Source organism: Actinophytocola xinjiangensis (assembly GCF_001921215.1).
Taxonomy (GTDB): domain Bacteria; phylum Actinomycetota; class Actinomycetes; order Mycobacteriales; family Pseudonocardiaceae; genus Actinophytocola; species Actinophytocola xinjiangensis.
Genome location: NZ_MSIF01000010.1, coordinates 1 through 56,403 on the forward strand (window position 1 = coordinate 1; position 56,403 = coordinate 56,403).

Annotated in this window: 53 protein-coding genes, 2 tRNA genes, 1 rRNA gene, 1 other RNA gene and 1 pseudogene; 39 read left to right on the forward strand and 19 right to left on the reverse strand. The window is 70.1% G+C overall.

Annotated elements, in window-relative coordinates; translation table 11 throughout:
* The 6 genes from rrf to BLA60_RS20525 form a co-directional block, all read left to right on the forward strand.
* Window positions 1-73 (forward strand): 5S ribosomal RNA (rrf, locus tag BLA60_RS46555); the annotation flags it as partial.
* Window positions 74-148: 75 nt separating this feature from the next.
* On the forward strand, window positions 149-847 hold the full coding sequence (locus tag BLA60_RS20505) for an alpha/beta fold hydrolase (RefSeq protein WP_075134570.1): 699 nt from the start codon (window positions 149-151) through the stop codon (window positions 845-847).
* Between the two features lie 22 nt (window positions 848-869).
* Window positions 870-1,712: a GNAT family N-acetyltransferase gene (locus BLA60_RS20510; RefSeq protein ID WP_075134571.1), complete on the forward strand. Its 843-nt coding sequence runs from the start codon at window positions 870-872 to the stop codon at window positions 1,710-1,712.
* A gap of 28 nt (window positions 1,713-1,740) precedes the next feature.
* Window positions 1,741-2,484, forward strand: a complete 744-nt coding sequence (locus BLA60_RS20515; RefSeq protein WP_075134572.1) for a type 1 glutamine amidotransferase — start codon at window positions 1,741-1,743, stop codon at window positions 2,482-2,484.
* A 3-nt stretch (window positions 2,485-2,487) separates the two neighbouring features.
* Complete coding sequence (locus BLA60_RS20520; RefSeq protein ID WP_075134573.1) at window positions 2,488-5,469, forward strand: bifunctional [glutamine synthetase] adenylyltransferase/[glutamine synthetase]-adenylyl-L-tyrosine phosphorylase; 2,982 nt, start codon at window positions 2,488-2,490, stop codon at window positions 5,467-5,469.
* Between the two features lie 20 nt (window positions 5,470-5,489).
* A complete protein-coding gene (locus BLA60_RS20525; protein WP_075134574.1) occupies window positions 5,490-5,912 on the forward strand; it encodes an acyl-CoA thioesterase in 423 nt (140 codons plus the stop codon).
* Here BLA60_RS20525 and BLA60_RS20530 read toward each other — a convergent pair.
* Window positions 5,909-6,295 carry a nuclear transport factor 2 family protein gene (locus tag BLA60_RS20530; RefSeq protein ID WP_075134575.1) on the reverse strand — a complete coding sequence of 129 codons (387 nt, stop codon included), beginning with the start codon at window positions 6,293-6,295 and terminating at the stop codon, window positions 5,909-5,911. The genes BLA60_RS20525 and BLA60_RS20530 overlap by 4 nt on opposite strands.
* A gap of 93 nt (window positions 6,296-6,388) precedes the next feature.
* Here BLA60_RS20530 and BLA60_RS20535 point away from each other — a divergent pair, with 93 nt between their 5' ends.
* Window positions 6,389-6,937, forward strand: a complete 549-nt coding sequence (locus BLA60_RS20535) for a TetR/AcrR family transcriptional regulator (protein ID WP_211288795.1) — start codon at window positions 6,389-6,391, stop codon at window positions 6,935-6,937.
* 98 nt (window positions 6,938-7,035) lie between these two features.
* Here the strand turns inward: BLA60_RS20535 and glnA are convergent, their stop codons facing one another.
* Window positions 7,036-8,460 carry a type I glutamate--ammonia ligase gene (glnA, locus tag BLA60_RS20540; RefSeq protein ID WP_075134577.1) on the reverse strand — a complete coding sequence of 475 codons (1,425 nt, stop codon included), beginning with the start codon at window positions 8,458-8,460 and terminating at the stop codon, window positions 7,036-7,038.
* Window positions 8,461-8,626: 166 nt separating this feature from the next.
* Here glnA and BLA60_RS20545 point away from each other — a divergent pair, with 166 nt between their 5' ends.
* A complete protein-coding gene (locus BLA60_RS20545; RefSeq protein ID WP_245812076.1) occupies window positions 8,627-9,112 on the forward strand; it encodes an RDD family protein in 486 nt (161 codons plus the stop codon).
* Window positions 9,113-9,130: 18 nt separating this feature from the next.
* On the opposite strand, the gene BLA60_RS20550 is transcribed toward BLA60_RS20545, so the two are convergent.
* Window positions 9,131-9,871: a DUF4191 domain-containing protein gene (locus BLA60_RS20550; RefSeq protein WP_075134579.1), complete on the reverse strand. Its 741-nt coding sequence runs from the start codon at window positions 9,869-9,871 to the stop codon at window positions 9,131-9,133.
* A gap of 92 nt (window positions 9,872-9,963) precedes the next feature.
* Between BLA60_RS20550 and BLA60_RS20555 the strand changes: the two genes are divergently transcribed.
* The 4 genes from BLA60_RS20555 to BLA60_RS43425 all read left to right on the forward strand — a co-directional run bounded on the left by BLA60_RS20555 (window position 9,964) and on the right by BLA60_RS43425 (window position 13,149).
* Window positions 9,964-12,054, forward strand: a complete 2,091-nt coding sequence (locus tag BLA60_RS20555; protein ID WP_075134580.1) for an ATP-dependent DNA helicase UvrD2 — start codon at window positions 9,964-9,966, stop codon at window positions 12,052-12,054.
* A gap of 130 nt (window positions 12,055-12,184) precedes the next feature.
* Complete coding sequence (locus tag BLA60_RS20560; RefSeq protein WP_154814475.1) at window positions 12,185-12,421, forward strand: hypothetical protein; 237 nt, start codon at window positions 12,185-12,187, stop codon at window positions 12,419-12,421.
* Window positions 12,422-12,541: 120 nt separating this feature from the next.
* Window positions 12,542-12,925: a WhiB family transcriptional regulator gene (locus BLA60_RS20565; protein WP_075134582.1), complete on the forward strand. Its 384-nt coding sequence runs from the start codon at window positions 12,542-12,544 to the stop codon at window positions 12,923-12,925.
* Window positions 12,922-13,149, forward strand: a complete 228-nt coding sequence (locus BLA60_RS43425; RefSeq protein ID WP_154814476.1) for a hypothetical protein — start codon at window positions 12,922-12,924, stop codon at window positions 13,147-13,149. Before BLA60_RS20565 ends, BLA60_RS43425 begins: the two co-directional genes overlap by 4 nt.
* 3 nt (window positions 13,150-13,152) lie before the next feature.
* Here the strand turns inward: BLA60_RS43425 and BLA60_RS20570 are convergent, their stop codons facing one another.
* Window positions 13,153-13,389, reverse strand: a complete 237-nt coding sequence (locus tag BLA60_RS20570; protein WP_075134583.1) for a hypothetical protein — start codon at window positions 13,387-13,389, stop codon at window positions 13,153-13,155.
* 655 nt (window positions 13,390-14,044) lie between these two features.
* Between BLA60_RS20570 and BLA60_RS20575 the strand changes: the two genes are divergently transcribed.
* The gene (locus BLA60_RS20575; RefSeq protein ID WP_245812081.1) at window positions 14,045-14,878 is read left to right on the forward strand and encodes a class I SAM-dependent methyltransferase; all 834 of its coding nucleotides are present in this window, start codon (window positions 14,045-14,047) and stop codon (window positions 14,876-14,878) included.
* A 1,443-nt stretch (window positions 14,879-16,321) separates the two neighbouring features.
* Here BLA60_RS20575 and BLA60_RS20585 read toward each other — a convergent pair.
* From BLA60_RS20585 to BLA60_RS20600, 4 genes are all read right to left on the reverse strand, one after another.
* Window positions 16,322-16,777: a pyridoxamine 5'-phosphate oxidase family protein gene (locus BLA60_RS20585; protein WP_075134586.1), complete on the reverse strand. Its 456-nt coding sequence runs from the start codon at window positions 16,775-16,777 to the stop codon at window positions 16,322-16,324.
* The gene (locus BLA60_RS20590) at window positions 16,765-17,676 is read right to left on the reverse strand and encodes a hypothetical protein (RefSeq protein WP_075134587.1); all 912 of its coding nucleotides are present in this window, start codon (window positions 17,674-17,676) and stop codon (window positions 16,765-16,767) included. Before BLA60_RS20590 ends, BLA60_RS20585 begins: the two co-directional genes overlap by 13 nt.
* An 82-nt stretch (window positions 17,677-17,758) precedes the next feature.
* Complete coding sequence (locus tag BLA60_RS20595; RefSeq protein ID WP_075134777.1) at window positions 17,759-19,063, reverse strand: ABC1 kinase family protein; 1,305 nt, start codon at window positions 19,061-19,063, stop codon at window positions 17,759-17,761.
* Window positions 19,064-19,068: 5 nt separating this feature from the next.
* Window positions 19,069-20,178, reverse strand: a complete 1,110-nt coding sequence (locus tag BLA60_RS20600; protein WP_075134588.1) for a hypothetical protein — start codon at window positions 20,176-20,178, stop codon at window positions 19,069-19,071.
* Window positions 20,179-20,439: 261 nt separating this feature from the next.
* Here BLA60_RS20600 and BLA60_RS20605 point away from each other — a divergent pair, with 261 nt between their 5' ends.
* Window positions 20,440-20,832, forward strand: coding sequence for a M48 metallopeptidase family protein (locus BLA60_RS20605; protein ID WP_245812082.1), 393 nt, complete (start codon window positions 20,440-20,442; stop codon window positions 20,830-20,832).
* A 45-nt stretch (window positions 20,833-20,877) separates the two neighbouring features.
* Here the strand turns inward: BLA60_RS20605 and BLA60_RS20610 are convergent, their stop codons facing one another.
* Window positions 20,878-22,197, reverse strand: coding sequence for a zinc-dependent metalloprotease (locus tag BLA60_RS20610; RefSeq protein WP_075134590.1), 1,320 nt, complete (start codon window positions 22,195-22,197; stop codon window positions 20,878-20,880).
* Between the two features lie 80 nt (window positions 22,198-22,277).
* Between BLA60_RS20610 and BLA60_RS20615 the strand changes: the two genes are divergently transcribed.
* The gene (locus BLA60_RS20615; protein ID WP_075134778.1) at window positions 22,278-23,375 is read left to right on the forward strand and encodes a YlbL family protein; all 1,098 of its coding nucleotides are present in this window, start codon (window positions 22,278-22,280) and stop codon (window positions 23,373-23,375) included.
* Here BLA60_RS20615 and BLA60_RS20620 read toward each other — a convergent pair whose 3' ends face one another.
* Complete coding sequence (locus tag BLA60_RS20620) at window positions 23,376-23,921, reverse strand: PPA1309 family protein (RefSeq protein WP_075134779.1); 546 nt, start codon at window positions 23,919-23,921, stop codon at window positions 23,376-23,378.
* A 142-nt stretch (window positions 23,922-24,063) separates the two neighbouring features.
* On the opposite strand from BLA60_RS20620, the gene BLA60_RS20625 reads away from it, so the two are divergent.
* Window positions 24,064-27,018 (forward strand): UPF0182 family protein, encoded by a 2,955-nt coding sequence (locus BLA60_RS20625; RefSeq protein ID WP_075134591.1) that lies wholly within the window; start codon window positions 24,064-24,066, stop codon window positions 27,016-27,018.
* Window positions 27,019-27,359: 341 nt separating this feature from the next.
* Here the strand turns inward: BLA60_RS20625 and BLA60_RS20630 are convergent.
* Together BLA60_RS20630 and BLA60_RS20635 are read right to left on the reverse strand one after the other, a co-directional pair.
* Window positions 27,360-27,698 (reverse strand): annotated as a pseudogene (locus BLA60_RS20630) (histone-like nucleoid-structuring protein Lsr2); the annotation flags it as partial.
* Window positions 27,699-28,123: 425 nt separating this feature from the next.
* Window positions 28,124-28,200 (reverse strand) — tRNA-Met (locus BLA60_RS20635).
* Between the two features lie 1,001 nt (window positions 28,201-29,201).
* Between BLA60_RS20635 and BLA60_RS20640 the strand changes: the two genes are divergently transcribed.
* The 8 genes from BLA60_RS20640 (at window position 29,202) to BLA60_RS20675 (ending at window position 38,812) form a co-directional block, all read left to right on the forward strand.
* A complete protein-coding gene (locus tag BLA60_RS20640; protein WP_075134593.1) occupies window positions 29,202-29,702 on the forward strand; it encodes a PadR family transcriptional regulator in 501 nt (166 codons plus the stop codon).
* Window positions 29,703-29,749: 47 nt separating this feature from the next.
* Window positions 29,750-30,862, forward strand: a complete 1,113-nt coding sequence (gene prfB / locus BLA60_RS20645) for a peptide chain release factor 2 (RefSeq protein WP_075134594.1) — start codon at window positions 29,750-29,752, stop codon at window positions 30,860-30,862.
* Window positions 30,863-30,978: 116 nt separating this feature from the next.
* Window positions 30,979-31,668: a cell division ATP-binding protein FtsE gene (gene ftsE / locus BLA60_RS20650; RefSeq protein ID WP_075134595.1), complete on the forward strand. Its 690-nt coding sequence runs from the start codon at window positions 30,979-30,981 to the stop codon at window positions 31,666-31,668.
* Between the two features lie 63 nt (window positions 31,669-31,731).
* Window positions 31,732-32,634 carry a permease-like cell division protein FtsX gene (ftsX, locus tag BLA60_RS20655; protein ID WP_075134596.1) on the forward strand — a complete coding sequence of 301 codons (903 nt, stop codon included), beginning with the start codon at window positions 31,732-31,734 and terminating at the stop codon, window positions 32,632-32,634.
* Window positions 32,635-32,664: 30 nt separating this feature from the next.
* The gene (gene smpB, locus BLA60_RS20660) at window positions 32,665-33,144 is read left to right on the forward strand and encodes an SsrA-binding protein SmpB (RefSeq protein WP_075134597.1); all 480 of its coding nucleotides are present in this window, start codon (window positions 32,665-32,667) and stop codon (window positions 33,142-33,144) included.
* 3 nt (window positions 33,145-33,147) lie between these two features.
* On the forward strand, window positions 33,148-34,068 hold the full coding sequence (locus BLA60_RS20665; protein WP_075134598.1) for an amidohydrolase family protein: 921 nt from the start codon (window positions 33,148-33,150) through the stop codon (window positions 34,066-34,068).
* Between the two features lie 36 nt (window positions 34,069-34,104).
* Window positions 34,105-36,474, forward strand: coding sequence for an endopeptidase La (gene lon / locus BLA60_RS20670; RefSeq protein ID WP_075134599.1), 2,370 nt, complete (start codon window positions 34,105-34,107; stop codon window positions 36,472-36,474).
* A gap of 97 nt (window positions 36,475-36,571) precedes the next feature.
* A complete protein-coding gene (locus BLA60_RS20675; RefSeq protein ID WP_075134600.1) occupies window positions 36,572-38,812 on the forward strand; it encodes a hypothetical protein in 2,241 nt (746 codons plus the stop codon).
* Here the strand turns inward: BLA60_RS20675 and BLA60_RS20680 are convergent.
* The 3 genes from BLA60_RS20680 to BLA60_RS20690 all read right to left on the reverse strand — a co-directional run bounded on the left by BLA60_RS20680 (window position 38,809) and on the right by BLA60_RS20690 (window position 41,371).
* Complete coding sequence (locus BLA60_RS20680) at window positions 38,809-39,453, reverse strand: response regulator transcription factor (protein ID WP_075134601.1); 645 nt, start codon at window positions 39,451-39,453, stop codon at window positions 38,809-38,811. The two genes, BLA60_RS20675 and BLA60_RS20680, sit on opposite strands and share 4 nt — an antisense overlap.
* Complete coding sequence (locus BLA60_RS20685) at window positions 39,441-40,523, reverse strand: sensor histidine kinase (protein ID WP_084735169.1); 1,083 nt, start codon at window positions 40,521-40,523, stop codon at window positions 39,441-39,443. The genes BLA60_RS20680 and BLA60_RS20685 overlap by 13 nt, the downstream gene beginning before the upstream one ends.
* 152 nt (window positions 40,524-40,675) lie before the next feature.
* Complete coding sequence (locus BLA60_RS20690) at window positions 40,676-41,371, reverse strand: sensor domain-containing protein (RefSeq protein ID WP_075134602.1); 696 nt, start codon at window positions 41,369-41,371, stop codon at window positions 40,676-40,678.
* 178 nt (window positions 41,372-41,549) lie between these two features.
* Between BLA60_RS20690 and ssrA the strand changes: the two genes are divergently transcribed.
* Window positions 41,550-41,924: a transfer-messenger RNA gene (gene ssrA, locus BLA60_RS20695) on the forward strand.
* Window positions 41,925-42,241: 317 nt separating this feature from the next.
* On the opposite strand, the gene BLA60_RS20700 is transcribed toward ssrA, so the two are convergent.
* The 3 genes from BLA60_RS20700 to BLA60_RS20710 form a co-directional block, all read right to left on the reverse strand.
* A complete protein-coding gene (locus tag BLA60_RS20700; protein ID WP_162292988.1) occupies window positions 42,242-43,246 on the reverse strand; it encodes a YncE family protein in 1,005 nt (334 codons plus the stop codon).
* 256 nt (window positions 43,247-43,502) lie between these two features.
* On the reverse strand, window positions 43,503-44,012 hold the full coding sequence (locus tag BLA60_RS20705) for a hypothetical protein (RefSeq protein WP_154814478.1): 510 nt from the start codon (window positions 44,010-44,012) through the stop codon (window positions 43,503-43,505).
* Window positions 44,012-44,656, reverse strand: coding sequence for a TetR/AcrR family transcriptional regulator (locus tag BLA60_RS20710; protein WP_075134605.1), 645 nt, complete (start codon window positions 44,654-44,656; stop codon window positions 44,012-44,014). The genes BLA60_RS20705 and BLA60_RS20710 overlap by 1 nt, the downstream gene beginning before the upstream one ends.
* Window positions 44,657-44,716: 60 nt before the next feature.
* Here BLA60_RS20710 and BLA60_RS20715 point away from each other — a divergent pair, with 60 nt between their 5' ends.
* From BLA60_RS20715 to BLA60_RS20765, 11 genes are all read left to right on the forward strand, one after another.
* Window positions 44,717-45,367 (forward strand): class I SAM-dependent methyltransferase, encoded by a 651-nt coding sequence (locus tag BLA60_RS20715; RefSeq protein WP_075134606.1) that lies wholly within the window; start codon window positions 44,717-44,719, stop codon window positions 45,365-45,367.
* Window positions 45,364-45,846 (forward strand): DUF4274 domain-containing protein, encoded by a 483-nt coding sequence (locus BLA60_RS20720; protein ID WP_075134607.1) that lies wholly within the window; start codon window positions 45,364-45,366, stop codon window positions 45,844-45,846. Before BLA60_RS20715 ends, BLA60_RS20720 begins: the two co-directional genes overlap by 4 nt.
* Window positions 45,847-45,861: 15 nt before the next feature.
* A complete protein-coding gene (locus BLA60_RS20725) occupies window positions 45,862-46,266 on the forward strand; it encodes an SMI1/KNR4 family protein (protein ID WP_075134608.1) in 405 nt (134 codons plus the stop codon).
* On the forward strand, window positions 46,266-46,757 hold the full coding sequence (locus BLA60_RS20730; RefSeq protein WP_075134609.1) for a hypothetical protein: 492 nt from the start codon (window positions 46,266-46,268) through the stop codon (window positions 46,755-46,757). Before BLA60_RS20725 ends, BLA60_RS20730 begins: the two co-directional genes overlap by 1 nt.
* A gap of 131 nt (window positions 46,758-46,888) precedes the next feature.
* Window positions 46,889-47,275, forward strand: a complete 387-nt coding sequence (locus tag BLA60_RS20735; protein WP_154814479.1) for a hypothetical protein — start codon at window positions 46,889-46,891, stop codon at window positions 47,273-47,275.
* 77 nt (window positions 47,276-47,352) lie between these two features.
* Complete coding sequence (locus BLA60_RS20740) at window positions 47,353-48,138, forward strand: IclR family transcriptional regulator (protein WP_075134611.1); 786 nt, start codon at window positions 47,353-47,355, stop codon at window positions 48,136-48,138.
* 31 nt (window positions 48,139-48,169) lie between these two features.
* Window positions 48,170-49,435, forward strand: coding sequence for a BNR-4 repeat-containing protein (locus BLA60_RS20745; RefSeq protein ID WP_075134612.1), 1,266 nt, complete (start codon window positions 48,170-48,172; stop codon window positions 49,433-49,435).
* 13 nt (window positions 49,436-49,448) lie between these two features.
* Window positions 49,449-50,594 (forward strand): glycoside hydrolase family 16 protein, encoded by a 1,146-nt coding sequence (locus BLA60_RS20750; protein ID WP_075134613.1) that lies wholly within the window; start codon window positions 49,449-49,451, stop codon window positions 50,592-50,594.
* A 322-nt stretch (window positions 50,595-50,916) separates the two neighbouring features.
* A complete protein-coding gene (locus tag BLA60_RS20755; RefSeq protein ID WP_075134614.1) occupies window positions 50,917-51,363 on the forward strand; it encodes a hypothetical protein in 447 nt (148 codons plus the stop codon).
* A 125-nt stretch (window positions 51,364-51,488) separates the two neighbouring features.
* Window positions 51,489-51,986: a MauE/DoxX family redox-associated membrane protein gene (locus tag BLA60_RS20760; protein WP_075134615.1), complete on the forward strand. Its 498-nt coding sequence runs from the start codon at window positions 51,489-51,491 to the stop codon at window positions 51,984-51,986.
* 1 nt (window position 51,987) lies between these two features.
* Window positions 51,988-52,809, forward strand: a complete 822-nt coding sequence (locus BLA60_RS20765) for a DsbA family protein (RefSeq protein ID WP_075134616.1) — start codon at window positions 51,988-51,990, stop codon at window positions 52,807-52,809.
* On the opposite strand, the gene BLA60_RS20770 is transcribed toward BLA60_RS20765, so the two are convergent.
* The gene (locus BLA60_RS20770; RefSeq protein WP_342744766.1) at window positions 52,810-54,132 is read right to left on the reverse strand and encodes a phenylacetate--CoA ligase family protein; all 1,323 of its coding nucleotides are present in this window, start codon (window positions 54,130-54,132) and stop codon (window positions 52,810-52,812) included.
* Window positions 54,133-54,234: 102 nt separating this feature from the next.
* Here BLA60_RS20770 and BLA60_RS20775 point away from each other — a divergent pair.
* The 3 genes from BLA60_RS20775 to BLA60_RS45615 all read left to right on the forward strand — a co-directional run bounded on the left by BLA60_RS20775 (window position 54,235) and on the right by BLA60_RS45615 (window position 56,358).
* Window positions 54,235-54,307, forward strand: a tRNA-Ala gene (locus BLA60_RS20775).
* A gap of 956 nt (window positions 54,308-55,263) precedes the next feature.
* Window positions 55,264-55,650 (forward strand): Imm1 family immunity protein, encoded by a 387-nt coding sequence (locus tag BLA60_RS20780; protein WP_162292989.1) that lies wholly within the window; start codon window positions 55,264-55,266, stop codon window positions 55,648-55,650.
* A gap of 471 nt (window positions 55,651-56,121) precedes the next feature.
* Entirely contained in the window at window positions 56,122-56,358 is a 237-nt protein-coding gene (locus BLA60_RS45615) for a hypothetical protein (RefSeq protein ID WP_245812077.1), read from the forward strand.
* The last annotated feature ends 45 nt before the right edge of the window (window positions 56,359-56,403 follow it).

Sequence of the window (56,403 nt, forward strand, 5' to 3'; positions counted from 1 at the left end):
CCCGGAAGCTAAGCCCTCCAGCGCCGATGGTACTGCACTCGACAGGGTGTGGGAGAGTAGGACACCGCCGAGCATTCTTCGCAACAGGCCCCCGGGTTTTCCCGGGGGCCTGTTGGCTTTTCCGGGGTTCTACGAGAAGGTGTCCGGTGTGGCCACCTATGTACTGATTCACGGAGCTTCGGACGCGTTCTACTGGCACCGCGTGATCCCGCTGCTGAGGGAACGGGGACACGAGGTGGTCGCGCCCGACCTGCCCGTCGGGGACGAACAGGCGAACTTCGCCGACTACACCGACACCGTCGTCCGGGCCGTCGGACACCTGACCAACGTGATCGTCGTCGGACAGTCGATGGGGGCCTACACCGCTCCACTGGTCTGCCAGCGCGTCCCGGTCGAACTGCTCGTCCTGATCGCGCCGATGATCCCGGCGCCGGGCGAGACCCCGGGGGACTGGTGGGACAACACCGGGCAGCCGGCCGCCCAGCGCGCCCTCGACGAACGCGAGGGCCGCGACCCGCAGGCCACCTTCGACGCCCTCATGACCTTCTTCCACGACGTCCCCCAGGAAGTCATCGCCAACGTTCTCGCCCACGGGGTGCCGGCCCCGGCCGACGGGATCTTCGGCCAGCCCTGGCCGCTGGACGCCTGGCCGGACGTGCCGACCAAGGTGCTCGTCGGCCGCAACGACCGGCTGTTCCCGCTGGAGTTCGCGCGGCGGATCGCCAAGGAACGACTCGGGGTCGACGTCGACGACACCCCCGGCGGGCACCTGCTGGCGCTCGGCCACCCGGAGGCGGTCGTGGACTGGCTGGAGTCCTGTCGAGTCGACCACGAGCGGGCCGGCTGACCCACTGGCTAGCTTCAAGCCCATGGATGTCCGGGCCTACGACGAGTCAGCCAAGTTCCGCGCCGCCATCGGTGACTTCTACACCGCCGACCCCGTCCGGCACACGCTCGCCGTCACGGTGATCCACCGCTTCCTCGACGACCCCGCCATCACCCCCGTCATGCTCACCGTCCACGACGAGCAGGGCCTGCACGGTGTCGCGTTCCGCACGGCGCCCTGGCCGATGGTCGTCAGCGGGCTGCCGGTCGACGCCGCCGGCCCGGCCGCCGACGTGCTGGCCGAGACCGATCCGGCGTTGCCCGGGGTGAACGGGCCGCGGGAGAACGCCGAGGCGTTCGCCGGCGCCTGGGCCGCACGCACCGGGGCGACGGTCCGCGAGGTCATCGGCGGGATGCTCTACCGGCTCGGCGACCTGGCCGAGCCGGCGGTCGCCGGCCGGGCGCGACTGGCCGGCGAGGCCGACGTCCCGCTGCTGGTGGCCTGGCGCCGGGACTTCCAGGTCGAGTCGCGCGGGCACGACCGGTACACCGAACGGTCCGAGGAGCTGATCCGGCGCGGGTTCGCCCTGGGTGACGGCGTGCTGATCTGGGAGCGCGACGGCCAGCCGGTGTCCTGGGCGAACGTCGGGCGGCCGGTCGCCGGCATGTGCCGGGTCGGACCCGTCTACACCCCGCCGGAGCACCGGGCGCACGGCTACGGCTCGGCGGCCACGGCCGCGGCCTCCCGGTGGGCGCTGGCCCAGGGCGCCGGGCACGTGCTGCTGTTCACCGACCTGGCCAACCCGACGGTCAACTCGATCTACCCCAAGATCGGTTTCCGCCCGGTGGGCCCGACCGCCGAGCTCGAGTTCACCGTCACGTCCTGACCCCCACGCCGCTGACTACCCTGGACCCGTGACCAGCCTGCTCGTGATCCAGCCCGATGTCTCCGATCCGCTCGGCCCGCTGGGCACCTGGCTCGCCGATGCCGGCGCGACGATCCACGTGGTGACCCCCGCCGAACTGCCCGCCGACCTCGACGGGTTCGACGGGCTGGTCGTGCTCGGCGGCGCGATGGGCGCCACCGACGACCTGGACCACCCGTGGCTGCCCGACGCCCGGCGCTTATTGTCCTCGGCGCTCACCCGCCGGCTGCCGACGCTCGCGATCTGCCTGGGCGCCCAGCTGCTCGCGGTCGCCACCGGCGGCGGCGTGAAGGTCGGCGAGGACGGCCCGGAGGTCGGCCCGGACCTGGTCGGCAAGCGCGACACCGGCTCGTCCGACCCGCTGTTCGGCGAGCTGCCGCTGATGCCCGACGTGCTGCACTTCCACAGCGACGTCGTCGACCCGCTGCCGCCGGACAGCGTCCTGCTGGCCTCGGCCACCCGCTACCCGAACCAGGCGTTCCGGGTCGGCCGGGCCGCCTACGGTCTGCAGTTCCACATCGAAACCACCACCGACACCGTGCTCGCCTGGGCGCGGGACGACCCGGACACCGCCGAGTTCGCCAGCCCCGGCGCGCTGGACGTCGAGCGCCTCGACCAGCTGCACGCCGACATCGAGGAGACGTGGCGGCCGGTCATCACCAAGTTCGTCCAGCTCGCCGCCGGCGACCTGGCCCCGGCCCCACCGCCGCAGCTGCGGCTGCTCGGTCACTGAGCCATGGCCGACCGCGTCCGCTCCACGCCGTCGATCGCCCGGTACGGGCTGACCGACGACCGCGCCGGCGAGCACCTGCGCGCGGCCGGCTGGTGGACCGACACCGGCCCGGCGCCCGGCCACGAGGCCACCATGGTCGGCCTGTCCCGTGTCCCCGACCCCGACCAGGCGCTGCTGGCGATCGACCGGCTGCGCACCGCCGACCCGGACGGCTGGTCGGGGTTCGACCGCGCGGTGTCCACCGACCGGGGGCTGCGCGGGCGGCTGTTGGCCGTGTTCGGCACGTCCAGCGCCCTGGCCGACTTCGTGATCGCCCGGCCGGGGGAGTGGCGCCGGCTGCTGACCGACCGGCAGCACTCGTTCGCCGACTACGCCCGGGTGCTGCGGGAGGCCGTCGAGGTCGACGAGTCCGGGGTGGCCGGGCTGACCGGGGCCGACGCGGTGCGGGCACTGCGCGCGGCCTACCGGGGGTTGCTGCTGGAGATCGCCGCCGACGACCTGGGGCACCTGGTGGCGCCCGATCTGCCGGTGCCGACCTTCGCCCAGACCACCGCCCGGTTGACCACGCTGGCCGAGGCCGCGATCCGCGCGGCGCTGGCGGTGGCCCGCGCGGAGGTGGGGCCGGCGCGGGAGCGTTGCCGGCTCGCGGTGATCGCGATGGGCAAGTGCGGCGGGCACGAGCTGAACTACGTCAGCGACGTGGACGTGCTGTTCGTCGGCGACGGTGACCTCGACGTCGCGACCCGGCTGGCCAGCGAGCTGCTGCGGGTCGCCGGCCAGGCCTGTTTCGAGGTCGACGCGGCGCTGCGGCCGGAGGGCAAGGCCGGGCCGCTGGTGCGCACGGTCGACGGGCACGCCGCCTACTACCAGCGTTGGGCGCGGACGTGGGAGTTCCAGGCGCTGCTCAAGGCCAACGCGATCGCCGGGGACGACGAGTTGGGTCACGACTACCTCGACGTGGTCCGTCCGCTGGTGTGGGCGGCGGCCGACCGGGACAACTTCGTCGACGACGTGCGGGCGATGCGCCGGCGGGTCGAGGAGCACGTGCCGGCCGAGCTGGCCGGCCGGGAGCTGAAACTGGGCCGGGGCGGGCTGCGTGACGTCGAGTTCGCCGTGCAGTTGTTGCAGCTGGTGCACGGCCGCAACGACGAGGCGCTGCGCCGCCGGTCCACCGTGGACGCGCTGGCGGCGTTGGGCGAGGGCGGCTATGTCGGCCGCGCGGACGCCGCCGAGCTGGGCGAGTCCTACCGGTTCCTGCGGCTGCTCGAACACCGGCTCCAGCTGCAGAAGCTGCGCCGCACGCACGTCTTTCCCGCCAGCGACGACGCCGACGGGCTGCGCTGGCTGGCCCGCGCCGCCGGGATCCGGCCCGAGCGGGGTCGGGGCGAGGGGCAGCGGCTGCTCGACGAGTACCGCCGCCACCAGCGGCGGGTGCGCCGGCTGCACGAGAAGCTGTTCTACCGCCCGCTGCTGGAGGCGGTCGCCCGCGTGCCAGGCGAGGTGCTGCGGCTGTCGGCGAAGTCCGCGCAGGCCCGGCTGGCCGCGCTCGGCTTCGCCGCGCCCGACGGCGCGCTGCGCCACATCGAGGCGTTGACCACCGGTGTGTCCCGGCGCGCGGCGATCCAGGGCGCGCTGTTGCCGGCGCTGCTGGACATGCTGTCCGAGACCCCCGATCCGGACGGCGGCCTGCTGGCCTATCGTCGGGTGTCCGAGGCGCTGGCCAGCACCGACTGGTACCTGCGGGTGCTGCGCGACGAGGCGGCGGTGGTCGAGCGGCTGGCGACGCTGCTCGGCACGTCGCGGCTGGTGCCCGACCTGGTGGTGCGCGCCCCGGAGGTGCTGCGGCTGCTCGGCGACCCGGACAAGCTCGCCGGGCGGGACGTCGCCGAGGTGGCGGCCTCGCTGCGGCAGGCGGTGAACCGGCAGGCGTACCTGGGCAACGCGGTCGCGGCGGCCAGGTCGCTGCGCCGCCACGAGCTGCTGCGGATCGCCTCGGCGGACCTGCTGGGGTTCATGGACGTGCTCGGCGTGTGCCGGGCGCTGTCGAGCGTGTGGGTGTCGGTGCTGGAGGCGACGCTGGACGCGGTGGACCGTGCGGAGAGCGCGGGGTCCGGGCGGCGGGCGTCGATCGCGGTGATCGGCATGGGGCGGCTCGGCGGGGCCGAGCTGGGCTACGGCTCGGACGCCGACGTGCTGTTCGTGTGCGAGCCGACCGAGGGGGTGTCCGACCAGGACGCCGTGAAGTACGCGACCAGGGTCGCGCAGTCGGTGCGCAAGCTGCTCGGCGCGCCGAGCCAGGACCCGCCGTTGCAGGTGGACGTCGACCTGCGACCGGAGGGCCGGTCCGGGCCGATCGTGCGCACGCTGGAGTCCTACCGGGCCTACTACGGGCAGTGGGCGGAGGTGTGGGAGGCGCAGGCGTTGTTGCGGGCGCGGCCGGTCGCCGGTGACGCCGGCCTCGGCGCGCGGTTCATCGAGATGATCGACCCGCTGCGCTATCCCGACGGCGGTCTGGACGCCGAGCGGATCCGGGAGATCCGCCGGATCAAGGCGCGGGTGGACACCGAGCGGCTGCCGCGCGGCGCCGACCCGGTGCTGCACACCAAGCTGGGTCGGGGCGGGCTGGCCGATGTCGAGTGGACGTTGCAGTTGTTGCAGTTGCGGCACGCGTTCGAGGTGCCGGCGCTGCGCACGACCTCGACGGTCGACGGTCTCGGCGCGGCGGCGGCCGCCGGCCTGGTCGAGGAGGCGGACGCGGCGGCGCTGCGGGCGGCGTGGCTGCTGGCGACCAGGACCCGCAACGCGCTGACCGTGGTGCGCGGCAAGGTCAACGACCAGGTGCCGGCGTCCGGTCGGGACCTGGTGGCGGTGGCCGGGGTGCTGCGCCAGACGACCGATCCCGATCCGGGCGAGTTCCTGGACTCCTACCTGCGCACGATGCGTCGCGCGCGGGCGGTGGTGGAGCGGCTGTTCTACGGGGACTGACCGGTACGTACGGTGGGGGCGTGACGTTTCGGATCCCGATCACCGTCCGCAGCTACGAGCTGGACTCGCTCGGACACGTGAACCAGGCGGTGTACCACCAGTACGCCGAGGTGGCCCGGATGTCGGCCTTCGGCGCGGCCGGCTGCGCGTGGGCTGACCTGCGTGAACGCGACCTCGGCCCGGTCCTGCTGTCCTCGACGATCCACTACCGACGCGAGCTGCGGGCGGCGGAGTCGGTCGAGGTCAGCTGCACGGTGAAGTTCGGTACGGGCAAGTCGTTCGCCGTGGACTCGGTGATCACGAAGGCCGACGGGACGGTCGCGGCGGAGATCTACTGTGTCGTCGGACTGATGGACCTGCGGGCCCGCAGGTTGGTGACCGAGCCGAGGTCGGTGCTGATCGACGCCGGCTACCGGCCGGAGGTGGTGGAGACCAGCGACTAGCGCGCGGCCGCGGCCAGCGCGGCGTGGTCGTGGTAGTCGCGGGAGGCGACGATCCGACCGGCGCGCACGCGCAGGACCTGGATGTTGTGCACGGTCGCGGTGTGTCCGGTGGTGGTGTTCTCGGTGAGGTAGTCGTACTCGACGACGATGACCTCGGGGTCGGTGGTCTGGTGGGTGACAACGTTGTCGGCGGTGATCCGCAGGGGGAGGGCGGCGGCGCCGGCGAAGTGGTCGGCGATGGCGTCGCGGCCGGTCAGGGTGACCGGCGTCGGGTTGAACGGCTGCTCGACGACGGCGTCCTCGGCGTAGAGGGCGGGCAGCTCTGTCCAGCGTTGTCGGCTGATGTCCGCAAGCAGGCGTGCGGCGACCTCGCGAGGGTTCATCGGGGGACCTCCAGGTAGGATCCGGAGTCATGGCTCCGCTATGTCTCCAACGATACGGACTGATCACTCCGCTTGTCAACGAGGGTGGTCGCCGTGCGGGCTGACGCGCGCCGCAACCGCGAACGCGTGCTGGAGGCGGCCGAGACGGTGTTCGCCGAGCAGGGCGCGACCGCCTCGACCGAGGAGGTCGCCCGCCGGGCCGGGGTCGGCATCGGCACGGTCTTCCGGCACTTCCCGACCAAGGAGGCCCTCTACGAGGCGATCGTCGTGCGTCGGCTCTCCCGGGTCGCCGAACAGGCCCAGCCGCTGACCGCGTCGGCCGACCCGGCCGGGGCACTGCGCGACCTGTTCGCCCGCCTGATCGACGAGGCGGCGACGAAGAAGGCCTTCGCCGACACGATGGCCGTGGTCAGCCTGGACGTGAAGGCCGCGGCCCCCGCCGTCGGCGACCAGCTCCGCGACACCATCGCCACCCTGCTCGACGCCGCCAGGACCGCCGGCACCGTACGCGCCGACGTCGGCCTGGCCGAGGTCATGGTCCTGCTCGCCGGCCTCTGCCTGGCCGCCGAACACACCCCCGACCCGACCCTGCGCGAATCAGCCCTGTCGGTGGTCTTCGCGGGCCTGACCCCGCCCTCCTGAGCGGGGTGGGTGGGTGCGGACGGGAGCGACCGGACAAACACAGGCCGGCGACCGGGTTTTCCCAGGTCGCCGGCCCGTGGCCGGTGTTCGGTTGACGATCAGCAGTCGTAGTACAGGGCGAACTCGTAGGGGTGCGGGCGCAGGCGCAGCGGGTCGATCTCGTGCTCGCGCTTGAAGTCGATCCAGGTCTCGATCACGTCGGGGGTGAACACGCCGCCCTCGAGCAGGAACTCGTGGTCGGCCTCGAGGCTGTCGAGGACCGCGTTGAGCGAGCCGGGCACCGTGGCGACGTCCTTGGCCTCCTCGGGCGGCAGCTCGTAGAGGTCCTTGTCGATCGGCGTCGGCGGCTCGATCTTGTTCTTGATGCCGTCCAGGCCGGCCATCACCATGGCGGAGAACGCCAGGTACGGGTTGCCGGAGGAGTCGGGGCAGCGGAACTCGATGCGCTTGGCCTTGGCGTTGTCACCGGTGATCGGGATGCGCACGCACGCCGAGCGGTTGCGCTGCGAGTACACCAGGTTGATCGGCGCCTCGTAGCCCGGCACGAGCCGGTGGTAGGAGTTCACCGTCGGGTTGGTGAACGCCAGCAGGCTCGGCGCGTGGTGCAGCAGGCCGCCGATGTAGTGACGCGCCTGGTCGGACAGTCCCGCGTAGCCGGACTCGTCGTAGAACAGCGGCTCGCCGTCCTTCCACAGCGACTGGTGGCAGTGCATGCCCGACCCGTTGTCGCCGAACAGCGGCTTGGGCATGAACGTCGCGGTCTTGCCGTTGGCCCAGGCGGTGTTCTTCACGATGTACTTGAACAGCTGCAGGTCGTCGGCCGCGTGCAGCAGCGTGTTGAACCGGTAGTTGATCTCGGCCTGGCCGGCGGTGCCGACCTCGTGGTGCGCGCGCTCCACGGTGAAACCGGACTCGATCAGCTGGTTGGAGATCTCCGCGCGCAGGTCGGCGAAGTGGTCGACCGGCGGCACCGGGAAGTAGCCGCTCTTGTACTTGGTCTTGTACCCACGGTTGCCGCCCGGCTCGTCGGTGCCGGTGTTCCACCAGCCCTCGACGGAGTCGATCTCGTGGAACGAGCCGTTCTCCGCGGAGTCGAAGCGCACCGAGTCGAAGACGTAGAACTCCGCCTCCGGGCCGAAGTAGGCGGTGTCGGCGATGCCGGACTCGGTGAGGTACTCCTCGGCCTTGCGCGCGATGTTGCGCGGGTCCCGGCTGTAGGCCTCGCGGGTCAGCGGGTCGTGGACGAAGAAGTTGATGTTGAGGGTCTTGTCCCGGCGGTACGGGTCGAGCCGCGAGGTGGCCAGGTCCGGGAGCAGGAGCATGTCCGACTCGTGGATCTCCTGGAAGCCACGCACCGAGGAGCCGTCGAAGGCCAGGCCCTCGGCGATCGTGTCCTCGTCGAACGACTGCACCGGCACTGTGAAGTGCTGCATGATGCCCGGGAGGTCACAGAACCGGACGTCGACATACTTCACCTCTTCGTCGGAGATGAAGCTCAGGACCTCGTCGGAAGTGTTGAACACGCTCGTTGGCTCCTAACTTGCTACCGGCTACGCCGTCGCGGCCAAGCTATGAGTGCGGTGTTGCCCGACCGTCACCCCGATGTTTCGCGGAGGTTAACGACGGGCCCTGAACCTTTCGAGCATGCCAGCCGTCACCGTCGTGCGCACCTGGTCCTACTCTGGAGGGGTGAGCGACAGGTGGACCGGAACGTGGTTGTCCGGGCCGGGCTCGGCCCAGGGTCGGGACGACGGCCCGCAGCGTTGGCCGGGTGAGCGGCTCGGCCTGCCGGAACAGGGGCCGGGTGCGGTCGCCGCCCGAGGCGCGCGGCTGGGGGCCTTCCTCGCCGATCTCGTCATCGCGGCGCTGGTGACCAGCCTTTTCGTCCAGATGGACGTGCAACGCCCGGAGGTCATGCAGACCTTCAACTACTGGGCGATCCTGGTGTGGTTCGGGATCTCGGTGGTCGCGGTGTCACTGTTCGGGTTCACGCCGGGGAAGTTGCTGTTCGGCCTGCGCGTGGTCCGCGTCGACGGCGCCACGATGGTCGGCCCGCTGCGCGCGATCCCCAGGACCCTGCTCACGGCCGTGATCATCCCGGCGGCCATGGCCGACCGCGACGGCCGGGGCCTGCACGACCGCGCCGTCGGCACGGTCGTCGTCCGAATCCGCTAGCCCCGCGGTTCGTGCGGGTCAGCGGCGGCGCATGGCGCGCTGGACGCTGCGCATCTTGGCGCCCTGGGGCATGGGGCCCTTGGGCATCTGCGGGCCGGCGGCGCGCTGGGCGAGCGCGGCCATGCGCTTCTCCAGCGTGTCGATCTGCGCCGGCTTGAGGTTGTTGGGCAGCTTCATGATCCGCGCCTGCAGCCGGCGCAGCGGGACCTGCTGGGCCTCCTCGTCGTTGCCGACGACGAAGTCGTAGATCGGGGTGTCGCCGACCACGCGGGCCACCCGCTTCTTCTCCTGCGCCAGCAGCGACTTGACCCGGTGCGGCGAGCCCTCGGCGACCAGCACGACGCCCGGGCGGCCGAGCACCCGGTGCACGAAGTCGCCCTGGGTGGTGCCGGCGACGGCGGAGGTGACCCGCCAGCGGCCGCGCATGTTGTCCAGCGCCCAGCCCGCGGCGCCCGGCTGGCCGTCGGCCTTGGCGTAGACGTTGCGCTGGACCCGGCGGCCGAACAGGATCACCGCGGCGAGCAGACCGAACGCGATGCCCACCGGCAGCAGGAACCACTCGATGCCCATCAGCATCCCGATGACGAACACCACGCCCGTCACCACGACGAACGCGCCGAGCATCAGCGGAATGAGGGCCTTGTCCTCCTTGCGTTGCATGTTGAACGCCTGGAAGATCTGCCCACGCTTGGCCTTCGACGCCGCCTTCCGAGCCTTCTTCGCCTCGGCGGCCGCCGCCTTGTCCTGCTTCTGCGCCATAAGGACCAGGATACGGGCCGGGCCCAGCGCCGAGTCGGGCCGGCACCGTGTCGTCCCGGACGCGGGGGCACCGGTCTGCCAGGATGCCCAGCATGGTTGGGCGGCAGGTGGCGGCGGAGGAAACCGACAGTGACGGACCGCTCACCGGTCTGGATCCCGAGCAGCACGCGGCGGTCGACGCGCCACGCGGACCGGTGTGTGTGCTCGCCGGCGCCGGCACCGGCAAGACCCGCACGATCGTGCACCGGATCGCGCGGCTGATCCATTCCGGTCACGTCTCGGCCGGGCAGGTGCTGGCGGTGACGTTCACCGCGCGGGCCGCCGGCGAGATGCGGACCCGGCTGCGGGCACTGGGCGTGCACGGCGCCCAGGCCAGGACCTTCCACGCGGCGGCGCTGCGGCAGCTGCGGTACTTCTGGCCGAGGGTGGTCGGCGGGCCGCAGTGGGACCTGCTCGAGGGCAAGCTGCGGGTGGTCAGCCAGGCCGCGCACCGGGCGGGGGCTGGCACCGAGCCGGAGGTGCTGCGGGACCTGGCGAGCGAGATCGAGTGGGCCAAGGCCTCGCTGGTCACGCCGGACGACTACCCGGCGGAGGTCGCGCGGATCGGCCGACAGTCGCCGGGACCGGTGGAGCAGGTGGCGGGCGTGTACCGGTGGTACGAGGCGTTCAAGGCCAAGGCCAACCTGCTGGACTTCGACGACCTGCTGCTGCACACCGCCGCCGCGCTGGACGAGCACGCGCTGGTCGCCGAGGAGTTCCGCGACCGCTACCGGTGCTTCGTGGTCGACGAGTACCAGGACGTGACGCCGCTGCAACAGCGGGTGCTCGACGCGTGGCTCGGCGACCGCGACGACCTGACGGTGGTCGGCGACGCGAACCAGACGATCTACTCCTTCGCCGGCGCCTCGCCCCGGCCGCTGCTCGGCTTCACCCGCCGGTTCCCGCACGCGACCGTCGTGCGACTGGAACGCGACTACCGGTCGACACCACAGGTGGTGGCGCTGGCCAACCGGGTGATCGGCGCGGCGCGGGACCGGCCGGCCGGATCGCGGCTGCGGCTGGTCGGCCAGCGTGAGCCCGGCCCGGAGCCGGCGTTCGCCGAGCACGAGGACGAGACGGCGGAGGCGGCGGCGGTCGCCCGGCGGGTGGTCGAGCTGATCGAGGCCGGCACGCCGGCCAGCGAGATCGCCGTGCTGTACCGGGTCAACGCGCAGTCGGAGGCCTACGAGCAGGCGCTGTCCGATGTGGACGTGCCGTACCTGGTGCGTGGTGGCGAGCGGTTCTTCAACCGGGTCGAGGTGCGCCAGTCGATGGCGGCGCTGCGCACCGCGGCGGCCGGTACGCCGACCGGGGAGCTGCCCAAGGTCGTGCGTGAGCTGCTGGAGCCGCTCGGGCTCACCGCCGAGCCGCCGACCGGGGGCGCGACCAGGGAGCGGTGGGAGTCGCTGCTGGCGCTGGTCGAGCTGGCCGAGGAGCTGGCGGCGCAGGTCGAGGGGGCCGACCTGGGGCTGTACGTGACGGAGCTGGACATGCGGGCGCGGGCCCAGCACCCGCCGACGGTCGAGGGCGTGACGCTGGCGTCGCTGCACGCGGCGAAGGGCCTGGAGTGGGACGCGGTGTTCCTGGTCGGGCTGGTCGAGGGCACGCTGCCGATCCAGCACGCCGACGGCAGCGAGGCGGCCGTCGAGGAGGAGCGGCGGCTGCTGTACGTGGGGGTGACCAGGGCGCGGCGGTACCTGTCGCTGTCGTGGGCGCTGGCCAGGGGCGACGGCCGGCGCAACCGCCGCCGCAGCCGGTTCCTCTATGGACTGATCCCCGACGGTGACGCGGCGGCGCGGGTGTCGCGGGCGCGGCGGGAGATGGGCGGGGCGGTGGCGGCGACCCGGTGCCGGGTGTGCGGGGCGGCGCTGATCGACGCGGTGGCCACCAAGCTGGGCCGGTGCTCGGGATGCCCGGCGGATCTGGACGAGGAGTTGCTGACCAGCCTCAAGGAGTGGCGGGCGCGGCGGGCGCGGGCGTTGAAGGTGCCGGCGTACGTGGTGTTCACCGACGCGACGCTGGTGGCGATCGCCGAGCAGCGGCCGGTGGATGCCGCCGGGCTGGTGTCGATCGCCGGGATCGGGGCGAGCAAGCTGGACAAGTTCGGGGGCGAGGTGCTGGGGTTGTTGCGGGCCCGGGGGTGAGTCCCGGGGAGTGACCCGTAACGCTTTACGCGGAAGTCCCGAAAAACCTGTTGCACGCCCCTGGTGTGGGCTAATAGCCTGCAGAGGCAGGAGCGAAGTGCCCCAAGATCGTTCGGAGGAGGTGGCCAAGGTGAAGAAGATGCAGATCGTGTGCACCCCTGGCTACCCGATGTTCCAGGGCACTGTCGCGTGCGCGCCCGCCGAGGCGCGCCTCGTGAAGCCGTCGGTCGGCGGCGCGACACACACGATCACGCCGTTCGGGCGCAAGCGAGCGAATGCCGCCGCTGCCCTGCTGGCCCCGATTCCGGTTCAGACGAGCGATCTGCCGTCTGATCTGTCCGCTTTGACTTGTGAGCGCAGAACTTGACCCGACGTCAAGTCGTCAGGCTCACGAAGGCCGCGGACCCGTAATCGGATCCGCGGCCTTCGTGTTTTTTCAGGTATGGCAACAGAAAACCGCGATGAGAGAACTGGGAGTCTCCAGCTGATGAGTACCGCGACTGTCCCACTCCAGGGTGGGGTACCTCCGGAACTGTTCGGTCCGGGCGCCGGCGTGAGCGAGCTGCTCGACGTCGCGCCTTCGGCCGGGCTCGACCTGCCGTGCCGGTCGGGCGACAACCCTGACCTGTGGTTCGCCGACACCCCCGCCGACCTCGAGCAGGCCAAGCGGCTGTGCGTCGCCTGCCCCGTGCGCGGCGAGTGCCTCGCCGGTGCGCTGGCCAGGCAGGAGCCGTGGGGCGTGTGGGGCGGCGAGATCTTCGAGCGCGGTGCGGTGATCGCCCGCAAGCGGCCCCGTGGTCGCCCGCGCAAGGAGGACGTCGCCCGCGAGGCGGCCGAGCGCGCCGCCCGTGCCAGGGAGGCAGCGGCATGAACACGACCATGGTCGACCAACTGAACGATCTTGTGAACGAGACCCACCAGAAGGGTTCGAAGACAATGTTGATCTATGAAAGCCTTGCGAGAGAACGAATGCGCGAGGCGGAACAGGCCGCGAAGAACCAACGCCTGGTCCGCCGGTTGAACTCGGCCAAGCGCTGGCAGCGGATCTCCCGATGGGCCGCCACCCGCGCCGAGCGGGCCAACGACCTGCTCTGAGCCTCAACCGACGAATACCGAGCCGCCCGCCAGCCACACCCCGTGGCCGGTGGGCGGCTCGCTGTTCATCCCGGTGGACTGGCACTCACCGATCGTGACCTCGGCCGCCTCGGCCCAGGAACCTCGCCGGTGGTCGCCGAACAGGCCGGGTCGTCGGGGTGGGCACAGGGCACCGCCGCCCAGCCGTCGGCCGTGGGGCAGCAGCCGGGCGTGCCCGCCGGCCGACTTCGTCTGGTTCACCTGGTCCCGTGGTGCCGTTGACCGTCAATCTCAAGCGGCCGGCCGCCCGTGGCCGCGCCGCACGACCAGCTCGCCGGCACCGACTTCGCTCGTGGGTGGGTTGGTTTGGTGGTGGTTGGTTGGACTTGCTGGTGGATGGCTTGGTCTCGTGGTGGTGGCTTCGCTGGCGGGCCGTTGGTCTCGTGGTGGATGGCTTGTGGTGGGTGGGCTGGTCTCGGTGGTGGTGAGTTGGCCTTGTGGATGGGTGGCCTGGCCCTGTGGTGGGGGCGTGGTCTCGGCGGTGTGCGGCCTGTCCTCGTGGCGGGTCGCTGTGACGTCGTGGTGGTCTCGCGATGGCCGGGTTGGCCGGGCCCTGGTCGCCGGGGTACTCGGCCTGGCGATGTCGGTGATCCGGGGCGCTCCCCGCTGTCGAGAGGTGGGGGCGGCTGGCTCGTCGAGGTTTGACGAGTTCGCGGTCTCGCGCGGCGGGGCAGGCCCGCTGCTCCTGGGCGGTGTCGGAGTTGATGTGGGTCGGCGGTCCGGTGTGCGCCGCGGTCTGGGGGGGGGATGGCGGGGTTGAGGGCTGGAGGGGCTTCGGTGGCTGTGGGGGCGCGCTAGCGTCGGCGGCATGGTGCACACGCATGACGGGATTGACTGGAACGAGCGGTTGGCGGCGATGCGGCGGGTGGATGAGGCCAACGCCGAGAACGATCGGATGGTCGCTGAGCGGTTGGTTGGCCTGGTGGTATCGGACGGGGGTCACCCGACGGTGGTGGATGTTGGGTCGGGGGCGGGTGGGATGAGTGCCGCTTTCGCCTCGGTGATGGCGGGGCGGGGAGGTGGGCGGGTGGTGCTCGTGGACGCGGTTGAGGAGTTGTTGGTCTCTGCGGCGGAGCATGCCGCTGGGGCCGGTGGGGACCTGGTGCGGGTCGAGACGGTGCTGGCCGATGTCGCCGATGAGGGGTTCGGCGGTGGGGTGCCGGCGGCGGACCTGGTGTGGGCGTCGCATGTGGTGCATCACCTGCCTGATCAGCAGGGGGCGATCGATCGGCTGGCCGGGATGGTGGCTCCTGGTGGGTGGTTGGCGTTGGGAGAGGGTGGGCTGCATACCCGGTGTCTGCCGTGGGACGTCGGAGTGGGGCGGCCCGGGCTCGGCGATCGGTTGACGGCCGCTCGGGATCGGTGGTTCGTGCGGATGCGGGAGCAGATGGCCGGCTCGGTGCGCCTGCCGATCGGCTGGACCAGAGCGTTGGCGGCCACCGGCCTGACCGGAACCACGTCGTTCAGCTATCTGACCGACTTTCCGGCGCCGGCCGACGAGCGGGTCCGACTGTCTGTTGTGGACTGGTTGGGCTGGGTTTCGTCGGTGGGTGAGGAGTATCTGGACGAGTCCGATCGTGCGGCTGTGCAACGGTTGTTGGACCCGCACGACGAGGCCTACGTGGCGAACAGGGACGACGTGTTCGTTCTCGGTGCCTCCACTGTCCATTTGGGACATCGCGCGGTGTGACGTACGATGGCGCGTTATGGCTGACCGTTCTTCGGAACCCCCGATATGCGCACGTTGTGGTCGCGCCCGAGCCGACGCTGACCCGGCCGAGGCGCTCGCCTGGAGCATGGAGAACGACCGGCAGGGCCAGGTGTGGCTCTGTTCGGGCTGCGCACGGGCGCACGTGCGCGCTATCGAGGGGAAGCTGCCCGCCGAATACTGGTGAGGCGCACGGCTCGCCTGGCGAGGCCAAGGGTGTCCGCAGACGACCCTTCGCACGTCAGGAGAAGGCCGGTCGGTTCCTGCGCCGCCCGTCGATCTGGCGGGGACGGCGCGGGTGCGCGGCTGGTGTCGGTGAACTGGGCGGAGTGCGGTGGGTGACCGCATTCGACCCGGCGGCGGTCCGGTGTGGGCCGAGAACCGACGGGTGGTCGGCTGCTCAGGCGTGGCCGGGGGATTCGGTGGGCGTCGATGGGTTCGGATGTTGAGTGTGGGTGAAACCCGGCAGTGGCAGCGTGGGCGACCAGCCGGCGTCGTCGAGGTCATCGCCCAGTTGAGCGTGTGGCCCCGGTGCCGCGCGGCGGCCTCGGGTCGCGGCCTGATCGGTGAGGTTGGTGGTTGAGGTCCCCGAGCAGGTGTCGCTCGGGCTCGGCGGTGCCGAGGAGACGCCAGGTCGGGGGGCACCCTTCGCTGGTGGCTCGGGTTCGGCGGCCGGCGGCCGCACTGATTCGACGCGGACGGAGGTGGGCCGTGAGCCGATGTCGTGGTCGGCTGCTCGCGGCCGGGGAGTTCGGCGTGTTCGTGGGCGACGTTGACCGGAGAACCGGCGGTTGGTGATGGCTGGGCTGTGTCCGAGTCCGGGCAGGTTGGTGGTCGGCTGATGGTCGTGGTGCGGGGAAGGCTCAGGTGACCGGGCGGTCTCGGTGGCGTGGATGAGTGGGTGTGGAGGTCACGGCCGGTCCGGTGCGGCACGCGCTGACCTGGCTGGCGGCGTCGCCCGCCCGCCGGTACCCGCACGTGGGTATCGCGCGGGTGGGTCGTTGGTGCTGGGTTGACGGTGCTGCCGGTGGGGGTGGTGCGCCGGTGGCCGGGGCGTCCTCGGCGGACGGATGCATGATCATGCTGGTCGTGGGCTGGTGGGTTCGGAAAGGCCGGCGGCCAGGCGGTTGTCACCCGACGCTGTTCGCACTGGGAGCCCTCGCTGACGCCCACCCTGTTCGTCGCGGTGTTCGAACGTGACCACGACGGCCTCGGGAGCAGGCCGTTCAGGTGCGGTTGGACGACGGCACCGCGTTTCACGTGCGCACCGGGAAACGGTTGGCGCCGGGGGATCCGGTCGCGTTGACCGTGCCGTTTCCGGTTGCGGAACCTGGGCAGGGGCGTTGGTTGACGGGTTGGGGGAGATGCTGGGGTTGATGTGGTGGGGCGGTGATGGGAGCTGGCTCAGGGGGGTCATGGTCGGGCTCACTGTCGGGGCCGTGGGGGATTGAGGGGTTGTGGGGGGAGTTTTCTGGGAGTGGCGGGGGTGTAGGAGGAGGTGTCTATTCCCCAGGAGGACACCCAGGTGGGGGTGATTTCCAGCCACCTCGGGCCGTAGTTGGGGCTGAGGGTGGAGCCTCCTTCGGGATGGAGAACGGTGGTGCCTTTCAGGGTGATTCCGGTGGGGGTCCAGTGGGGGACGGTTACCCAGTCGTCCACCACGAAGGCGGCGTGCGGGTTGGCGGTGAGGTTTCTCAGGTAAAGGCGTTCTTGGCCCCGACCCTCCAGGACCACGTGGCCGATTCCGATCGTGCCGGTGTCGGGATCCAGGTGATAGTTCGTGGGAATGACGTGCGGGACACCGTCGGCATTCGTGGTGGCCAGGCGGCCTACCCGGTGGGCCAGGAGATAGGCGGTTTCCTTCTCGGTCAGCAGGGGCATGGGGACACTCCGGAATCGGGTGGGTAGGGGTTGGTGGTCGCGTAGCTGAAGGCGTGGACCAGCTCGCGGATCACCGTTTCGGCTGCCGTGTCGAGACGGACGGGATCGGTGTGGAGCACGGTGATGCCGGCGGCCGTGAGGACAGGTCGGGCCTGTTCGGTGACGGGCAGGGGATGGGGCTGGGCATTGCCGAGGCGCCAGGCGAGGCCAGCTTCCGGCCACCAGGCGTCGGCGGTACCCAGGGGAGCGCCCCGGCGGGTGTGGAGGGGGACCCGCCACAGGGGCGGGGGAAGCGGCGCCGCCTGGAGTAAGCGTTGGGCCGTGGTGTGGACGGTGGAGGTCAGGGCAAGGTCGGACAGCAGGGACCTGGGGACGGCTGAACCGCGCTGGTTCCCGGCGTTCAGCTCGCGGTGGAGGTCTCCGGCTGTGCAGTCGCCTCGGCGGAGGGGGGCCACGAGCAGGTCCTGGAGGCGCTGGGGGTCGGGTTCGTGGCGTGCGGCGTCGGTCGTGGCGCGGGTGACGGGGGCCAGAGGGAGGCCCCCGGTGCGGACGGGAACGGGAAGGCGGGTGGTGCGTTCGATCGTCAGCGGAGCGGGCGGAGCCAGACGGCGGGTGGCGGGGACGAGGAGCAGGATTCGCTCGCTGACCGGTGGGGCCAGGCCGTGGGCCCTGAGGGCGTCGGTGCCGGTGAGGACGGCCTGCGGGCCGGCGTAGAGCAGGGCCGACCGCACGTGTTGACGCCGGGTCGGCGGCCTGTTGGACAGCAGGACCACGCCGGGGAGGACGCGCTGCCACGGGCCGGACGGGCGGCAGCGGGCGGCGATCGCGTGCGTGGTGAGGCCGGCGGCGCGGAGGCGGGCTGTGGTGGTGACGTTGTCGGGGGGAGTCATGGAGGTCATGACTCGATGATCGGTGGGAAGGGAGGCGGGGGAAAGGTGGGGCGGGCGGCTGTGGACAACTGGGGGGAGCGAGTGGAAGGTTCTAGTCGGTGAAGCCCGGTTGCCAGCGGGTGATCAGGTCACGGACGGGCAGTTCGGCGTCGAGTTGGCAGAGGATGCCGGTCGAGCCGCCGAGCACCCGGTGCAACATCAGGTACTGGGGCGGCAGGTTCAGTGACCGGCCGGTCCGGAAGTCCTGACCGCGCGTGTCGCCGACCCGCATCGCCTGCTCCTGCATCCAGCGGCGGGTGAAGTGGAACGTCTCCGTCCGCACCGGCTCCACGAACGGCGCCAGGTACGTGAACACGTGCTCGGCCGCCAGTTCCCGCTGGTCAGCGCGAATGAAGTGCTCGTCCTGAAGCAGTGTCAGCAGCGCGCAGCTGTCGCCGTCGAGCGCCAGGCGGACCATCCGGCCGTGGGCCTCGGGCAGGCCGGTCGGCAGGTGGGCCACCGCGCCGAAGTCGATCACGCACAGCCGGCCGTCGTCGGTGAGCATGAAGTTGCCGGGGTGGGGGTCGGAGTGCAGCATCCCGACCCGCGCCGGCGACGAGTAGTGGAACTCGGCCAGCAGGTACCCGGCGCGGTTGCGCTCCTCGCGGCTGCCGTCGCGGATCACAGACGCCAGCGGCCGGCCCTCCACCCACTCGCTGACCAGCACCTTCGGGGCGCTGGCCACCACCCGGGGGACGATCACGTGCTCGTCGCCGGCGAACTCCTTGGCGAACGCGCGCTGGTTGGCCGCCTCCGAGCGGTAGTCCAGCTCCTCGCTCATCCGGTCGGTCAGCTCCTGGAGCAGCGGCTTGACCTCGGTCCCCGGCACCAGCATCTGGAACAGCCGGCTGAACCGCTGCAACTGGCGCAGGTCCGACAGCAGTGCCTGGTCAGCCCCCGGGTACTGCACCTTCACCGCCACCGCGCGCCCGTCGTGCCAGACCGCCCGGTGCACCTGGCCGATGCTCGCCGCCGCCGACGGGGTGTCGTCGAAGGAGGTGAACCGGTCGCGCCAGGAACGGCCGAGCTGCTCGGCCAGCACCCGGTGGGTGGCCTGGCGGCTCATCGGCGGCGCCGCCGACTGCAGCTTGGTCAGCGCCTCCCGGTAGGGCTCGGCGAACTCGCTGGGCACCGCCGCCTCGAACACCGACAGCGCCTGGCCGAACTTCATCGCCCCGCCCTTGAGCTGCCCGAGCACGGCGAACAGTTGCTCGGCGGTCTTGGCTGACAGCTCGGCGTTCACCTGCTCGGCGTTCTGCCCGACCAGGCGTTTCCCCCAACCGCCGACCGCTCGGCCGGCGACTCCGAGCGGGATGCTGGCGAGCCGGGCCGTTCGGGCCGCGGTCTTTCGAGGCATCTCCGTCACGTTCTCGATTCTCTCAACTCGTCGTTGGTGTTCGCAGCAACATTGGAGCAGCTTGGAGCAGCGCCACAGGGGCACGACTCGTGCGCGGGCCACACACGGTGACGTACGGCGGTGTCGCCGAGGTCCAGTTCGATGGTCGCGGCGCACACCACCGGCGCGGCGACCAGGCCCCGGAGCCAGGCCAGCGCGTTGAGCGCCTCGCGCGCGGCGAGCGCCGCGGTGGCGTGCGTGCCGGCCAGGTCGGCGAGCTGGACCTGGCCGGCCAGCTGCAACGCGATCGCCGGCCACCGCTCGTCGCGGTCGCACCGGTGCAGGTCGGCGCAGCGCAGGCAGCTGGTGGTGCCGGGCACCACGAGCGGGCCGACGATCCCGGCGCCGTCGCGCATCCGCACCGCCAGGTGCGGGACGCCGGCGGCGTTCAGCTCGTCGATTCTGGCCGGCTCGTGGACGAGCGTGTCGGCCAACACGATCAGGTCGGGGCGGCGGTCGCGGCGTGGCGCGGTCGTGCGGACGGCGGCGTCGACCCTGGCCAGCGCGTCCTTGGCGGCGCCGGCCCGGCGGCGGCCGACGTCCTGCGCCAGGTAGCCGGTGCCGGTGTCCTCCGGGCGCACCGAGCCGCCGGCGGCGACGTGCACCCAGCCGATCCCGGAGCCGGCCAGCAGGCAGGCGACGGCCACCGCGAGCCGGCCGTCGCCCTGGACGGTGACCGCGAGACCGCGCCGGGCGGCCGGGTCGTCCCGGGCCGGACGCTCACCGGGAGTGACGGCCGGGTCGAGGGCGGCGCGCATGGTGGCGGTCGACACATCGCCGGCCAGCCGGACGGGCAGCGGCAGCGCCTCGCTGGACGCGTCGGCCACCAGCCCTCGGGTGGCCAACGCCACCAGGGCGGTGCGCAGCGCCGGGCCGTGCTCGCCGAGGTCGTCGACCAGCTCGTCGACCCGTCGCCGGCCGTCCAGCTGGTGCAGGGCGGCGGCCACCGGTTCGGGCAGACCGGACAGGACGGCGGCGAGGCGGGAATCCAGGCCGACCTGGACCTCGTCCGGACGGCGCCGGAATATTCGCAGGTCAGGGATTATTCTGGGGCGGATGGGAAGGTTGTGGTCCACGGGACGAGCGTGCCTCGGGAGACCGCGGGCGACGAAATCGTTATCCACACCCCGCCCAGTTGGCGGCCATTTCTGTGGACACGTGCTCCCGCGATGTCGGTCCTTGGTCGTAACGTGGCAATCGTGTCCGAACCCCGCGTCGAGGTGCGAAGAAGCAAACGTCGTACCCGCACCGTCACCGCGTATCGAGACGGTGACTCGCTGATCGTGCTGATCCCCGCACGCCTGTCAAAAGCGGAGGAAGCACACTGGGTGGCTGAGATGCAGCGCAAGCTGTTACGCGGCGAAACCAAGCGCCGGCCACCGACGAAGACGTCCGACGCGACCCTGTTGCGCCGGTGTCAGGAGCTGTCCGCGAAACACCTGAACGGCAGGGCCGAGCCGGCGAGCGTTCGCTGGGTCCCCCCGATGCGTACCCGTTGGGCGTCCTGCACGCCCTCCGACCGGTCCATCCGCGTCAGCGAGCACCTGCGCGACGTGCCGTCCTGGGTGCTGGACTACGTACTGGTACACGAGCTGGCCCACCTGCTGGTGGCGGCGCACAACGCCCGGTTCTGGGCACTCGTGCGTGACTACCCGAGGACCGACCGCGCGATCGGCTACCTGGAAGGACTGTCCGCGGCGGCCGGCCTGGGAATCACCGAGGAGGACTGAGGCGAACCGGAGCGGGGCCGGGGCACCTGCCCCGGCCCCGCCGGTTCACTTCTCGTCTTCTCCGCTGTCGCCGTTCTCGCGCTCGGCTCGCTCGGTGCGTTCGATCGCGGCGATCGGGTCGTCGTCGATGGCCGCGGCGCCGAGCCGGTCGGCGAAGTCCATCGGCTCGTCCAGGTCCTCGGCCGTGGGCACCAGGTCCGGGTGGGCCCACACGCCGTCCCGGACCTCGAGGCCGTGCCGGTCACCCACCAGCCGCCACAGCGCGGCGGCCGCCCGCAGCCGCCGGGGCCGCAGCTCGAGGCCGACGAGCGTGGCGAAGGTCTGCTCGGCCGGGCCACCGCTGGCACGGCGACGGCGCAGGGTCTCGCGCATCGCGTCGGCACCGGGCAGCCGGTCGGTCACCGCGTCGCCGACGACCACGTCGACCCAGCCCTCGACCAGGGCCAACAGCGTCTCCAACCGGGCCAGCGCGATCTGCTGCTCGGGGGTCGTCTGCGGTTCGAGCATGCCCGAGCGCATGGCGTCCTCGATCGACTGCGGGTTGGCCGGGTCGACCTGGGTGGCCAGCTGCTCCAGGGCGGAGGTGTCCACCCGGATGCCGCTGGCGAACTCCTCGACGGTGGCCAGCAGCCGCTGCCGCAGCCACGGGACGTGCGCGAACAGCCGCTGGTGGGCGGCCTCGCGGGCGGCGAGGAACACCATCACCTCGCTGCTGGGCCGCTCCAGGCCCTTGGTGAACTCCTCGATGTTGCCGGGGATCAGCGCGGCGGTCTCCGGCGGGCCGAGCGGCAGGCCGATGTCGGTCGAGGTCAGCACCTCGGAGGCGAGCTGGGCCAGCGCGTTGCCCAGCTGCGAGCCGAACGCCATGCCGCCCATCTGCCCGACCATCGACAGCAGCGGCCCGGCGGCCTGCTTCGCCTCGGCCGGCAGCGCCTCGACCCAGGCCCCGGACACCCGCCTGGCGACCGGGTCGCACAGTCGCTGCCAGGTGGGCAGCGTGTGCTCCACCCAGTCGCGGGAGGTCCACGAGCGGGCGCTGGTGGCGCCGGCCGGCAGGATGGTCACCGGGTCGAGCCACATCTCGGCCAGGTGCACCGCGTCGCGTACCGCGCTCACCGAGTCGGCCGGCGGTCCGAACCCGGGCTGGCCGGCGAGCTTCTGGAGGGCGATCTGCTTGGCGAGGTCGTAGTTGACCGGACCGCTGGAGGTACCGGCCTGGCTGAGCATCTGGCCGAGCTGGCTGAGCATCTGGCCGAGCTGGTTGAACGCCTCGGCCGGGTTCTCCTGCCCGCCCTGGCCGGACGAGTCCTTCTTGTCACGGTCCTCAGGGTTCGGCGGCCCGAAGCCGAAGGGAAACTCGGTCATATGTCCACGGTACGCGGCGTCGGCGCGCCGGTGACGCGCGGTGATCCGCCCGTGGAGAACACGCCGTACCCTTGCTGCTCGTGAGTGACGCACCGACGCCGTCGTTTCCGGCCGAACCCGAGCAGAACTCCGGTACCCGCCTGACCAGACGCGGGTGGACGATCGTGGCCAGCTTCGGGCTCGCGGCGGTGCTCGGCCTGATCGGCGGGCTGGTGCGGGTGCCGTACGTGTCGATCGGCCCCGGCCCCACCTACGACACCCTCGGTGAGGTCAACGACCAGGTCGTGGTCCAGGTCGAGGGGGAGCGCACCTACGAGACCAGCGGTCAGCTGCGGATGACCACGGTGTCGGTCAGCGACGACGTCACGCTGTTCGGCGCGCTGGGCATGTGGGTCAGCGGCCGGTACGCGCTGATGCCGCGTGACGAGTACTTCGGGCCCGGCCAGACCGAGGCGGACCTGGAGCGCGAGAACACCAAGATGTTCCAGAACTCGCAGAGCGACGCCGAGGTGGCGGCCCTGCGGTACCTGGACTACCCGGTGATGGTCGTCGCGCAGGAGATCACCACCGGTGCACCGGCGGACTCGGTGCTGGAGCCGGGTGACCGGTTGCTGGAGGTCAACGGCAAGCGGATCGCCGTGCAGGAGGACGTGCGCGAGGCGCTGGGCGGCACCAAGCCGGGCGACCGGGTGGAGATCACCTTCCAGCGCGGCGACGAGCCGCAGCGGACCGAGACGGTGACCCTCGGCAGGGCGTCGGACCACGGCTCCGACGACCGTGACGAGGGCTTCCTCGGCCTGGCGCCGGTGGACCGCGCCGACGTCGCGTTCGAGACGACGATCCACCTGGAGGACGTCGGCGGGCCGTCGGCCGGGCTGATCTTCGCGATGGCCATCGTCGACAAGCTGACCCCCGGCGAGCTGGAGAAGGGCCACACGGTGGCCGGCACCGGCGAGATCGACGTCAAGGGCAACGTCGGGCTGATCGGCGGGATCTCGTTCAAGCTGGTCGCCGCGCGCGAGGCCGGCGCGGAGACGTTCCTGGTGCCCGAGGGCAACTGCGCGGAGGCGAAGGCGAACGCGCCGGACGGGCTGCGGCTGGTGAAGGTCGACACCCTGGCCTCGGCCGTGGGCGCCCTGGAGGACCTGGACGCCGGCCGCACCCCGCCCAGCTGCTAGCTAGCGCAGGGTCGACAGCAGCGCGTCGGTGAGGTTGGGCGCGAGCTCGGGGTGCTCGATGAGGTCGCCGTCGCCGTCGGTCCCGTCCTCGGGGCGCAGTCGCAGCAGGCAGGCGGTGGTGCCGTCGCGCAGGACGGCGGCGACCAGCCTGGCCTCGCGGCGGCGGGGGTGTTCGGCGGCGATGCGGCGCATGGCGTCGGACTCGGCGCTGGAGTAGCCGGTGGGCAGTGCGGCCTCGGCCTCGGGCGGCAGCACGACGATCTCCTGGGCGAGGGCGCAGCCGTGCACGGCCTCGGGCCACATGATCCCGGCGAGTGACTCGGCGAGGTCCTCGTCGGGCAGTGAGTCCTGGGCGATCGGGGTGAGCGCCGAGCCCTGGTCGACCTGACCGGCCAGTTCGGGTTCCCGTTCGACCAGCTCCGAGGTCGGGACCACGGCGAACAGCTGGGGCGGTTGGTCCCAGCCGGCGGTGGCGACGAACTCCTCGACCTCGCGGGCGAGGGCGGACAGCTGCTGGGCGGGGCTGGGGGACGGGCTGGACGGCATGGTCACCATCCTCACCTATCCTCGCGTCAGGAAATCGACATACCCGGGCGGGAACCAGGCAGGGTGTGAATAGAGTTGGACATCTAGGACAGCTCCTTGCCCTCGGTTCGGAGCCCGAAGACGCGATCCAGGAGAGTGCAGCGTGGCCACACGGCCCCCGATCGGGATGCCCAAGCTGTCCCGGCGCGCCAAGATACTGCTCAGCATCGCGGCCGGGGTCATCCTGCTGCTGCTGGTAGGCGCCCGGTTGCTCGACACCTATGTCGACTGGTTGTGGTTCGGCGAGGTGGGGTTCCGGTCTGTGTTCAGCACGGTCCTGCTGACCAGGATCGTGTTGTTCTTCGCGATCGGCCTGCTGGTCGGTGGCCTGCTGGCGGTGAGCCTGACCATCGCCTACCGCAGCCGTCCGGTGTTCGTGCCGGTCTCCGGGGCCGACGACCCGCTGGCCAGGTACCGCTCGACGATCGTGCAGCGGGTGCGGCTGTTCGGTATCGGTATCCCGGTGGTGGTCGGCCTGATCGCCGGCGCGACCGGGCAGGGCGACTGGCAGCCGGTGCAGCTGATGCTCAACGGCACCCCGTTCGGCCAGGTCGATCCGGAGTTCGGCAAGGACATCGGGTTCTACGCGTTCACGTTGCCGTTCGTCACCTGGTTGATCACCTGGCTTTATGTCGCGGTGATCATCTCGCTGCTCGGCGCGATCGTGACGCACTACATCTTCGGTGGTATCCGTCTGGGCACCAAGGGCGACAACTTCTCCGTTCCGGCGCGCGTCCAGCTCTCGGTGACCGCCGGCGTGTTCGTCGTGGTGCTCGCGGTCGACTACTTCTTCGACCGTTACGAACTGCTCTTCTCCACGCGTAACGACCTGTTCGCCGGCGCGACGTACACCGATCTGAACGCGGTGCTGCCGGCGAAGCTGATCCTGATGTTCATCGCCGGGTTCTGTGCGGTGGCGTTCTTCGTCGGGGCGTTCGTGCGCAACCTCCAGCTGCCGGCGATCGCGATCGTGTTGCTGATCCTGTCCAGCATTCTGGTGGGCTGGGCGTGGCCGGCGGTGCTCGAACAGTTCTCGGTGAAGCCGAACGCGGCGGAGAAGGAAGCCGAATCGATCGAACGGAACCTGAAGGCCACCAAGACGGCGTTCGGGTTGACCGACGACAAGGTCGAGTACACCGACTACGCGGGCAAGACCAGCGCGGAGCCGGCCGACATCCGTAACGACAAGGGCACGATCCCGAACATCCGGCTGCTCGACCCGAGCATCCTGTCCCGCACGTTCACCCAGCGCGAGGGCAACGAGAACTTCTACGGTTTCCCCGAGAAGCTCGACGTCGACCGCTACGAGGTCAACGGCAAGGTCCAGGACTACGTGGTCGCCGCCCGCGAGCTCGACCCGAACCGGCTGATCAACAACCAGACCTCGTGGATCAACAAGCACCTGGTCTACACGCACGGCAACGGGTTCGTCGCCGCGCCGGCGAACAAGATCAACCGCGCGCTCGGCGAGGACGAGTCCAGCGGTGAGGGTGGCTACCCGATCTTCACGGTAAGCGACCTGGACGCCATCAACGCCGACCGGAACATGGACATCCCGGTCGAGGAACCCCGGATCTACTACGGGGAGCTGGCGACCGACTACGCGATCACCAACGCGCGGGGCGAGTTCGACACCTCGGCCGACCAGAACTACTCCTACGACGGCGAGGGCGGCGTCCCGGTCGGCGGCTGGTTCAACAGGTTCGTGTTCTTCGCCCACTACGGCGAGCGGAACATCCTGTTCAACGGGGACATCAACGAGAACTCGAAGATCATGTACAACCGTGATCCTCGGGAGCGCGTGCGCAAGGCCGCCCCGTGGCTGACGGTGGACGGCGACCCGTACCCCGCGGTGGTGGACGGCCGGATCGTCTGGATCCTCGACGGCTACACCACGCTGGAGAACTACCCGTACGCGCAGCGGACCCCGCTGGGCGAGGCGACCCAGGACGCGTTGACCGGGGCCGGGGTGGCGCGGCAGGACAACCGCACCATCAGCTACATCCGCAACTCGGTCAAGGCGACGGTCGACGCGTTCGACGGCACGGTGACGTTGCACGCGATCGACGAGAAGGACCCGGTGCTCAAGGCCTGGGAGCAGGTGTTCCCCGGCACGGTCAAGCACGGTGAGGTCGCCGACAGCCTGCGTGAGCACTTCCGGTATCCGGAGGACCTGTTCAAGGTGCAGCGGGAGCTGCTGGCGCAGTACCACGTGGACGAGGCCGGACAGTTCTACTCGACCCAGACGTTCTGGGACACCCCACCCGATCCGACCGGTGAGGGCGCGGCGAACGCGAACTCGCCCAAGCAACCGCCGTACTACGTGCTCGCGCAGGCCCCTGGGCAGGACAAGCCGACCTTCCAGATCACCAGCGCGATGACGTTGCTCAACCGGCAGTTCCTGGCGGCCTGGGTGTCGGTGTCCTCCGATCCCGAGGACTACGGACAGTTCAAGGTCCTGCGACTACCCACGGAGGAACAGCCGCAGGGCCCGGTCCAGGTGCAGAACGCGTTCCGAACGACCGACGAGGTGACCGAGAACAGAACCCTGTTCCAGAACCCCAGCGTCACGGTCAGATACGGAAACCTGCTGACACTACCGGTGGCTGACGGGTTGCTCTACGTCGAACCGATCTACATCGAGCAGAAGGACGAGAACGCGTTCCCGCAACTCGCCAGGGTGCTCGTGTACTTCGGCGGTGACGTCGGGTTCGCCCCGACGCTCGACGAGGCGTTGGACGACGTGTTCGGCGAGGGAAGTGGGGACGCGACGACCCCACCGGACTCCGAGACGCCGCCCGGTACCGAGACACCGCCACCGACGACGACCGAGCCACCGGCCGACGGTGGCCAGAGCCCGGAGATGTCGGCGGCGGTGGCCAAGATCGCGGACGCGTTGGGCCGGCTGAAGGACGCGAAGGCCAGCAACGACTTCGCGGCCGAGGGCCAGGCGCTGGCGGACCTGGACGCGGCGGTACGGGCCTACGAGGCGGCGTCCGCCGAGGCCGGCGGGGCGTCGACCCCGCCGTCCACCCCGCCGGGCAACGGCGGCGGCTGAGGCGAGCAGCGGTAGGAGAACGGCCCCCGGCAGTTGCCGGGGGCCGTTCTCGTGAACCGGTCGAATTCGGGCGGGAATGGCCGGGGAAAAGAACGACCCCCCGTCGCTGGACGGGGGGTCGTTCTCGTTTCTGGGTGCTCGCGCTCCGCGGGCCACTGCGGGCAGGGAGCCAGTTTCTACTGTGGACACTCAGCCGGGCGGCCGGTGCCACGGTGGGACGCCGCGGGCACGGACGATCTTCGCCTTGCCGCTGGGGCGGGTCAGCTCTTCTTTGCCCTCGGGCGGCGCTTGGTGGTCGACTTGGCGGCCGCCGAGGTCTTCGCCTTCGGCTTGTCCTCGGCCTGGGCGGCCTTGTACGCCTCGACGACGTGCGAGGGGATCCGACCCCGGCCGGCGAGTTCGAAGCCGTTCTCCTGCGCCCATTCACGGATCTGACTGGCCTCGTTGGCGCTCGCGGCCTTGCTGCCGGCGGCGGGCCTGGTGCCCCGCTTGATCCGGCCACCGACGCGGCGGGCGGAGTCGACGTAGGCCGTCAGGCTCTCCCGCAGCCGCTCGGCGTTGTCGTCCGTCAGGTCGATCTCGTAGCTGACGCCGTCGAGACCGAACAGGACGGTGGTGACGTCCTGCGAACTCGTCCCATCAAGATCGTCGACGAGCTGAACCAGTACCTTCTGAGCCATTCGGCTGCTCCCTACGACCGCCGCACACGAACATTCGTGCACACCCGTTGGTTTGTGTCGGAACAGTAGCAAAGATGCCGTCTCAGGGTTGAAACGAACCTCTGAGGTGCGACGTTGTCGCGGCCACAGAAGGGGATGGTCTTCGCCATGCCGTTCCTAAGTGATAGGTCCTGGGCACCGCGTGGTCCGACATTGGATAACACGGCAGGGATGCCCAGGCTGACACTTTGTTCGAGCCCATTACACCCGTCTGGCGTAAGGGTCCGCCATATCCTGCCCGGCCCCGCCAGAACCGTCCACACCGGATCTGTTCAAGGCTGGATTCAAGTAGTGTGACACTGGTTACGCGAAGGCGCCGGATGGGCGGTATCCTGGATCCAGGGTATGGAAAACGCCCCCTCGAGGATCTCGAGGGGGCGTTCACCTGGTAGCGGGGACAGGATTCGAACCTGCGACCTCTGGGTTATGAGCCCAGCGAGCTACCGAGCTGCTCCACCCCGCGCTGTTGTAAGACAAACTATACATGCGCCCGGAGCGCCATGAACGGCACCCCCCCTTTGTGTCCTGAACGGCCCCTGACCAGCCCTGAGGCGGTGATCCGTCGCGGGACGCGTGGCGGCGGATCACCGAACGTGCCGATGGGTCGGGGCGGGCGATGGCGGGATGGGACGCGCGTCACCCCGGGGTGCGTCGCCGGCCCGGGGTGACGGTCCGGCGGCGCGGGCCGGGGTCCGCCTTTCCTCGGGTGTCCGATTCGGGGTCGATACACCATCGGGTGTCCGGTCAATACTGATTTCGTTCAGCCGCTGAACGTGATCCGTCCCAGTGGGACCAGGTGGACCAGTGTCCTTACCGCATCCGGCGCAGGGGCTTGCGCCGACCGGTTGTTCACCGCTGGTCGCCAGCGAGTTCGGGGGGACGGGTGGAGATCGGCGGGGGTCACGGTCTGGATGGCCTGTCCACACAGGACAACCGGAGATGCTCGGAGTTCGGCGGAATACCCGTACATACGCGACTGTCGGGACCGTCCGGGCGTCGGGAGAGGGTTTCTGCGCGTGCATCCGCACGGGCGTTTCGGTGGCGTCAACGCGGATCCGCCGGGAATCCGGCCCGCGCCGACCACTCTCACACATGTTTACCCGGATGGAGTAGTGCCCTGTTTTTCCCTGTTAACAGGGACTGTCGAAGGTGTCCGGGAGGCGTCGGCCGGGGACGAGATCACGGTTGGGGCAAGCGTGATCCCGGCCCGTTCTGTCCCTGTGGGCAACCCTCGGCGAGTACTTGCCGACGGGCATCGTCGCAGGTAAGGAGCTCGCCGGCCGGAATCCGGCTCCCATGTCCTTCGCGCGGCTAAGAATTCGGGGGCCGGTCGCCGGTTCTCGAATCCCGGCGTACTGTGCGACTAGACACCCGCTCAACAGCCCCGAAAAGTCGCGATCAGCCACAGTGGACAGATCCTCGGCCACTGTGGACACCGCCGCGTGTTCGTGGCACGGTGGAGGTGTGTCTGAACTGAATGCAACCGCCGCTGCCCTACTGGGTCTGCTGCACGAGGGCCCCGCCACGGGTGGACAACTGGTTTCGGCCGCTCGCGACCGATTCGGCTCGTTCTTCAGCGTCACCCGCAGCCAGGTCTACCGTGAACTCCCGGCGCTCGCCGATGCCGGTCTTGTCCGGCTCGGAAAGCAGGGTCCCCGTTCAAGCCAGCAGTACGTGGTGACGGCCGCCGGTAAGAAGGCTTTCAAGAACTGGCTCGCCAGTGACCCCGGTCCGGATCACCTCCGGAGCCCATTGATCCTGCGCCTGGTGCACGCGAACGCGTTGACCGCGCGGCAGCGCTCCGGACTGATCGAGTCGGCCAAGAAGGTCTACGCCGAGGAACAGGACGCGGCAAAGGCCGCGTCGAAGTCGGCGGAGGACCCCTACGCCAAAGCCGTCGCCGAGTTCGGTGTCGCCAGGGCGCGGGCCGTGCTCAAACTCCTGGACTCGATCCCCACGTCCTGAATGGTCGACGGCCGGGTTCACGTCTCGCCCGAGTAGCCTCTTGAAACGTGAACCCGGACGTCGCAGCTGACCTCACAGACCTCTCCGACACCCTCGCCAACGTCGAGGCGGTGACGGACCTGCCCTCGCTGCGCTCGCAGATAGCCGAGCTGGAGGAGCAGGCCGCCCGGCCGGACCTGTGGGATGACCCGGACTCGGCGCAGAAGGTCACCAGCCAGCTCTCGCACAAGCAGAGCGAACTGCGTCGGGTCGAGGATCTGCGTCAGCGCCTGGACGACCTCGGTGTGCTCTACGAGCTCGCCGAGGAGGAGGACGCGGCCGACGCCGCGGCCGACACGACGGCCGAGGCCGAGGTCGAGCGCACCAAGCTGCGGTCCGAGATCTCCTCGCTGGAGGTCCGCACCCTGCTCTCCGGTGACTACGACGAGCGTGACGCCCTGGTCACGATCCGTTCGGAGGCCGGCGGGGTGGACGCCGCGGACTGGGCCGAGATGCTCATGCGGATGTACCTGCGCTGGGCGGAGCGGCACGACTACCCGGTCGAGGTCTACGACATCTCCTACGCGGAGGAGGCCGGCATCAAGTCGGCCACGTTCAAGGTCACCGCGCCCTACGCCTACGGCACGCTCTCGGTCGAGCAGGGCACCCACCGGCTGGTCCGGATCTCCCCGTTCGACAACCAGGGCCGCCGCCAGACCTCCTTCGCCGGGGTCGAGGTGCTGCCCTTCGTGGAGGCGGTCGACCACGTCGACATCCCGGAGAAGGACATCCGGATCGACGTGTTCCGGTCCTCGGGTCCCGGTGGACAGAGCGTGAACACCACTGACTCCGCCGTGCGCATCACCCACCTGCCCTCGGGCATCGTCGTGTCCTGCCAGAACGAGAAGTCCCAGATCCAGAACAGGGCGGCCGCGATGCGCGTCCTGCAGGTCAAGCTGCTGGAGCGCAAGCGCCAGGAGGAGCGGGCCGAGATGGACGCGCTCAAGGGTGACGGTGGGTCGAGCTGGGGCAACCAGATGCGCTCCTACGTGCTGCACCCGTACCAGATGGTCAAGGACCTGCGGACCGAGTTCGAGGTGGGCAACCCGGGCAGCGTGCTCGATGGCGAGATCGACGGCTTCGTCGAGGCGGGCATCCGCTGGCGCCGTACGCAGGCGTAACGGACATTCGGGACATCCCTGGCGCCGGTGACCGTTGGGCGACGGAAAGTTGCCGTTGAACGCCAGGGCACGCCTTCACAACAGGTATATAACGGGCGGAGGTATAGTCGCGCCTCGTGATCCGGCTAGAGCACGTTTCCAAGGTGTACAAGACCTCCACGCGTCCGGCGTTGGAGGACGTCTCCGTCGTCGTCGACAAGGGCGAATTCGTCTTCCTCATCGGCGCTTCCGGGTCTGGTAAGTCCACCTTCCTGCGCCTGTTGCTGCGCGAGGAGGTGCCCAGCCGGGGCCGGGTCTACGTGGCGAATTTCGACGTGGCCAGGATGGCCCGGCGCAGGGTCCCCCGCCTGCGCCAGTCCATCGGCTGCGTCTTCCAGGACTTCCGCCTGCTGAACAACAAGACCGTCGCCGAGAACGTGGCCTTCGCCCTGGAGGTCATCGGCAAGCCCCGCAACACCATCCGCAAGGTGGTGCCCGAGGTGCTGGAGCTGGTCGGCCTGGAGGGCAAGTCGGCACGCATGCCGCACGAGCTCTCCGGCGGCGAGCAGCAGCGGGTCGCGATCGCCAGGGCGTTCGTGAACCGGCCGCTCATGCTGCTGGCCGACGAGCCGACCGGAAACCTGGACCCGGACACCAGCCAGGACATCATGCTGCTGCTGGAGCGGATCAACCGCACCGGCACGACCGTACTGATGGCCACCCATGACCACTCGATCGTCGACTCGATGCGTCGACGTGTCGTCGAACTCGACCTCGGCCAGGTCGTCCGCGACGACGCGCGCGGCGTGTACGGAGTCGGCCGCTAAGGCCCCCTTCCCCCAGGGCCTGAGAGTTCCCCCGACCGCTCAACCCCGAGGACTGTTCCCCCGATGCGTGCCAGTTTCGTGTTCAGTGAGGTCCTGACCGGCCTCCGGCGCAACGTGACGATGACCGTCGCGATGATCCTCACGACCATGATCTCGCTCACTCTGCTCGGCGGTGGCCTCCTGGTCGTGCGGATGATCGACAAGACCCAGGCCGTGTACCAGGAAGAGGTCGACGTCAACGTCAACCTCACCAAGGACATCAGCGCCAACGACAAGGAGTGCACCCAGGACACCTGCGCCGACCTGCGGGAACGCCTGGAGTCCGACCCGGCCATCGAGGCCGTCACGTTCGAGAACCGTGACCAGGCCCTCGTCCGGTTCAAGCAGATCTTCGAGGCCCAGCCCGAGATGCTCAAGCTCGTGCGGGCCGACGCCCTCCCCGCGTCGTTCCACCTGCGACTGGTCAACCCCGACCGGCCGGAGGTGATCTCGCAGACCTACTCCGGCGCGGTCGGCGTGGACTCGGTCGTCGACGAGAGCGAGTTCCTGGAACGGTTGTTCAGCGCGTTCAACGGCGTGCGCAACCTGACCTTCGCCATCGCGCTCATCCAGGCGGTCGCGGCGCTGCTGCTGATCTCCAACACCGTCCAGGTCTCGGCGTTCACCAGACGGACCGAGGTCAACATCATGCGTCTGGTCGGCGCCACCCGCTGGTACACCCAGCTACCGTTCCTCCTGGAGGCGGTGGTCGCCGGCCTTGTCGGTGCGGTGCTGGCCATCGGGTTGCTGGTCGCCGGCAAGGTGTGGTTCCTCGACACGGTGTTGGGCGGCGTGTTCGCCTCCGGTGTGCTGAGTCCGATCGACGGGTTGGACATCCTGCTGGTCTCGCCGTGGCTGCTGCTCACCTCGATCGGTATCTCCGCGGTCACCGGCTATGTGACGCTGCGCCTGTACGTGCGGCAATAACCAGGTGCGGTAACACGTAGAGTTGTCGGCATGTCCAGGGAACGTGGCCAGAAGGTGATCGTGTCGAACCGCAAGGCGCGGCACGACTACTCGATCCTGGACACCTATGAGGCGGGCATCGCGCTCATGGGCACCGAGGTCAAGTCGCTGCGGTTGGGCCGGGCGTCCCTCGTGGACGCCTTCGCCACCGTCGACGACGGCGAGGTGTGGCTGCGCAACCTGCACATCCCGGAGTACGTGCTCGGCACGTGGACCAACCACACGCCGCGCCGCACCCGCAAGCTGCTGCTGCACAAGGCCGAGATCCTGCGGCTGATCGGCAAGACCAAGGAAAGCGGCCTGTCGCTGGTCCCGCTGTCGATGTACTTCAAGGACGGCAAGGTCAAGGTCGAGCTGGCGCTGGCGCGGGGCAAGAAGGCCTACGACAAACGGCAGACGCTGGCCAAGCGGGACGCCGACCGGGAGATCGCCCGGGCCGCCGGACGGGCGGCCAAGCAAGGCCGCTGGTGAGCGATGCGTGACGCGGACGTGCCCGGTTTCGTCGCCGGGCTCGGCCTGTCCGGGCTGGTCGACCTGCACGTGCACTTCCTGCCGGAGCCGGTCGAGCGCAAGGTGTGGGCGTTCTTCGACCGGGCGTCGGCGGAGTACGGCACCGAGTGGCCGATCCGCTACCGGCTGCCGGTCGCGGATCGGCTGGCGACCCTGACCGAGCTGGGGGTACGCACGTTCGCCCCGCTGGTCTACCCGCACAAGCCGGGGATGGCGGCCTGGCTCAACGAGTGGGTGCTGGACTTCGCCGCCGGCACGCCCGGCGCGGTGCCGACCGCCACGTTCTTCCCGGAGCCGGGGGTGGCCGAGTACCTGGGCAAGGCGCTGGCCGCCGGCGCCCGGTGTGTGAAGGCCCACGTCCAGGTCGGCGGGTACGACCCGCGTTCGGAGTCGCTCGATCCGGCGTGGGGGCTGTGCGCGGAGGCCGGGGTGCCGGTCGTGGTGCACTGCGGGCACGGGCCGCTGCCCGGCGAGTTCACCGGGCTGGACGTGTTCGAGCGGGTCCTGGCCCGGCATCCGCGGCTGGTGGCGGTGCTCGCGCACGCCGGGGCACCGGAGTACACCCAGGCACTGGACCTCGTCGAGCGCTACCCGGGCGTGCACCTGGACACGACGATGGTCGGGGTGCCGTTCAACCGGTCCGACGAGCTGCTGCCCGCGGACTGGGCGGCGCGCCTGGCCGGGGTGGCCGACCGGGTCGCGCTGGGCACCGACTTCCCGAACATCCCCTACGACTACGGCGTGCAGCTGGGCGCGATCGCGGACTGGGCGGCCGCCGACGACCGGCTCGGCGAGGACTTCCTGCGTGCGGTGCTGCACGACACCCCGGCGAGGCTGCTCGCTGTGGGCGAACACCCAGGGGAAACAACAACGGCCTCCGATTAGTTGAGTAAGTCAGACTCAACTTTGGAGGGTGTTTCGATGGCACAGTCGCTGACGCTCCCGGTACTGCCCCTGGACGACACGGTGCTGCTGCCGGGCATGGTCGTGCCGATCAGGCTGGCCGGCACCGACGGCGCGGAGGTCCGGGCCGCGGTCGAGGCCGCACAGGCCGCCGGCGAGGCGGGGGACAAGCCGAGGGTCGTGATGGTGCCCCGGCTGGACGGCAAGTACTCCAGGGCCGGCACGCTCGGCGTCGTCGAGCAGGTCGGCCGGCTGCCCGGCGGTGAGCTGGCCGCCGTGGTGCGCGGCACCGAACGGGTCCGCATCGGCGCCGGCACCACCGGCCCCGGCGCCGCCCTGTGGGTACAGGTCGAGGTCGTGCCGGTGCCACCGGTCGACGAGCGGGCCAGGGAACTGGCCAAGGAGTACAAGTCGCTGGTCATCACCGTGCTCCAGCAGCGCGGGGCGTGGCAGGTCGTCGACTCGGTGCAGCAGGAGGCCGACCCGTCGGCGCTGGCCGACCTCGCCGGCTACGCGCCGTACCTGACCGACGAGCAGAAGGTGTGGCTGCTGGAGACCGCCGACGTCACCGAGCGGCTGGACAAGCTGCTGGAGTGGGGCCGCGAACACCTGGCCGAACTGGACGTCGCCGAGACGATCCGCAAGGACGTCAAGGAAGGCATGGAACGCCAGCAGCGGGAGTTCCTGCTGCGCCAGCAGCTGTCGGCGATCCGCAAGGAGCTGGCCGAACTCGACGGCAAACCGGAGTCCGAGGAGCAGGACTACCGGGCGCGGGTCGAGGCCGCCGCCCTGCCGGCGAAGGTCCACGAGGCGGCGCTGGCCGAGGTCGACAAGCTGGAGCGCACCTCCGAGCAGTCCCCGGAGGTCGGCTGGATCCGCACCTGGCTGGACACGGTGCTGGAGATGCCATGGAACACCAGGACCGAGGACGCCTACGACATCACCGGCGCGCGGGAGATCCTCGACGCCGACCACGCCGGGCTCGACGACGTGAAGGAACGGATCATCGAGTACCTGGCCGTGCGCAAGCGGCGCGACGAACGCGGGCTCGGGGTCGTCGGCGGGCGGCGCAGCGGCGCCGTGCTGGCGCTGGCCGGCCCGCCCGGGGTCGGCAAGACCTCGCTCGGCGAGTCGGTGGCGCGGGCCATGGGCCGCAAGTTCGTGCGGGTCGCGCTGGGCGGCGTGCGGGACGAGGCGGAGATCCGGGGGCACCGGCGGACCTACGTCGGCGCGCTGCCGGGGCGGATCGTGCGGGCCATCTCCGAGGCCGGCTCGATGAACCCGGTCGTGCTGCTCGACGAGGTCGACAAGGTCGGCGCCGACTACCGGGGCGACCCGACGGCCGCGCTGCTGGAGGTCCTCGACCCCGCCCAGAACCACACCTTCCGCGACCACTACCTGGAGGTCGAGCTCGACCTGTCGGACGTGGTGTTCCTGGCGACGGCCAACGTGATCGAGTCGATCCCGGCGCCGCTGCTCGACCGGATGGAACTGGTCACCCTCGACGGCTACACCGAGGAGGAGAAGGTCACCATCGCCCGCGACCACCTGCTGCCCCGCCAGCTGGAGCGGGCCGGGCTGACCGCCGAGGAGGTCACGGTCACCGACGACGCGTTGCGGCTGATGGCCGGCGAGTACACCCGGGAGGCCGGGGTCCGGCAGCTGGAGCGGGCGATCGCCAGGGTGCTGCGCAAGATCACCGCGCAGCTGGCGGTGTCGGCGGTGACGCTGCCGCTGACCGTGGACCTGGGTGACCTGCGCGGTTACCTCGGCCAGCCCAAGCACACGCCGGAGTCGGCGGAGCGCACGGCGGTGCCCGGGGTGGCGACGGGTCTGGCGGTCACCGGCGCCGGCGGCGACGTGTTGTTCGTCGAGGCGTCGGTGGCGTCCAAGGACTCGGGGGCGACCGGCGTGACGTTGACCGGGCAGCTGGGTGACGTGATGAAGGAGTCGGCGCAGATCGCGCTGTCCTACCTGCGCTCGCACGGCGACGCCCTGGGCGTTCCGGTCGGTGAGCTCGCCGAGCGTGGTGTGCACGTGCACGTCCCGGCGGGCGCGGTGCCCAAGGACGGACCGTCGGCCGGGGTCACGATGACCACCGCGCTGGCCTCGCTGCTGTCCGGCCGCCCGGTGCGCGCGGACGTGGCGATGACCGGTGAGGTGTCGCTGACCGGGCGGGTGCTGCCGATCGGTGGCGTGAAGCAGAAGCTGCTGGCCGCCCACCGCGCCGGCATCACGACCATCGTGCTGCCCCGGCGCAACGAGCCCGACCTGGACGACGTGCCGGCCTCGGTGCTCGAGGAGCTGACCGTGCACCTGGCGACCGACGTCCGCGAGGTCCTCGACGTGGCGCTGGCGCCCGCCGCCGAGGTGGCGGTCGCCGCCTGACGGTCGCGATGAAAGGGGCCGGGTCTGTCGACCCGGCCCCTTTTTTCTTTGTCCCGAACGGGTCCCCCTCCGGCGGTGGATCGTCGACGATGGTCCGGTGACCCGACCGACCGCCGACACCACCGCCGCCGCCAGGTCGTGGCTGCGCTCCGAGCAGGACCTGCGGTCCCTGCTGGAGAAAGCGCTGGAGGACCCGGAGATCGGTCTGGTGCTCGACCGCGAGCGCATCTCGCCGGCCGAGGCCAGCGTGGTCGTGCTGGAGGACCCGGCGGTGCTCGGGGCGCTACGCACCTCGCGGGTGCGGTGGAAGTCGTTGTGGGAGCAGCCGTCGCAGTGGCCCGGCCTCGGGCTGCGGTCACCTCGCCTGGCCGGGGCGGCGCCGGCGGTGCGGGTGGTGGTCGCCGGGCTGATCGTGGTCGCCTACCTGGCGTTGCTGACCGTCGCCGACGCGGCGACACCGCTGTGGGCGGACGTGCTGACCTTCTTCGGCCTGTTCGCCACGGTCGGGGTGGCGGTCGGCCTGGCCGCCGAGGACGTGTGGCGGATCTCCGGCAGCGGCCGGCCGAGCGCGGCCTGGCAGGGCTACGCGCTCAACGAGATCCTGCGGCCGAGACTGCGGCAGTTCCTCGACGAGCGGCGCGGCGCCGACCACGGCACGACCCTGTCGCTGGAGCGCGTGCACGACCTCTACCAGGACGACGACGCGCCGATCGTGATCACCGAGTCGGGGCAGCGGCTGCGGCGGGTGCTGGAACGGTCCGGCTCGGACGCGGTGGCGATCGCCGGCTACCGGGGCGTCGGCAAGACGACGTCGATCGCGGCGGCGGCCGACGGGATGTTCAGCGATCCGGGCGTCGCGCCGCCGCTGGCGGTGGTCGCCTCGGCGCCCTCACGCTACGACGCGCGGGATTTCGTGCTGCACCTGCACGCGATGCTCGCCAGGAAGGTGGTGGCGCTGACCGAACGACTGCTGCGTGTGCGGCCACCCGTCCCGCCGAGGTGGCGCTGGCGCCGGGTGGCGACCAGGGCCGGCGGGCTGGCGGTGGTCCTGGTGGTCGCGTTCTGGGTGGTGGCGGCGCTGGAGAACAGGTCGGCGTCGCGGATGCTGGGCATCCTGGGGACCTACCTGGAGGCGTTGCCGCGCAACGCCGCGGAGCTGCTCTGGATCTTCGACGACCTGCCGCTGGACCCGGCACTGGGCACACCGGCCGCGCTGCTGGTGGTCGTGGTGGCGCTGGCGGTGGTCGGGTTCGCGCTCGACACCGCGACGTACCTGATCACGCGCCTGGGCGCGGCGCTGCGCACCAACGCCCGGGCGCGCACCGTGCCGGACGTGGCCGCGCTGCGCGTCGAGGCGGTGCGCCAGCTCGACCGGACCCGGTTCCTGCAGACCTACACCAGCGGCTGGTCGGGCAAGATCGGGATCCCGCTGGGCAGCTCGGACCTCGGCTGGACCCGCGGCCGGCAGCGCGCCGAGCAGCAGCTCACCCACCCCGAGGTGGTGGAGGCGTTCCGCGAGTTCGCCGGCCGGTCGGCGGCGGTGCTGGTCCGCGCGGGCGCCGTCGAGCGGATCCTGATCGCCGTGGACGAGCTGGACAAGATCGCCGAGGCGGACCGGGCGAACGAGTTCGTCAACGACATCAAGGGAATCTTCGGTATCGAGGGGTGCCTGTTCCTGGTGGCGGTGTCCGAGGACGCGATCTCGGCGTTCGAGCGGCGCGGGATCCCGGTGCGCGACGAGTTCGACAGCGCGTTCACCGAGATGGTGCGGCTCGACCCGTTCACCCTGGCGGAGAGCCGGCGGTGGATGAGCCGGCGGCTGCTGGGGTTGCAGGTGCCCTTCGGCTGCCTGTGCCACTGCCTGTCCGGCGGGCTGCCCCGCGACCTGCGGCGCACCACGATCGACCTGATCGACGTGGTCGACGACACCCGCCGGTTCGACCTGGAGTCGGTGGCCTCGGCGCTGATCGACCGCGAGCTGGACCGCAAGGCGCACGCGTTCGCCGCCGCCGTGCGCCGGCTCGACGACACCGCCGAGGTGACCGCGCACCTCGCCGACCTGCTCCTGATCGACGAGGCCCGCCGGCCGGTCGACCTGGTCGCGCTGGCCGAGCGACTCGCCCCGGGCGAGGACTCGGCGATGCCGCGAACCCGGTGGCAGAGCGCGTGTTTCGTGCTGTTCTGCGCGACCGTGCTGGAGATCTTCACCAACGACGTGACGGCCGCCGGCCTGGACAGGGGCGTCGCCCTGCTGGCCCGGGCACGGGCCCAACTGGCGGTCGACCCGCACGTGGCGTGGCGGATGGTCGGCGAGGTGCGGGAGCGGTGCGGGCTCTAGCCCCGTTCCAGGAACGTCAGCACGGCCCGGACCCTGCGGTGTTCCTCGGAGCTGGGTTCCAGGCCCAGCTTGGAGAAGATGTTGCCGACGTGCTTCTCCACGGCGCCGTCGGAGACGGTCAGCGACTTGGCGATCGCCACGTTCGTCAGGCCCTGGGCCATCAGGCCCAGCACCTCACGCTCGCGCGGGGTGAGCACGTCGATCGGGTTTCGTCGACCTCGGGCCATCAGCTGTGCGATCACCTCCTGGTCGATGCACGTGCCGCCACCGGCGACCCGGTGCACCGCGTCGACGAACTCCGCCACGTCGGCCACCCGCTCCTTGAGCAGGTAGCCGACGCCGCCGGCGCCGCCGGAGAGCAGCTCGACGGCGTAGCGTTCCTCGACGTACTGCGAGAGCACCAGCACCGGGAGGCCCGGGAGCTGCTCGCGGGCCCGCAGCGCGGCGCGCAGGCCCTCGTCGGTGAACGTCGGCGGCATCCGCACGTCCACGATCGCCAGGTCGGGGCGGTGTTCGCTGAGGGCGACCAGCAGCGCGTCACCGTCCTCGACCGCGGCGACGGTCTCGATGTTCTCGTCGGCCAGCAGACGCTGGATCCCGGCACGCAGCAGTACGGAGTCCTCCGCGATCACCACGTGCACGGCAGGTCCGCACGGATCACTGTTGGCCCACCGACGGGGCTCACCACGGTCATCACGCCGTCAATCGTGGCAGCTCGGTCGGCGAGGCCAGCAAGGCCTCCGCCCGGACGCATCGACGCGCTGCCCACACCGTTGTCGGTGATCTCCACGACGACGATGTCGCCGCTGGGCCGCGCCTCCCGCCAGGCGTTGACCTTGGCCTCGGTGGCCCCCGAGTGCTTGGCCAGGTTGGTCAGCGACTCGCCGACGATGAAGTAGGCGGTGCTCTCCACCGCGGCCGGCGGCCGGGGGTCGATCGCGACGTGCACGTCGACCGGGATCGGGCACTTCGCGGCCAGCGAGGACAGGGCGGCGTCCAGGCCACGGTCGCCGAGGACGGCCGGATAGATGCCCCTGGCCAGGTCACGCAGCTCGGAGACGGCGAGCTTGGCGTCCGAGTGCGCCTCGTCGATGAGCGCCTGCGCGCCCTCCGGGTCGGCGTGCAGCTTGGCCTTGGCCCGGCCCAGCCCCATCGCCACCGCGACCAGACGCTGCTGGGCGCCGTCGTGCAGGTCGCGTTCGATGCGGCGGCGCTCGGCCTCGGCGGCGTCGACACCCCGGGCGCGGGAGGCCTGCAGGTGCTCGGCCTTCTCGGTGAGCTGCTGGTTCTCGTTGGGGCCGAGCAGCGCCTTGGCCATCATGACGTGCAGCGAGGCCACCACCGGCAGCACGAACAGCCCGATCGGCAGCAGGATGACCCCGGCGATGGCCAGCGCGAACTCGACGACGTGCAGCGGGAAGGCGAGCAGCAGGTAGGACAGCTCGCGCCACATCTGCGGGTGCAGCAAACGGTTGCGGTAGCGGCGCCAGAACGAGCCGGTCTCGTCGCGCTCGACCGTGGGCGTCGGGATGTCGACGCCCAGGGTGGCGCGGATGAGCGCGCGGGTGCTCGCGGCGTAGCCGGTGACCAGGTAGGTCGTGGCCAGCAGCAGCGCGAGCCCGACCCAGATGACCAGCGTGCCGACCCCGACGGTGAACAGCGTGACGACCAGCACGAACCCGGCCAGGCTCAGCGGGAAGCTGGCGATCATGAACGCGGCCGCGCCGAACCCGCGCTGGACCAGGGTCTTCTCGTCGCCGGTCTTCTCGCTGGTGCCGCTGGTTTCGGGGGTGGGGGGAACTGCCACGGGGACAGCATCCCGCTCCGCCGGGTCGGGCACCAGGTACAAGGGCTCGGGGCTGGTCATCGAGGGACCGCCGAGGTCGCGTTCCAGTCGATGACGCCGGCGGTGTCGAGCGTGTGCAGGCGGTCGACACGGCCCGGGCTGGTGCCGAGCATGGCGCGGGCGTAGCGGGCGTGCAGCGTGCCGAGCTGGCGGGTGAGCATGACCGCGATGGCCAGCGCCAGGACACCGAGCGCGGCGAACGGGAGCGTCTCGAACCAGGAGTCGATGCGCATGAAGCCGTTGTTCCAGAACGTCGGGTACCAGTCGGCGGGCATCCACTGGTAGTAGACGGGGAGCAGCAGCAGCCACAGGCTGGTGGCCCACGAGGTGACCATGATGACGAACTCGGCGATGCCGACGGGCAGCATGAGCAGGTGGTAGGCCATGTCGCGGTAGGTGGCCGGGTCCTTGAAGCGGGCGCCGACGCGGCGCGCCGGTCCGGCGTCGGGCAGCGGCCGGTACGGGGCGGAGACGTAGGTGCCGAGCATGGCGTGCACCCGGGCGCGTTCCAGCTGGGCGGCGCCCCGCCAGACCAGCATCGCGCCGGCGAGGACCGGCAGGCCGACCCAGATGATGACCGTACTGACACCGACGGTGACCGTCGTGACGACGAAGACGAACGAGGCGATGCCGATGGGCAGGTTCAGCACCAGGTAGGCGAGTGAGCCCAGCAGGGGCGGGTTGGGCCGGGTGCCGTCGCGTTCGGTGGTCATCGGGTCTCCTTCGTTGTGGTGCCTGTCCAGGATCTCCTCTGGTGAGGGGGTCGGGCCATGGGGTTTCCCGCACAGTTGGGGGTGGGGTTTTCCCTACCCCCAACCGTGCGGGAAACCGGGATGATCCCCGGCGGCGGGGGCGTTAGACTGGGGACAGAGCGTGGATGGTCCACGACGAGGGGGTGAACGGTTTCGACTCTGGACGTTGATTCAGGGGAAGCGTGCAGGTGCAGGCGGATGGCCACCTCAAGCGTCGCCGCAAACCAATATGCGCCAAGGTTAATTCCAAGGCCGACGTCGCACTCGCCGCCTGAGCGAGTCGTGACGTCTGTCGGCCCGGGGTCGCCTCCGACCCGGTCTGCCGGCATCAGCTAGGAGGCTTACTGCCACGAACAGGCCGCAGGGTCGTGGCGGGACACCTACAGCGGCTGGGCCCGTCACACCAGCTGGTTCGCGTGACTGGTGGGGCCGAGTAGAGACACAGTGAACTGCGCACGGAGAAGCCCTGATGAGGCGACAGAGGACCCGGGTTCGATTCCCGGCACCTCCACGAATGGCCGGCGAGTGCTCGCGGAGAGCGCTCGCCGGGTTCGTTCCCGGATCATGTTGGGGGGCCGAGCCCCCCCAAACCCCCCACGGTGCGAGCTTCGTCGGACCCGGCGTGGTCGCTGTGGGTGATGACCAGCGCCGGTTGTTGTGTTGACTTCGGTTCTGTGGGTTAGTGGTGGGTTCGCGGCCTGTGGCTGATCCTGCTCGTTTGCTGGGGCAGGTTCGCCGGGTTGGTCGGTCAGGGTGATGGTGTCGACGTTCCACGCCCACTGGTGGTCTGGTCCGGGTCCCCGAGCCCGGACCCAAGCTGACCGCGTTCGGCTAACCGCGCAGGATGTTCAGCGTTGGCGCCGTCTCGAAGTCGCTTGTCACCGCGTACAACCACTTGCCACCGGGACCCCACGCCAGCCCGCCTGGGGCGAGAAGCTTGGGATCGGTCTGGAGGTCGGCGAAATCGTAGACCCGACTCGGGGCGAACTGGCCGTTTCGGTAGATGAACACGTCTGGGTCGTAGTAGGCGTCGACACCGGCAGCCAGCACGTTCGCGTCCCGGCTGACCGCGACGGCGTTCGGGTAGGCGCCGACGGTGTAGCCCGCGCGCAGGGCAAGGCTGTCGGTGGTGAACGACTGCAGCTCGGACGACGCACCTGCTGCGGCGTAGAGCAGCGAACCGTCGGTGGACAGCGCGATGTCCCTGAGGTTGCTGGTGGCAGTGCTGGACGCCTGCAACACGAACGAGTCACCGACGATCTGGTGGATGCTGACGTCGGCCGGTGACAGACCGGGCATCCCCACGGCGACGAGGCCCGGTCGCCCCGGTGTGGTGGCCAGCAGAGGCGCCGAGTACTCCCCGGCCACGAGGCCCCGTCGCACGTCCCCGAAGAACGGCTCGACTGTCGCCCGCCCGACGCCGGCTTCCCAGGTGGCGCAGCCATAGCTGAAGATCAGTAGGTCGCCGGTGGTGGCCAACTCCGACGGGCACACCTCGCCAACCGGGTGCCTGCCAACCTCGGCGAGGGTCAGGGTGTCGATCTCGGCGACCGCTCCGCCCCGGGAAAGCGCGACGTACAGCGAGTCCCCGTCTGGTGCGAGCACCATGCCAGCGGCGCCCGGGAGGTTGGCCATAGTCGTGACGACGTTGCCGGTGAGATCGGTGACGACGACCGAGTGATCGGTCCTGCTGCTGATGAACACGTGGCCCTGAACGCCGTCCACGACCACGGAGTCGTAGGTGGACAGCGGCAACGAAGTGGCGATGTGATCTACGGCAGCCGCTGGAGCGGTCATACCAAGAACGCCGAGCACCGCCATGAAAGCGACAAGCACAGCTCTTCGCATACAAGGTCCCTTCAACGGTACCCACACGGGTGCGTGCGGTACCGTTGAAGAATAACCCATTGCATAGTGAACTTGGTCATAATTTGCCGTGCGGCGTCGGGGATGGTTTCGACTCATCAACCACGCGGACGGGGAGCTGGGTTCCTTGTTCGGCAACCAGAACGGACTCGGCTCGGCACCGATCCACGCGACGCCACCGGCGAAACCTGGTTCAACAACGCCACATTCTGAGATGAGGCGGTCGTCAGTCGAGGCAGTGGACGGAAAGTAGGTAGGGGAAGTTTCCGAAGTTGTGGGATCGGCTTCCGGTGACGTCGAGAAACGTGAGTTCCACGCGGCGCGGTGTCGAGATGTCGGGCTGTAGGCAGGCTGGTGTGTCGTCGGTGCGCTGGGCGCCGTTGCGGTCGACCCAGAACCGGCTGTTGAGCGGATAGGTCCGAGGTTGCCCGTCGCCGCCGTCCTCGACGAACGCGATGGCCGGTCCTTCCTCGGAGTAGGACACCACGGTGCCCTGGACCAGACGAGGGACGGCGTCATCGGTGGGGACAGCGGCCGCCGCCGTCACACCACCCGCGATGACCACCGCGGCGGTCAGGCACTCGTCCAGTCCGGCAAAGGAAGCCGTGCGTGCTGGTGCCACGAAGCCAGTAGTTTCTGGAACGGAATGGCCTGGTCCACCGATCAGGAGCAGGCACGCGACGCCGTCGGTCGAACCAGCGGCGCACGACGTCGCCGAACACCTGGTGCGTTCCATCAGTTTCCCGGGGGCTGGGTGCACAGTTGGGGTTGGAGGGTGGTGTGGGCCCAGTGTTCCCAGGACTCCGGGGACCAGCCGCGGTCTCGGACGAACAGTAGGTACAGCTCGGGGCTGAGTAGGCCGAACAGCAGGTCGGCGGCCGTTGCCGCGGTCAGGTCGGGGCGGGCGTCGGGCTTGGTGACCAGGGCGACGGCGGCCGCGTGCTGCACGGTGTAGCGGGGGTCCTCGTCGCGGGGCCACTGGGCGGCGATCTCCGGGTCGGTCGCGGCGGCGGCCGCGATCAGCGGGGTGATGGGGGCTACCCGGTCGAGGATCTGCCTGGTGCCCTGGACGTGGGCGTGGAGCTGTTCGGCGGCGGTGGGGGCCGCGCACGCGGCGCGGAACCACGCGCGGTCCATGGTCGCCACCGGTTCGGTGTCGCCGGCGATGGTCGTGTCGACCACGTCCTTGAAGAGGGTGCGTTTGTTGCGGAAGACGAAGTAGATCGTCTGGACCGCCACGCCCGCGTGGTCGGCGACGTCCTGGAGGCTGGTCGTCCCGTAGCCCTGGGCGATGAACAGTTCGCGTGCCGCGTCGATGATCCTGGCGCGCGTTGCCCGTGAACGCTCAGCTCGCTTGTCCGGTCGCTTGACGGTGGCCATGGCCCAAGGGTATCTCTAGAGTCAGTCACTAGAGTTCGACTCTAAAAACAGGAGGGTCCGATGAACGACGCGCGCCTGTTGCGCCAGCCCGAGCGCGGCGAGGAACGTCAGCTGGAAGCAGCGGTCCAGCGTGTGTTGGAGGGCTACTACGAGGCGGACGCGCCGTGGGACACCGGGGTCAGCCCGCCCGAACTGGTCGCCGTGGTCGAAGGTCCCGGCGCGCTGACCCCGGGGCGCGTGCTCGAACTGGGCTGCGGTACCGGGACCAACGCGATCTACCTCGCCCGGCACGGCTGGGACGTGGTGGCCGTCGACCTGGTCGACCGCGCGGTCCGGCTGGCGGGGGAGAAGGCAGCGGCCGCGGACGTCGCGGTCAGGTTCTTGCGCGGGGATGTCACCCAACTCGACGAGCTGGACGCCCCGGGGCCCTTCGACCTGTTCTTCGACCTGAGTTGCTACTGCGGAATCCCGCCCCACCGTCGCGACGCCTTCGCCGCCGGACTGTCCGAGCGCGCCGCGCCCGGCGCCCGGCTGCTGATGTTCGGGTACGGCCCGGGAGCGTTCGACGACACCTGGTCGGGTGTCACCGCCGACGAGCTGCGCACCCGGTTCGCCAGCTGGGACCTCCTCGACGCCACGCCGGGAACCAACGACGTGCCGACCTGGTGGTTCACCCTGCGGCGGTCGACGGGGCCTATCGTCTCGGCATGAACGCTGGGGTTCGGGACGAGGCCGTTGGCCGGATCGTCGACCACGAGGGCATCGGCCACGACGAGTGCGCGCGGCTGGTCGGCGAGCTGGTGACCGTCGAACAGCTCCGTGCGGTGGTCGCGGAGTACAACTGGGACTGTGGGTACGAGGTGCCGGCGGCCGTCGTCGCGCATCCGGCCTGTGACCGGGGGCTCGCGTTGCTGCTGTTCTGGGAGTTCGACGACGGGCACGTGTTTGTCGACGGGACGTCCGAGGGCCGGTCCGGGGTCGACGATCCGATGGGGAGGCGTTATGCGCGGACGTTGGTCGACGGGCTGCGCGAGGGCCGGTTTCCCAGCGGGTCGACGGTGTACGACACCGGCTGCTTCGGGGAGCACCTGCATCCGGCGGGCAGTGGCAAGGCCCGCCTCCGCGAGCTGCGGACCCGCAGAAAACTCACGGAGTTCCCCGAGGCGTTCCTCCGCCCGGAACTCGGTTGAGCTGGTCGGGCACCGATGACGCGCGAGGAACTCGACCGGTTGTTCGTGCTGACCGCTCCGGCGCGGGAACGGGACCTCCTGACGGCCGAAGCCGGGCTGGGGCACGAGATCCCGGCGGACTACAGGTCTCTGCTGCGGATCACCGACGGACTGTCGTGCGCCGGGAATCTCGTTCTGCTCGGCGCGGCGGACATCGTGGAACGCAACCGGGAGTACGAGGTCGGGGTGTACCTGCCGGGCCACGTCATGATCGGCGACGACAGCGGTGGCACCGCGATCCTGATGCGCCAGGACCGGCCCACCGTCCACGAGGTCGACATGGGTGCCATGGACCTGACATGCCTGGAGCACAGCGCGTCCTCGCTGCGCCAACTGCTCCTCGACTTCGATGGGCGCACGCTCGGTGAGAGGACGGGGTAGTGGACGTCGTCGACGTGCTCGGTCGGATCGAGCAGATCAACAGGGCAGACGTGGACGCGGCCGAGGAGTTCGGCCGGCTGGAGCTGGGACCGCGCGGTGTCGTGGTCACGGATCTGCTGTGTGTCGACGGCGTCACCACGCGACCGGCGTCCTCGCAGGTCCGACAGTTCTACGCCTACGCGCTGTGGTGGAGGCTCTGCTCGGTCGAGCTGGAGTGGTGTGATCCGCGTGCCATCGCCGCGACCATGTCCGAGGCGCCGGTACGGGACGTGCTCGACGGCGACTTCGGGCGCGGGAACCTGTCCGTCCCGGGGATGAGCCGGTCGAACAGTGTGCTGTTCGCGCTCGACAACCGCGCTTCCCCGTTCGACCGCGCCTACCTGGTGTTCGACGCGTCGCCGGAACCCCGGGTCGTCTACGCGGGTTCGGAGGTCAGCGAGTTCGAGGACCTGCACGCCTATCTCCTGTCCTGGTACCGGACGCTGGTGTGACGCCCAGCCGGACCGCTCGACGCGTGGTTGACGACGGGTGTCCGTGGGGTCGCGGGGGAGTGGTGCACCGGGGCGGCGGAGCTAGCCTCGGTCTGCTGTGACGTCGGGTCGTCCGGGCGGAGGCGTGTCACGTGGCGGATTCGGTACGAGCCCTGCGGTTCGGGTGGTGGGCGTTGGCCGTGGGGTATGCGACGCACTGTGTGGCGCACGTGTTCATGTGGGGGGAGACGCCGGTCGGGGTGCGGGCCGGGGGGACCCTGGCCGTGGTGCTGGTGGTGGTCGTGCGGGTGATGATCGACCGGGGGAACGCAGCCTCCGGGCTCGCGTTGGCGGTCCTCGGGGCGGCGCTGGCCGCCGGGTTGCTGCTGGTGCACCTCCCCGGCTACTGGGGGCCGTTCAGCCAGCCGTGGCGTGGACAGGTGAACCTCGCGTGTTGGGTCACCCTGGGCGCGGCCGTCGCGGGTGGGATCGCGGCGTCGGTGGTGGCGGGGCGGCGGGTGCTGGTCGACCAGCGATGAGTACCAGTTGTTGACCTGTTGCGATCGAGCCCTTACGTTGGGTGAAGATTGCACGCGCTGTTGCAACCGGGAGCCCCATGAGTGCCGAGAATGGGAACAACCAGTCGGTGGAGCGGGCGGCGCGGTTGTTGGGGGTGTTGGCGGACGCCAGCCACGCCCGGCTGCGGGCCTCGGATCTCGCCGAGGCCGCCGAGCTGGGGATCTCCACCACCTCCCGGCTGCTGGCCACGCTGGAGTCGCTGGGGTTCGTCGAGCGGGATCCGGTCAGCTCGCTGTACCGGCTGGGGCCGCTGGCGTTGCGGGTCGGCGGGGCGGCGGCCAACCAGCAGCCGGTGCACCGGGAGGCGCGCCAGGTCGTGCAGAACCTGGCGGCCCGGCTCGGGCTCGGCGTGAACGTGGCCCGGCGTGACGGGGACCGGCTGCTCTACCTGCTCAACGCCGAAGGCGAGCTGACGCCCCGGTCCTTCACGCTCCTCGGACAGGGGAACCCGTTGCACGCCACCGGACTCGGCAAGTGCCTGCTGCTCGGGTGTAGCCCCGGGCAGCGGCGGGAGCTGCTGGGCGGGCTGACCGCCTTCACCGCGCGGACCGTCACCGGCCTCCGCGAGCTTGAGGCCGAGCTGGACGAGGTCCGGGCGCGCGGGTACGCCACCGAGGTGGAGGAACTCGCGCTCGGGCGGGCGTGTGTGGCCGCGCCGATCCGGGACCGGGCCGGCGCGGTCGTGGCCGCCGTGTCCGTGTCCGGATCGCTGTCGGCCCTGGATCTGGGGAACCGGCGGGAGGAGCTGGGGCAGATCGTGGTCGAGACCGCCGACACCGTGAGTACCGCACTGGGCTACACCGCGACCGTGCTGGTCACCTGAATCCCTGCCCGTCCCGGACGAAGGAGTCTTCATGGGACGTGTCGTGCTCGCCTGTCTCGCGCTGCTGCTGGCGGCGCCCGTCGCCGTCGCCGCTGTTGACGTCGCCGAGCAGGTTCCCTATCGGGTCGACGGTTCCAACCAGGCCGGTTGGTGGCGGCCGGTCGACGAACTGAACGGTTCGGTCTACGTCGCCTACAACGCCTGGGGCGGGCCGGGGCCCACCAACGGCGGCGCGAACGACACCCACACCGTCTACATCGGACGGAAGGCGCCGGACGGGACCTGGACCAGAGGCTGTCTACCGGGCGCCGGTGGGGCGTGCGCGGTGTTCCCGGACGACATCGGGCACAAGCAGCCCTCGATCGCCGTGGACGGCGACGGGTTCGTTCACGCGTTCGTGTCGATGCACGGCGACAACTGGATCTACTACCGTTCCGCCAGGGCCGGGGACGTCACCAGCATGGTGAACCGGTCGGCGACCATGCCCGACCAGGGTGACGAGTACACGTATCCGAACCTCACGCGGGTCGACGGCGGGGACGTGTACCTCGTCGTGCGGGCGTATCCGGAGGGGCGGCTGTACCGGTGGGACAACGCGGCGGACCGGTGGACGCGGGTCGCGGTGTTCGCGCGGTCGGCCGGCTACGTCGCCTACCCGGACGACATCGCCGGTGACGGGGACGGGAACCTGCACCTGTCCTGGGAATGGGCCCACGGCGGTGCGGACTCCCTGCGGCACCTGGGTTCCTACCTGAGATACGACCTCTCCAGCGGACGGTTCCACAACGCGGCCGGGGCGGTCGTCGCGGTGCCGGCCGGGGTCACCAGCCCGGTGGTGTACCAGCCGGTCGAGGGGTCCGAGGACCAGACCGACCGGGACGACGCCACCGGCCCGCCCGGGGTGCAGAGCGCGAAGTTGGCGCTGTCCAACGGAAAACCCGTGCTGGCGTACCGGTACCGCGGTGTCCGTGGTGGACGCTGGCAGGTTCGGGTCGCCGAGTGGACCGGGGCGGCGTGGCAGCGGCGGACCGTGTACGCCGGCGCCTACGACACCCACGCCGCGATCGACGTGACCGCGTGGGGCGGCGGGCTGCGGGTGTACTACGCGAAGAAAGCGACCGCCAGCGGCGACCAGGCGTTCGCGGCCAGCCCGTCGGGCAGCGCCTGGGCGGAGACCCCGTTGCTGCCGGGCGTGAACGTCCAGCGGCTGGCGGTGATCCGGCGCGCCGGCACCGATCACCTCTACCTCACCGCGCCGACCGATCACCAGCTGCACGTCCGTGTCAACACCTGGTAACCCGGAGGTTCTCATGCGCTGGAGAGTTCTCGCGGCCACCGCCGTGGCCGTCACCGCCCTGACCGTCGCACCGGCCGCGGCGCAACCGCCCACGACCGGCTACACGCTGGTGTTCAGCGACGAGTTCAGCGGGAGTGCGCCGAACACGTCGGTGTGGAACTTCCGGACCGACGTGAAGGCCGGCAGCGCCCAACGACCGTCGAACGTGACGGTCGGCGGTGGGCTGATGACGATCGACCTGAAGGCCGAATCGCCGCCGTACCAAGGGAAGAACTGGAGCGGTGGCGGCCTGGTGAGCAAGCGGGCGCTGCGCTACGGGTACTACGAGACGCGGGCGAAACTTCCGGCCGTCGGCGGGTGGCACACGTCGTTCTGGATGATGGCGGGAGACGGGAGCACGACGTTCGGGCCGCAGCGGCGGACCGAGATCGACGTGCTGGAGAACGACTCGGTCAACGCCCGGACCATCCACAGTGGAGTGCACGCGTGGAACGGCGAGGGTGATGGCGGCCACCACCCCGGGTCGACCTACGATTCCGGACTGGACCTGCGGCAGTGGCACACCTACGGCGCCGACTGGTCCGAGACGTCCGTCAAGTTCTCTGTGGACGGTCAACTGCGGTACACCGCGCCGTACACGCCCGACCAGTGGACGCACGACTACCTGAACATCTGGCTGACCAGCATCGCCTACCCGACGACGGCCAACGGCCCGTCGACCGCCCAGTTCGACTACGTCCGCTACTGGCAGAAGGACTACTACCTGGACAACGACGGCCCGGCCGCCTACGGCTACGGCGAGTCCGGGGCCTGGTACGACTCGACGGTCGACGGGTGGAACTTCACCTCGCCGAGCCGGTACGCGACCTGCCACACCGCCGGCAACACGGCGACCTGGCGGGCCCGTCTCGGCGCGGCGGGCAGCTACCAGGTGTACGTGTGGAAGATCGCGCACTCCGGCAGCGACCCGAACACCCGCTACGACGTGGCCCACCAGGGCGGGGTGGCGACCACGCGGGTGGACGGCACCGGCGGGTCGAGCGGCTGGGTGTCGCTGGGAACCCACACGTTCGCGGCCGGGGACAGCGGGTACGTCCGGCTCACGTCCAGCGGAACCGGCTGCGCCCGCGCCGACGCGGTGAAGTTCGTCCGGCGGTGAACGGGCGGCGAGTTCGCTGGGTTTCGACGCCCAGCGGCTCCACCGCCAGCTGGTGCGAAATCCGGACCGGTGCCTGAACGAGCATCACAGGAGGCACCGCCGGCTGCACGGATGCCCCTGGTACCTGGCGAAAAGGTTGGTTAGTCTCGTGACGCGGCGGCGGGGGGCCAGAACGTGTCCCCCAATCCACGGCCGTCCTACGCGTCGTTCATCCCAGGGATCTTCTTCGCGTCCACGGTGCGGCCAGCGATCGTGCGGCCGTCCTGGCACTCCTGGCGCGCGCGAACGTTCCGGTTCACCAACGGAAAGCGCGGAGGACGAGGTGTGCAAGGAATTCCCGGCGTCGGCGATGCCAGTCACCGAAGGTTCGACGGTGTACGTGAAGAATCTCCCGGTGGACGGTGAGATCACTCGGATACTCCTCAAGAAACAGGTCAAACCGCAGGACGAGGAGGACACGCAGCCCCATCTGAGACACTGGTGGTTGATGTTCCACGTGAAGGGTCAGACGTGGATGCAGGTCGACCTGATTCAGCTCAGGTACCGCATAATCTGGGACGCCGAATATGCGGAAGCGGAAGGCATCAGGTTCGAGGAGAAGGCGGTGCCATCCGGCCTCACCGCGCACCAGGTCGTGGCGGAGGTCAACAAGATCGCCGCGGCCGAAAGGATCTACTACAACCCGGTCGTACCGAATCCCCAGTACCGCCGGTACGGTTGCCACGACTTCGCGATTCTGCTGGCGGAACGCCTCGGCACAAGCCTGTGAGGCGCCGCCCTTCGTTGATCGCCGCTGTCCCACTCGGTGTGTCGGGGCTCTCGTCCGTGCGTGTCGCGGATCAGGGACCTGCCCATCCGCGGGGTGCGCCGGACCGGACACGGTAGCGTTCGGGCGTGGGTCGACCATCCGTGCGCGCGCTGGACGGCGTGGGCACGGTGGTCCGGCTCGGGCTGGCGGCGGTGTGGCTGGTGTCCGGGGCGATCAAGGTCGCCGACCTGAACCAGGCCTACGTCGCGGTGCTCGCCTACGACGTGCTGCCCGCCTCGGTGGTCGGTGTGGTCGCGGCCGGTGTGCCGTTCCTCGAGGTGGCGCTCGGGGCGTTGCTGCTGGTCGGGTTGGGGACGCGGGTGGTCGCGGCGGTGTCGGTGGTGGTGCTGGTGGCGTTCGTCGCGGCCGTGGCCCAGGCGTGGGCACGCGGCCTGACGATCGACTGCGGGTGTTTCGGCGGTGGCGGACAGGTATCAGCCGCTGAGACGAACTATCCGTGGGAGATCGCGCGGGACGTGGGTTTCCTGGCGCTCGCCGGCTGGCTGGTGGCCCGGCCGAGGACCCTGTTGTCGCTGGATGGTTGGCTGACCGGGGCGTCGGTCGACACACAGGGAAGGACGTAGCGTGGGTGGAGCGGAGCGCAGCGCGCGCAAGAAACGGCAGGCAGCGGTGGCGGGCCGACCCGTCACGCCACCCCCTTCCCCCGCCCCGGCCCCGGCCCCGGCGCCCACCCGCCCGGCCGGCAACCGGAAGAAGATCGTCATCGGCGCGGTGGTCGTGGTGCTGCTGGCCGCGGCGGTCGTCGGCGGCATCATCTACACCAACGCGAAGAAGAACGCGACCGAGGGCCAGACGATCGCGGTGTCGCGGGTGGACGCCGGCTACCCGGCGGTGCGCCAGGGCGCGATCGTCACCGTCGGCCAGGACTCGGCGGACACCATCATCGACGTGTTCGAGGACTTCCTGTGTCCCGCGTGCCGCTCGTTCGAGGAGACCTACGGCAAGCAGATCCACGAGCAGCTGGCCGAGGGGACCGTGCGGGTCCGCTACCACATGCTGCCGATGCTCGACGACCGTTCGGATCCCGCCGGCTACTCGATGGACTCGGCCAACGCGGCCCTGTGCGCGGCCGACGCCGGCCAGTTCCCGGACTTCCACCAGAGCCTGTTCGACGCCCAGCCGGCCGAGGGCGCGCGCGGCTGGGACAACCAGCAACTGGTCCAGCTGGGCACGAACGTCGGCGTCACGTCCCCGGAGTTCCGCTCGTGCGTGGAGTCCGGCGAGTACGACGACGCCGTGGCCGCCCATTTCGCGGAGGTGCGCGAGATGTCGTTCCTCCAGCAGGAGGTCGACGGCCAGCGCGGCTTCGGCACCCCGACCATCGCGGTGGGTGACACCGTGGTCAACACCGGCGACGAGAACTGGCTGAAGAAGCTGGTCGACTAGCTAGCCGAGCCCGGGCAGCGGCGGTTCCCCCTCGGTCCACCGGACGAACCGCCGCGCCTTGCCCACCTCGGTCCGCGGCACCGTCCCCCGCGCGACGACGTGCACCACACAGGTGATCCCCAGCCGTTCCCGCAACGCCCCGACCAGGTCGTCGCCGAGGCTGCCGGCGCTCTCACCTCTCGGCTCGACCACGACCCGCAACTCCGCCCGCGCCGCCACCCGCCGGTCCTCGACCACGAGGTAGTGCGGCCCCACCCGCTCGTCCCCCAACACGACGGCCTCGATCTCGGTCGGGAACACGTTCACCCCCCGAACCACCAGCATGTCGTCGGTACGCCCGAGCACCTTCGACATCCGCCGCAACGTCCGGGGAGCCCCCTCGACCGGCCCCGCCAACGTGGCGACATCCCCCGAGCGGTACCGCAGCAGCGGCATCCCGGTCTTGGTGAGCGTCGTGAACACCAGCTCACCCGGCGTCCCGTCCGGCACCGGTGTCCCGTCCGCGTCGACCGCCTCCACCAGGAAATGATCCTCGGCGACGTTCAACATCCCCCCGGAGTCCAACGACTCGCAGGCAACCCCCGGCCCGATGATCTCGGAGAGCCCGTAGATGTCCAGGGCGCGCAGCCCGAGCAGCCGCTCGATCCGCGCCCGCATCCCGTCGGTCCACGGCTCGGCGCCGAAGATGCCCGCCCGCAGGCTGTCCACCCGCAGGTTCGCGGCCGCCAGCGCCTCCCCGAGATAGATCGCGTAGGAGGGCGTACACGCCAGAACATCGGGGCGCAGGTCGACCAGCATCCGCACCTGCCGCTCGGTCATACCGCCCGACATCGGCACCACGGTCGCGCCCAACCGCAGCCCCCCGTGATGCACCCCGAGACCCCCGGTAAACAGTCCGTAACCGTAGGCGTTGTGGATCGTGCTCGCCCGCGTCGCCCCGGCGCCACCCAGCGCCCGAGCCATCACTGAAGCCCAAATCCCCACGTCCTGAGCGGTGTAGGGCACCAACGTAGGCCGCCCCCCGGTCCCCGACGACCCGTGCACACACACGATGTCGTCCGGGTCGGCCACCCGCAGCCCCTCCGGGTAACGCTCCCAGATATCACTCTTGGTGACCACAGGGAGCCGAGGGAGATCGTCCAGCGTCAGCCCCTCACCCCGCGTGACACCGGCCTCCGCCAACCGAGCGCCCTGCACCCCACCCGCCGCAAGCAGCCGGTCGACGAGCGCCCGAAGCCGCAGCTCCTGCACCTCCCGCCGCAGGTCAGGGCTGATTCCCTCAGCATCCGGCTCCACCAACAACCCACCCTCGGCGATCACCACCCCGGTCTAGCACGCCCCCGCCCCCGACGGAACCACCAACCCCGACTGAGACCGTTCCAGACGGATCAGGTAACTTGTACACGCACGCCCGAGAGGGCGTACGGGGCTGTAGCGCAGCTGGTAGCGCACCACACTGGCAGTGTGGGGGTCAGGGGTTCGAACCCCCTCAGCTCCACTCATAGATGGTGTACTGAATCGCCCGTTGACCTGCGAGAACATGGTCGGCGGGCGATCTTGTTTTGCTGTCCATTATGGACAGGGAGACGCTGACTGGAGCAAAACTGGAGCGCGGTCGTTGACCCTCTTCAAATGGGGTCACGTCCTGCTCCAGTCCGCTCGGCGCAGGACCGCACGTGGCAGCCGCTACCCAGCGTCTGGCCGACGAGGCTGGACCAGCGAGGGCCTGCTCGTCCTTGTCCCTCGACACCTCTTCGGGCGGTTCTGGTCGTGGGATGTAGATGGCTGGGTTCGTGTGTTCGTCAAGTCGGGTTCTCGCGTTGGTGGGTCGGTCGGGCGCCTGCACGATGTTCGGATCGTCGTTGCGGGCATCGATCGGTGGACGTTGAGTGAACTGGGGTCGTCCGCCACGATCATTCTCGCCGGTCGGGCCAGTCGAGCCGCTGAGCTTGATCAGCCTGGGTGGAGGTGCGGCAGACCTGGCGTTGCTCCAAGCCGCCGGGTATTCCGGTGCCGACCGCTGTCCAGAATCTTTGCCGTTGATGTCTCCCCAGGGCGCCGTTGGTCGAAGGGGTGCAGGTGGATTTGGTGGCCCTGACGATCTTGCGTCTCGGCGGGCCGCTCTCGGCGCGCCGCCTGCTGGGCCAGGAGTTTCGCCTACGCTATCGCGCCTGGATGTCGACGGGATGAGCTCGTTGTACGGGGACCAGTGGTCATGGTCGCCAGATTTCGCTTACGGTGAATCCGATTTCTCGAACTCATGCGGAGGCCGACGTGTTGCAGCAACTCGGGAAAATGGGTGGGCTAACGGGGCGAGGCGCCCATGTATATTGACTACCCGCAGGGTCTGTGTGGCGCATGTGGACGAAGCGGGGCGGTGAAATCGATGGCTCGACAAGTTGGGATTAGTGAACTGACAGTTGTATGACCCGGAGGCTCTACGGTGCTTGTACCATGAGTGAGTTGGTGCTGGTTTGGGATAGCAATTTCGTCGAAATCGAGAACCAGCTGCCCACGTTTGCCGACGTTGTCGAGCGAATATCTCTACTCGACGGTGTAGGTAGCACGCTTGTGACGCTGTATCGTGGCCAGGCACATTTTGCCTGCGGCGGCTCGGCGAAAACTGGACTGGTTGTCTATGCAACTTTTGACAGTGCGGTATTCTGGCAACTTGTCAGTTCGAGAGAATCGACTGCGGGTGAGACCACTGTTGTCGCTGGTGGGCAGACGGGAGCTTATTCTGCTAACCATGTGGTTGACCTTGTTGCCGCAACGTCGGCAGCTACCGCGTTCTTCAAGGCGGGGATACTTGCCACGGATCAGGCCTGGGAAAAGCAGTAATGATCCTTGGGTGTGTCGAACCCCCTCAGCTCTACAGTTGAATGGTTTTCAGAATCGCTCGTTGACCTGCGAGTATCTGGTCAGCGGGCGATCTGTTTCTCTGTCTGTTGTGGATTGTGGCGCGGAAACCTGGAGCAGAACTGGAGCACGGCCCATGACCGTGTTCAAACGGGGGCAGGAATTGCTCCAGGTGAGGTGTTCGGTGTCGCTGGTGAAGGGTCTTTGGTGTGGTCGCTGATCGCGTGGACGTCGGGGTGGTCGGGGATGGTCCCCTGCGTCTGCGGGTTGTGTGTGTGGGGCGTTGGGACGTGATCTCGTGATGGTTCTGCGGGTTTGGAGCCGGCCCTGTTTGGCGGCACGCTGATACCAGTGCTGAATGCGGCACGCGGAACGTTGGTGGCGGTGTTCGGTCGCGGTCCAGTTCGACCCCGAACCCGCTGGTTAAGAGCCTGCGGTTAACGATGTCAGCGGGTGATCGACGAACTGCGCAAGCCGATCTTCCGCGAGGGGAAGTACTTCGACATCGTGGGCGTCGGCCCAGTGAACCGCTGGGGCTGGCGCAGGAAACGATCTCCCCGCACCGGCACCGCCATCTTGTGCAGACTTTCGTCCGTACGACCAGCACCGTTCCGACGGCACGACCCCAGCTGGATGGCCGCTTACAGCACCGACCCCGTCGGGCTGCTCGACCAACAACCGTCAGTCTGAAGAGAGCTTGAGCGGGGCAGGTCCGTACGCCATAGCCGCTCAGGT

Bases quoted from the DNA above. Each gene is read 5' to 3' on its own strand.
- BLA60_RS20710 (WP_075134605.1), bottom strand. From the start codon at position 44,656: ATGGCCACCGTCAAGCGACCGGACAAGCGAGCTGAGCGTTCACGGGCA.
- BLA60_RS20665 (WP_075134598.1), top strand. From the start codon at position 33,148: ATGCGTGACGCGGACGTGCCCGGTTTCGTCGCCGGGCTCGGCCTGTCC.
- BLA60_RS20550 (WP_075134579.1), bottom strand. From the start codon at position 9,871: ATGGCGCAGAAGCAGGACAAGGCGGCGGCCGCCGAGGCGAAGAAGGCT.
- BLA60_RS43425 (WP_154814476.1), top strand. From the start codon at position 12,922: ATGAACACGACCATGGTCGACCAACTGAACGATCTTGTGAACGAGACC.
- BLA60_RS20605 (WP_245812082.1), top strand. From the start codon at position 20,440: ATGCAGCGCAAGCTGTTACGCGGCGAAACCAAGCGCCGGCCACCGACG.
- BLA60_RS20620 (WP_075134779.1), bottom strand. From the start codon at position 23,921: ATGCCGTCCAGCCCGTCCCCCAGCCCCGCCCAGCAGCTGTCCGCCCTC.
- BLA60_RS20585 (WP_075134586.1), bottom strand. From the start codon at position 16,777: ATGCCCCTGCTGACCGAGAAGGAAACCGCCTATCTCCTGGCCCACCGG.
- lon (WP_075134599.1), top strand. From the start codon at position 34,105: ATGGCACAGTCGCTGACGCTCCCGGTACTGCCCCTGGACGACACGGTG.
- BLA60_RS20705 (WP_154814478.1), bottom strand. From the start codon at position 44,012: ATGGAACGCACCAGGTGTTCGGCGACGTCGTGCGCCGCTGGTTCGACC.
- BLA60_RS20780 (WP_162292989.1), top strand. From the start codon at position 55,264: ATGAGTGAGTTGGTGCTGGTTTGGGATAGCAATTTCGTCGAAATCGAG.
- BLA60_RS20590 (WP_075134587.1), bottom strand. From the start codon at position 17,676: ATGACCTCCATGACTCCCCCCGACAACGTCACCACCACAGCCCGCCTC.
- BLA60_RS20595 (WP_075134777.1), bottom strand. From the start codon at position 19,063: ATGCCTCGAAAGACCGCGGCCCGAACGGCCCGGCTCGCCAGCATCCCG.
- BLA60_RS20750 (WP_075134613.1), top strand. From the start codon at position 49,449: ATGCGCTGGAGAGTTCTCGCGGCCACCGCCGTGGCCGTCACCGCCCTG.
- BLA60_RS20575 (WP_245812081.1), top strand. From the start codon at position 14,045: ATGCGGCGGGTGGATGAGGCCAACGCCGAGAACGATCGGATGGTCGCT.
- BLA60_RS20530 (WP_075134575.1), bottom strand. From the start codon at position 6,295: ATGAACCCTCGCGAGGTCGCCGCACGCCTGCTTGCGGACATCAGCCGA.
- BLA60_RS20510 (WP_075134571.1), top strand. From the start codon at position 870: ATGGATGTCCGGGCCTACGACGAGTCAGCCAAGTTCCGCGCCGCCATC.
- BLA60_RS20690 (WP_075134602.1), bottom strand. From the start codon at position 41,371: ATGACCACCGAACGCGACGGCACCCGGCCCAACCCGCCCCTGCTGGGC.
- BLA60_RS20685 (WP_084735169.1), bottom strand. From the start codon at position 40,523: ATGATCGCCAGCTTCCCGCTGAGCCTGGCCGGGTTCGTGCTGGTCGTC.
- BLA60_RS20720 (WP_075134607.1), top strand. From the start codon at position 45,364: ATGAACGCTGGGGTTCGGGACGAGGCCGTTGGCCGGATCGTCGACCAC.
- BLA60_RS20740 (WP_075134611.1), top strand. From the start codon at position 47,353: ATGAGTGCCGAGAATGGGAACAACCAGTCGGTGGAGCGGGCGGCGCGG.
- BLA60_RS20555 (WP_075134580.1), top strand. From the start codon at position 9,964: ATGGTTGGGCGGCAGGTGGCGGCGGAGGAAACCGACAGTGACGGACCG.
- BLA60_RS20725 (WP_075134608.1), top strand. From the start codon at position 45,862: ATGACGCGCGAGGAACTCGACCGGTTGTTCGTGCTGACCGCTCCGGCG.
- BLA60_RS20520 (WP_075134573.1), top strand. From the start codon at position 2,488: ATGGCCGACCGCGTCCGCTCCACGCCGTCGATCGCCCGGTACGGGCTG.
- BLA60_RS20565 (WP_075134582.1), top strand. From the start codon at position 12,542: ATGAGTACCGCGACTGTCCCACTCCAGGGTGGGGTACCTCCGGAACTG.
- BLA60_RS20715 (WP_075134606.1), top strand. From the start codon at position 44,717: ATGAACGACGCGCGCCTGTTGCGCCAGCCCGAGCGCGGCGAGGAACGT.
- BLA60_RS20610 (WP_075134590.1), bottom strand. From the start codon at position 22,197: ATGACCGAGTTTCCCTTCGGCTTCGGGCCGCCGAACCCTGAGGACCGT.
- smpB (WP_075134597.1), top strand. From the start codon at position 32,665: ATGTCCAGGGAACGTGGCCAGAAGGTGATCGTGTCGAACCGCAAGGCG.
- BLA60_RS20745 (WP_075134612.1), top strand. From the start codon at position 48,170: ATGGGACGTGTCGTGCTCGCCTGTCTCGCGCTGCTGCTGGCGGCGCCC.
- ftsX (WP_075134596.1), top strand. From the start codon at position 31,732: ATGCGTGCCAGTTTCGTGTTCAGTGAGGTCCTGACCGGCCTCCGGCGC.